Consider the following 46,173-nt stretch of genomic DNA (forward strand, 5'->3'; position numbering starts at 1 on the left):
GTGCGCTCTGGTTATTCAGTCCCGAATGGCCTGAGCTGATCCATCCATTTGCCTCTGCGATCGACACACCCTTGCCAGCGCCGCCGGAACATACCCATTCGATGCTGGGATCAAAGGCTTCATGGGTCGAAGTGCCGATTCAGCCAAAGGACCAGCACTTTGACGAGTATCCCGAAGAGTCGATTGCGGAGTGGCACCAGCGCCTGGGGCTTGAGTCCTGAGGGGGCATTCGCGGCTGCACTCAGTCCTCTTTTTTGTAACCGAAGAGGTTCTCGCCGGTGAAACGCGTCCTGCGCAGCAGCGTTTCGCGCAATTCTCGCGACTCATCGGTAGCGATCACTGCCTCCCGCCGAAACAGCTTCGCTGCCTCGCCATTGCCTTGCACATCCAGAGAGCCGGCAGTGTGTTCAAGCAGCATCGCTGCCTCTTCCAGGCTACGCATCGAGATCCAGTAGGTCTCCTCGATACGCTGCACGACCTCCGACAGCAGCGCCGCCCGAGTGTAACCGTGCCCGGTGTGGCAGCGAAAACGAGAGATCCCGTCCTCATCGATCTGTACCAGTACGCCATGACACTCAGGACAGGTAAAGGGTGTCAGCTTGCCGGCGTCCATGATGCCCTTGCGGAACGCATCCCCATCGCTGGCAATGCTGGTTTCCACCCCGGCACGCTCAACAATCGCCGAAGACTCCGCTTTGGCAGTCTTAGCGGGCATTCGCAAAGTCGCGAGCAATTTTCCCATGTCACGCGCAGGCACACAGTAGTCGATCTCTACCTGATCCAGCGCACTCAACGGCATGGAGTCAAAAGCCGCATCGGCCGGCAATTGCACCATGGTCATACCGCCAAGCCGCTTTACTGACCATAATCCAGAGGTGCCATCATCAAGCGCACCCGAAAGCACGATACCCACTACGCGCGACCTATAGCTGTAAGCTGCCGAGCGAAATAGCGCATCAATGGAAGGCCTAAACCGATTTTCCTTCGGCCCGCGCTTGACCAGAACATGTCCCTTTTCGATAAGCAAATGATGATCCGGTGGTGCAACATAGATTGTGCGACTTTTGATCTCATCGCCATCATCGGGATGCCTTACGGGAAAAGGCGAGTATTCCTGAAGAATCTCCGGAATAGTGCTCTTATAGTTCGGCGACAGATGCTGCACGATAAAGATCGACGCATCCAGCCTTGAAGGCAGGCCTTTTATCAGCGTGATAAGGCTCTCGATCCCCCCCGCCGATGAGCCCATCACGATTATCTGCTGGCTGTTTTCCATTTATAGGCCTCAAGTCTTCCGTAGGTAGGAACCAGCGTAGCAGTCCACGCCGGGAGACCCGGACTCAGCTCCAAGAGAGGTTTCACGGAGGCCTTTCGCAAGCCGCTATTTCTTGCTACGCGCCTGATGCTCCAACATCTGCTCCATCATCAGCTGCATCTGATCCAGGCGGTTTTCCATCATCTGCAGGCGCTGGTCATTAGGGGTCGTGGATTCGGAATCATCCACCTCCGGGAGGTTGTTTCCCCCACCGCTGCCCATCATGCCTTGACCGCTTCCCATCATCGCGTCGCCCATCATGCCTTGGCCGTTAGCCATCATGCCCGGGCCGTGCATGCCCTGACCCATCATGCCACCGTGCATCATGTTCATATGTTTCTGCATGGAATCCATATGCTGCTCAAGCAAACGCTGACGTTCAGCTTCGGACTCGACCTGTGGCATGCGGTGCATCATTTCCTGCATCTGGGACATATTCTCCCGCATCTGTTGCCTGGTTTCCTGGTTCATCATCCCGGGTCCCTGTCCGGGAACCCCCTGCGCCAAGCTCCCGACCGATACCGATGTCAGTACCGAACAAAGAATCAACCCACTAAGTACACGCATAAAACCTCCTCAAACTGACTGATCCGGAAAACCGGTCTTTCTGGTTTCAAAGGCTACGACCGGTAGGCACCCGAAAAGTTACAAATAACATGCTCTTTTTCCAGATCACCGTTGGCGGCAGGAACCCTGTTTTTCCTGATAAACTAGGGCCCTCCTTATATGAGCGGACAGCAATCGTCAGCAACCGCAGCGAACTTGTGATCAACAGGCAAACAGATGCAGCAGGAAAACCACTCCAACCCCATCATCCGACGCCCCGGCCCGTCCAGGCGCTTCTGCGTGGCTCCGATGATGGACTGGACCGATAGAAACTACCGGTTCTTCGCCAGGCTGATCAGCCAGCATGCGTTGCTGTATACCGAGATGGTCACCACCGGCGCGGTGATTCACGGTGACCGCTCACGCTTTCTTGGCTTCAACGCCGCTGAGCAGCCACTGGCGCTGCAACTGGGCGGCAGCAATCCGGCCGAGCTGGCCACCTGCGCCGGGCTGGCCGAGGATGCCGGCTTTGCCGAGGTGAATCTGAACGTCGGCTGTCCCAGTGACCGGGTGCAAAACAACATGATCGGAGCGTGCCTGATGGCACATCCGGCGCTGGTGGCCGAGGGCGTCAAGGCAATGCACGAGGCCTGTGCCATTCCGGTGACGGTCAAGCACCGGATCGGCATCAATGGCCATGATAGCTACGCTCAGCTGTGCGATTTCATCGGCCAGGTACATGAGGCGGGGTGTGACACCTTTATCGTGCATGCTCGCATCGCGATTCTCGAGGGCCTGTCACCGAAGGAGAATCGGGACATTCCACCACTACGCTACGAGGTCGTGCACCAGATCAAGGCCGATTTCCCGCACTTGGAGATTATTCTCAATGGCGGGCTGACCGATCTGGACGAGATGCAGCAGCACATGCGCGTGCTGGATGGGGTCATGGTCGGGCGGGAGGCATATCACAATCCCTACCTCCTGGCCGAGGTGGATCGCCGCTTCTATAACGATTCGACACCTCGCCCCGAGCGCATTTCCGTGCTGGAAGCGCTGCGCCCTTACATTGTCAGCCACCTCGATCAGGGCGGCGCAATGAACCATGTCACGCGGCACATCCTCGGATTATTCCAAGGCCTGCCAGGCGCACGCCATTTTCGCCGGCAGTTGAGCAGCGCGCTGCACCAGACCGATGACCCGCTGGCGCTCTACGATGAGCTGATCAGCGACATGGAGCGCCGGCTGCAACCCCGGGATTGCCCACGTCAGCAGGCTTGAGTTATGGTCAGAACATACATCCCAAGAGTCTGTCCACAATGCCAAGCAAACTCGAAAGCCTGCGAAAACACACGCAAATCGTCGCTGACACCGGTGATATAGAAGCCATCCGCGTCCACCATCCGGTGGATGCCACTACCAACCCGTCACTGATGCTGAAAGCTGCCCAGCAAAGCGCCTACAGCGAAATGCTCGATCAGGCCTTGAAGGCATCGGCCGGCGGCTTCGATCCGGTGGCCGAAGCCTGCGATTCCTTCGCCGTCGCACTGGGCACGGAGATTACCAAGCTGGTCCCCGGCCGGGTGTCGACTGAAGTTGATGCACGCTTGTCATTCGATCGCGCGGCGACGCTGGGCAAGGCCCGCCGACTGATCGAGCGTTACGAAGAGGCTGGAGTGACCCGTGACCGTGTACTGGTCAAGATTGCCTCCACCTGGGAGGGTATCCAGGCCGCTGCCGAGCTGGAAAAGGAAGGAATTCAGTGCAATCTCACGCTGCTCTTCTCGTTTGCCCAGGCGCAGGCATGCGCCGATGCCGGCGTGTACCTGATTTCGCCGTTTGTCGGTCGCATCTACGACTGGTACAAGAAAAGTGAAGGTCGTGACTTCCAGGGCGTGGAAGATCCGGGCGTACAATCTGTCGCGCGTATCTATCGCTACTACAAGCAACATCAGTACGCCACGGTGGTGATGGGGGCAAGCTTTCGCAATACTGGACAGATCGAGGCCCTGACCGGGTGCGACCGCCTGACCATCAGCCCCGCCCTGCTGCAGCAACTGGCTGTCGAGCAGGGCGAGCTGCAGCCATCGGAAATTCTTACCCAGCCTTCGTCAGACCCGCTTGAACGATTAGACGAGAGTACCTTTCGCTGGGCACATAACGAGGACGCAATGGCCACCGAAAAACTGGCCGAGGGCATAAGAGCCTTTGCCGCTGATCAGGTCAAGCTCGAGGAACTGTTGCGCATGCGTTCGGTGCAGGCCTAGACCGATATACCTGGCGCAGAGCGCCGGGTACTTAAACGCTCAAGCGAGTATCAGTCAATTGGATTCGAGGGCACTGACCAGGTCGCGAAACGCTTCGCGGTTATGCTCGTTGAGGTTCATCAGTATGCGATGGGCCTCAAGCACCTTGTCTTTCACCAGCTCCTCCGATAACGCCTGCCCAGGAAGATCTTCCAGTTCGGTCGCAGTCGGTGTGATCTCGGAAACGATATTGAACACCTGATCGAACCCCATACTCTGCAACAGTCGATTCATGTCGTCCTTGGTTGATACCAGGGTGGGCAGAAAGCCGACTTTCTGCCGCGACAGAATCGACAGTTTGGCCAACAGGCCCAGCGAAGTACTGTCTATTCCGTCTGTTTCAGTCAGATCGATGATGATGGCGTTGAATGTCAGCACGCTGAATATCTTTTCGATATAGGCATCCAGGGCGGCGCACAGGGTCAACCGCACATCACCGATGAACTTGAGCACGAAAGTACCTTCCGACTCTGCAAACTGGATCTTGCCAGTGGTCATCATTGGCGGTTCCTGCTTAGTACCATAAGTGAAATATCATCGGGCATAACCTTGCCCGGCTGCAGGCCGAAGCTTCCCAGCAACGCTTTCATGCTGCCATTGCATTGTTCTACCAAGCCGGGCAGCTGCGCTTCCTTATTCCTCAGGGTAGCCCCTTCAATGCAATCGAGCACCCCATCGGAGCACAAAATCAGACTGAAGGCATCCGGCAACGTTATCTTGTGATTCTCATATACCGCATCGTCGAACAATCCGACTGGCCTGCCCTTGCCTTGCAGATAATGTGCTTTGCCATTTGCGTAAAGCAGCGGTAGCGGTAGATGACCACCGATACTGTAGGTCAGCGTGTTACTTGATTCATCAATTATGCCGCCGAGCATGGTTACATGCTTGCCAAGTTTGCAGTTGATCAGGCCGCGGTTGATATGCTCAAGCACATCAGAGGGCAGAAACTCGATCGGACTGCCGTCGCCCTGACGCCGCTGTTCATACAACAAACGCGTGGTCATGAACTTCAACAGGACGGTGGCGAAGGCCGACGAGGCGCCATGGCCGGACACGTCTGCCAAATAAAAGCCCAACTGGGTCTCGGAAATACGAAAGTAGTCGACGAAATCGCCCGAAAGATACAGTGAAGGGATGATACGGCGCTCGAACGTGTATTCGCCACTGACCCATGGACTCTCGGGCAGCATATTGATCTGTACCTGATGCCCTGCTGCCTGATCATCCTTCAGTTCCTGCAGGCGATCCTCGAGCTCACGGTTGGCGGCTTCCAGACGTTCGCGGATGCGTCGATTCTCGTTGCGCAGACGACTCTGGTCCAGCGTGCGCTTGACCACCAGTTCGACCAGCGCGGTATCGACCAGCGGCTTGATCAGGAAGTCATGCGCGCCCGCGCGCAGCGCTTTGACTGCCAGCGGCATATCCGTGGTAGGTGCGATAACAATTAATGAGGTTTCAGGATTGGCCAATACAGCCTGCAACACGTCAGCGAAGCCGTCTTTTTCTGGCAGGTACAAATTGCAGAGGATCAGCTCCGGTCGTTGCGAGGCCAATTGCTCCTGTCCATCAGCCGCGCTGCCGGCCTGCAGCACGTCAAAGCCGCAGTTCTGCAATCGGGTGGCGATGTCGCGCCGGGAAGCTTCGTCATCGTCAATAACCAGCAAGGTGGTGCCAGTAAGCTGCATAGAGTCCCTACGTCAATGCGCCACAGCTGAGCAGGCTGTGGGCCACAGGGTGTGTGTATCGAGGCCAGGTAACCTGACGTTTTCAAGGGCCAAACAGTACTCCCATCCGCTTGCCCAGGCAACCGTCACGGCATCGTGCCAGAACGCTTGTGTGCGACAGACCGGGGAACTACGATAGCGATGGCAAGCGAAACCCGAAAAGCAGCCAGTCAGGCTTCGCTACAGCATATCAAGTATGGGAGTCATCGCATGTCATTTCATGACCAGCAGTACAGGGAAAAGCGCGACTTCATCCGGATGAAGGTCGAGGCTCGGGCGATTCTGACACTGCATGAGGGCGACGAGAAGATCGAGGCCGATTGCCAGGATCTCTCAAGCCAGGGAGTGCAACTCGTACTGGACCGGCCGCTACCGGAAAGCGCTCATCTGAGCCTGTCGATCCCCTCCCCGACCCCCGGCCTCCAGGGGCTGGAAGCAGAAGGTCAGGTGATGCGTTGCGAGGCAGTGGACAACGGGCAATTCATTGTCGGCGTGTATTTCAACGCACTCAAATGATCAGAAGGGGTCTTCGACCTCTCCGTCCTTGACCTGGAACTCGCGGTTTTGCAGGAATGCATTGCGCACAAACCGATAGCGGTCGCCTCTGATCATCTCCTCGCGCGCGAGCAAGCTTGCACGCGTGTCGATCAGATCGGTACCGATGGCGGTATTGCGGGTGGGTACGTGATCTATCTGATCGTTGTAGCTGTAACCGGCGTAACTTTCAGGTATCCGCGAGCTGCCGTCGCGCAGGGTACTCGGACCCAGCAGCGGTAACACTATGTACGGACCGCTGGGAACGCCCCAGGCGCCAAGGGTCTGACCAAAATCTTCGTCGTTGCGCTGCAGCCCCATCCTCGTGGCTACATCGAATACACCGAGAACACCTACGGTTGAATTGAGCAGGAAACGCGCAGTGTCGATGCCGGCATCGTGGAACTTGCCCTGCAAGGTGTCATTAACCAGATTACGCGGCTCGCCCAGATTACTGAAAACATTGCTGATGCTGTCGCTGACCGGCTCGGGTACAAAGCGATCATAGGCTTTTGCCGCAGGCTTGAGGGTAAAGCGATCAAGAGTGTCGTTGAAACTGAAGATCACCCGATTGACTGGCTCCCATGGGTCGGGGGTGACGGAGTTGGCCGCGTAATCGTCATAATCTTCCTGGGCCATGACCGTGGCCGTTCCGGCTATCGATAGCGTCCCCGCCAGCACCATACGCAATGTAAACGACAACACCTTCATAACGATTCTCCCTGGTTCTGGATCCGGCGTGGACGCGCTCCGCGGCGGTTTTCGAAGTAATTACAGCGTAAGTGTAATGCAAAAGCCACCGCGATTTCATCGGTTCAACCCGCAACCCCATCGGTATCTGGCGGCGCGTGACAGCGAGACGTGAGCGCCCCAGCCAGCTATAGTGCCCTTAGACCGATGATTATCACAGGAGCACCCCATGCCCGCGCAACAATTGAAGAATCAGCTAGAGAATCTGCAGCGCATACTGGCAGAGACCGATGAACCGCTTTCACCGGAAGAACGTGAATCACTGCAACAATTGGCTGACCGCATTGAGGCACGCTTGCTGGCCGTACAACACGACACCGACATGGAAGACACCAACCTGGTCGACAGCGTGAATCTGTCTATCGAGCATTTCTATGCCCGCCACCCGACAGTGGCAGCAACCTTGCACCGCGTCGTCCAGGCGCTGTCGGATATGGGTATATAAAAACTGGAAGTATCTACTGGCGGGCCAGCCGAAGGTTTTCAGGGAAGCTCGCCGCGGTGGACCGGTAGGGATTGATATCCAGGCCACCACGGCGTAGATAACGCGCATAGACCGTCAACTCTGCCCCCTCACCGAGCAGCGGCAGCACATCGGTAAAAATCCTTTCCACACACTGCTCGTGAAAATCAGCATGCTGGCGGAACGAGACCAGGTAGCGCAGCAGCGCCGAGCGGTCCAGCCGCTTGCCACTGTAGGCGATCGAAATACTGGCCCAATCCGGCTGGCCGGTCACCGGGCAATTGGATTTGAGCAGATGGCTATGCAACGCCTCGCGAGCCAGCCCCCCTGCATCAGCCAGGGCCAGCAGGGAAGCGTCATATTCATAGCAGTCAATTTCCGCTTCAGCATCATCGATACAGTCACCCGGTAATTGCGCCATACCGCCCGCGTGAAGCTGGGCCATGGTAAACAGCCGCACCATTACAGGCCCCTGTGCAGCCACGCTCAGATCCGATTCCAGGGTATGCAACACCTCTGCGCGGTCGCGAAAGACGGTCTGGTTGAACGAATTCAGATACAGCTTGAGGGACTTCGATTCGACGATCCGCCTGGCCTTCAGCGGAAATACGAACTCGGCTGCGGCAACCGCGGGCTTGCCTGAAGGCGTCAGCCACGACAGCTCGTAACAGTTCCAGATATCGGCACCATGAAACGGCAGCTTATCCGCATCCAGGCCCAGCTCCTGCCATTTCGGCTCACGCGCAATCGGAAACAGCAGCGAGGGGGTATAAACGCTCACATAAGCGCTGCTCTTGCCCAGGGGTGACTGGTCAGCGGGATGCCGGGTCATGGTGTATCTCCTTGCAGACAGGCGGGGATGATACTCCCCACCCTGACTGCAGACCAGCATAGCCGGTGAATACAGCTATTGCCGCATGCCAATGCCACGCGACAGCAGCCAGTAGCTGATCGAATAGAGCAGAACGATGAACACGCTCATCAATGTCAGCGCCACGCCAATGGGTATGTCCGACACGCCGAGGATACCGTAGCGAAACGCGTTGACCATGTGCAGGATCGGATTGATCATCGATACCTTCTGCCAGAACTCAGGCAACATGCTGATGCTGTAGAAAACGCCGCCCAGGTAAGTGAGCGGCGTGAGCACGAAGGTCGGAATGATCGAAATATCATCGAAGGTCTTGGCGAACACCGCATTGATGAAGCCGCCCAGGGCAAAGACCAGTGACGTGAGGAACACCACCGCAATGGTCAGCCCCAGATGCTGGACCTGCAGCCGGGTGAAGAACAGTGACATGATAGTCACGATCAACCCCACCGCCAGCCCTCGCGCCACTCCGCCAAAAACGTAACCCAGCAAAATGGTATGCGGCGACACTGGCGCGACCATCAGCTCCTCGATCGAGCGCTGGAACTTGGTGCTGAAAAAGCTAGAGACCACGTTCGAGTAGCTGTTGGTGATTACCGCCATCATGATCAGGCCCGGCACGATGTAATCGATGTAGGCATAACCATCCATGGTCCCGATCCGGCTGCCGATCAGGTTGCCGAAAATGACGAAGTACAGCGCCATGGTGATACCCGGCGGCAGCAGGGTCTGGGGCCAGATGCGGGTGAAGCGGCGGATTTCCTTGAACAGGATGGTCTTGAAAGCCACCCAGGTAGTGCGCCAGTGGTTCATCAGGCGGCCCCTTTTGCTTTTTCGGTATTCTCATCGACCAGGGCCAGAAACAGCTCTTCCAGCCGGTTACTGCGATTGCGCATGCTGAGCACGTGCAGACCCTTGTCGTTCAACTGGGCAAACAACGCATTGAGCCCCTGGCTTTTTTCCACCTGCACCACCAGCGTATGTTCATCCAGCAGGCTGCAGGGGTAGCCTTTAAGCTCCGGCGGCTCGTCCATTATCGTCTGGCAATCGAGCAGAAAGGTCTCGGTATGCAGTTCAAGCAACAGTTCGCGCATGCTGGTGTTATGGATGATGCGTCCCTTGTCGATGATCGCAATGTTCTTGCACAGTTGCTCGGCTTCTTCCAGGTAATGCGTGGTCAGCACGATAGTGATGCCGCGGGCGTTTATTTCCTGCAGAAATTGCCACATCGACCGGCGAATCTCGATATCCACCCCGGCGGTGGGTTCATCGAGAATCAGCAACCTGGGCTCGTGAATCAGCGCGCGGGCGATCATTAACCGCCGTTTCATGCCACCGGACAGCATGCGCGAAGGTTCGTCACGCTTGTCCCACAGACCGAGGCGCTTGAGATAACGCTCGGCGCGCTCTTTCGCTTCACGTAACGGAATCCCGTAATAGCCAGCCTGATTGACCAGAATATCCATGGTTTTTTCAAACTGGCTGAAATTGAACTCCTGCGGCACGATGCCGATGCAGCGCTTGGCGTCCATCAGATCAGTATCCAGGTCATGGCCGAATACGCTGACCTGCCCCGAAGTCTTGTTGACCAGTGAGGAGAGAATCCCGATGGTGGTCGATTTGCCGGCGCCGTTGGGACCCAACAATGCAAAGAAATCGCCCTGTTGCACTTCCAGATCGACTCCCTTGAGAGCTTGAAAACTGTTCCCGTAGGTCTTGTGCAGACCCCGAATACTAATTGCTGACGTCATGCATGGCTTCCCGTCTAGGCGATCGAATGGGCCTATATGGGGTCACGTACAGGAAAAATCAAGAGTGAGGCCAAGCGGCGGTCGCCCCTGCGCCGGAAACAGCTACAAATCTGCTACAAAACTGACTGCCCGGTCAATTGTGCGTTTTCTCGTCCAGCCCTATGATTTGCCAACAACAAAAGTGTCCTTCTAATAACAATCGGAGACATGCATGACACCCTCGCCAGAGACAACAGACGGCGTTGTACGGATTACGCCGGCCTACCGCCGCTATGCCCTTTTCCTGCTGGTGGTGGCTTACACCTCCAGTCACGTCGACCGCAATATTGTCGGCATCCTGATAGAACCCCTCAAGGCTGACTTGCTGCTCTCTGACACACAGCTGGGCTTTCTTTCGGGTATTGCTTTTGCCCTCTTCTACGCCACTCTGGGCATCCCGATCGCGGTCTGGGCTGATCGCTCCAACCGCCGTAACATCATTGCCTGGTCCATCGGCATCTGGAGCTTGATGACCGCAATCTGCGGCCTGGCACAGAACTTCTGGCAACTCGCCGCCGCCCGGGTCGGCGTGGGCATCGGCGAGGCAGGCTCCAGCCCGCCGTCACACTCCATGCTGTCGGACCTGTATCCGAAGGAGCAGCGCTCCAGCGCCATGTCCATCTACGCCCTGGGCGTGTACTTCGGCATCATGATCGGCTTTATGGTCGGCGGCTTCGTGGCCGAATGGTGGGGCTGGCGCGCAGCCTTCTTCGTGGTCGGCCTGCCAGGTCTGGCGATCGCTTTACTGGTGCGCTTTACCATGATCGAACCGCCGCGCGGCTACGCCGATGGCGGTGCCCCGCCCGCAGCCCTGGCCAAGGTCAATGTCAAGGCCGGGTTCGCTGTGCTCTGGCGCGTTCGAACCACACGCCACGTGGTCATCGGCGTCACCCTGACCGCCCTGGTGGGCTATGGCAGTATCGTCTGGGGTCCGGCATTCCTGATCCGCAGCCACGGCCTCACACCCGGCCAGGTGGGCATGTTCCTGGGGCCGGTGATGGGCATCGTTGGCGGCCTGGGCGCCTACATTGGGGGCATCCTGGCGGACAAGCTTGCTGCCCGTCGCCAGGCCTGGAACGCCTGGATCGTCGGCCTGGCGAAGATCCTGGCAATACCTTTCATTGTCAGCTTCTATCTGATCGACAGCACCTTCTGGGCGCTGGTCGTCTATATGCCCGCTGCTTTCCTCGGCGCCTTCTACCTCGGGCCCAGCTTTGCGATGATTCAGAGTCTTACACCGCTGCGCAGCCGTGCACTGGCTTCGGCCATCATGCTCTTTGTGCTCAACCTGGTCGGCCTGGGCTTTGGACCGCAGCTGATTGGTATCGCCAGTGACGTCATGCGCGTCTGGTTCGACAACGACAGTCTGCGCTATGCGCTGCTGGGTGCCGCCTTCATCAACATCTGGGCTGCGATCCACTACTATCTTGCCGGCAGGACCATCGAGTCCGACACCGGCAATCTGGCGATCCCCGACTAGAAAAGTGTTCGGGCGCGCTCCGGCTTTGGCGCGCGCCCTTTACTGATCTGTCTCAATTTTTTGCATCCCAGTTCATCCTGTTACATCAGACGGTTACCCTTGGTTGGCTCTAGCGACTATGCTGAGAGCTGAATTAATGAAATCAAGGAGTGTTGAATGATGATCCTGCTATGGCTTGTCGGCCTGGTACTGGGTATTGCTGTTCTGGCGTATATACGCGCAGGCCTGCTTAACAGCTGCATCGCTGTTGGCGTCTATCTGTTGGCAATGACGGTATTCTCGTCCGCGCACTGGCTACTCGACCTGGTGCTCTGGGCTGTCTTTCTCGGCATCGCAATCCCGCTCAACATGCCGGACTGGCGCCGCTCGTTCATCAGCAAGCCGCTGTTCAAGTGGTTCAAGAAAGTTCTGCCCCCCATATCAGACACCGAGCAGGAAGCGCTCGAGGCCGGAACCGTATGGTGGGACGGCGAGCTGTTCACCGGCCGTCCGGACTGGAACAAACTGCACAGCTTTCCCAAGCCGGTCCTCAGCGAGGAAGAAAAGGCCTTTATCGACGGTCCGGTGGAAGAAGTCTGCGGCATGACCGATGAGTGGGAAGTGACCACCGAGCTGCAGGATCTGCCAGCTGATGTCTGGAAATTCATTCGTAGCAACGGCTTCTTCGGCTTGATCATTCCCAAGGAGTACGGCGGTAAAGGATTTTCTGCCTACGCGCATTCGCAGATCACCATGAAACTGGCCAGCCGCAGTGGCGACCTGGGTTCAACCGTAATGGTGCCCAACTCACTCGGTCCGGCCGAATTGCTGATGCAGTTCGGTACCGAAGAGCAGAAGAACCACTATCTGCCACGTCTTGCCAGTGGCGAAGATATCCCCTGCTTCGCGCTGACGTCTACCGAGGCCGGTTCCGATGCTGGCGCGATGCCCGACCGCGGCATCGTCTGTAAGGGCCAGTGGCAAGGCGAGGAAGTAATAGGTTTGAAGGTAACCTGGGAGAAGCGCTATATCACGCTCGGTCCGGTAGCCACCCTCCTGGGACTGGCGTTCAAGGTTTACGATCCAGATGGCCTGCTCGGCGACGAGGAGGAGCGAGGCGTCAGCCTGGCACTGATTCCCACCGACACACCCGGCGTGGAAATCGGCAATCGTCATTTCCCACTCAACGCAGCGTTCATGAACGGGCCCAATTCGGGTAAGGATGTGTTCATCCCGCTCGATTATCTGATCGGCGGCGAAGAGATGATCGGCAAAGGCTGGATCATGCTGATGAATTGCCTGTCTGTAGGTCGCTCGATCTCACTGCCGGCAGCAAGTATCGGTGGTGCCAAGATGGCAAGCATGACGACCGGTGCCTATGCACGTATTCGTCGCCAGTTCGGCATGCCCATTGGCGAGTTCGAGGGCATTCAGGAAGCCCTGGGACGCATGGGCGGCAACACCTATGTAATGAACGCGGCGCGGACCATGACGGCCGGGGCAGTAGACCTGGGCGAGAAACCCTCGGTGCTCTCGGCCGTGGTCAAGTATCACCTGACCGAACGCTTGCGCCAGTGCATTAACGATGCGATGGACATCCATGGCGGCAAGGGTATCTGCATGGGGCCGAAGAACTACCTGGGCCGCGCCTATCAGGCACTGCCCATATCCATCACGGTAGAGGGCGCGAATATCCTCACGCGCAACATGATGATCTTCGGTCAGGGTGCCATACGCTGCCATCCGTTCGTGTTGAACGAGATGCAGGCCACACAGGATGAGGACGAAACCCGCGCCCTCAAGCGTTTCGACAACCTGCTGTTCGAGCATATCGGCTTCGCTCTGGGCAACGCCTCCGGCAGCCTGCTGCTGGCGCTTACCGGCGCCCGTTTCGTGAAAACGCCGGGCAACAAGCACACCCGCCGCTATTATCAGCAGATGTCCCGTCTGGCAGCATCCTTCTCTACCTTGACCGACGTGACGATGATGATCCTCGGTGGCGAACTCAAGCGCCGTGAGCGCATCTCCGCTCGGCTGGGTGACGTGCTGAGTAACCTGTATCTGGCCAGCGCGACGCTGAAGCAATATCAGGATCAGGGCTGCCCGGAAGAAGACTTGCCGTTCGTACAATGGGGCGTGGAAGATTTGCTGGCCAAGACCGAACAGGCCATGCACGAGATTATCCACAACTTCCCCGATACCCGTGTTGGCGTGCTGCTACGGGTGCTGGTGTTCCCGCTCGGACGCCACATGTCGCCACCTGCCGACAGCGTTACCGCCGAGGTGGCCAAGCGTCTGATGACACCGGGTGCGGCCAGGGATCGCCTGCTCGATGGTTGTTACCAGAGCCAGGATCCGAATGACGTCACCGGCCTGGTCAACTCGACGCTGCACAAGGTAATTGCCGCTGACCCACTCGAAGCACGTATCGCCAAGGCGGTGCACAAGAGTGAGCTGGAGGTTGCGTCAGGTGCCGATGAAGTCGACGCTGCCGTAGAGGCCGGTGTGATCACCGCCGAGGATGCCACATTGATCCGGGATGCAAGGGAAGCCCGTACTGCAGTGATCGCGGTAGATGACTTCACCAAGGAAGAGATGACACCCAACCGCAAGAAACAGAAGACCGCCAGCGCCAAAACGGCGTAAGCATCCTGGCCGGCCCTCAAGGGCCGGCCATGTTTTTGCCGGCGTCGATGCAAGCCATCACCGGTGCTTTTTGCTAGACTCCGCCGCATTGCCCCAGGAGTCTACTATGAATCCCGATCTGCCCTACCACCGTTACCACTTGGCCCTGCTCAAGAGCCTATTCGATACCCTGCGCGCGCAATCCGTGCTGATGGAGCAGGTTCCCGAAGAAAGCAACATCCTGTTTCTGGAACGTTTCGACGAAATGATTGGCCAGCTTGAGGCGGGTGATCACGATGCCCTGTATCCCGGGCAGGATATCCTCTGCCAGATCATTAGCCGCTACCCCCAGATCGCTCATCTGATTCCCAGGGACCTGCTCTGGTACTTCGGCGGCGACTGCCTGCATTTCATGCCCGACGAAGAAATAGCCCAGTATCAGCTGATCGACGAGCACCGCGCCGCAGCGGAAGAGCGTGGCGAGGAATTCAACTGGGAACAGGCAAGGCAGCTGATTCAGAGCCCCTGATCGGGAGCGCGGATCCGGGTGCTCCGAGTTCCATTCCGACGGGGTTTGAATCCTGATGCACCGCATGGTCGAGGTGGAACTCGACCCTCCAGACACCGCTGATCGAGGTGCAGCCCGGCTTTGCAAATAGACAAATCTCAGGCACAAAAAAACCGCCGTTAAGCGGTTTTCCTGTTACATATGGAGCGGGAAACGAGACTCGAACTCGCGACCCCGACCTTGGCAAGGTCGTGCTCTACCAACTGAGCTATTCCCGCAAAATCTGACGCCGAATGGCGTCCCCTAGGGGACTCGAACCCCTGTTACCGCCGTGAAAGGGCGGTGTCCTAGGCCACTAGACGAAGGGGACATACCCGGACTTCTCTCACCAGGGTGTTAACCCCGGCTCACCTGCTTCGAATTGTTCGCTGCAAGTGGCGCGCATTTTAGGCATGCACTGAATTATCGTCAACCCCCAAGTCCATCTTTTTCAAGTTTATTTCCTCACCCCGGCCCTTCCCGGCCAACCGCTCTGGAACGCGGCCGGCGCTCAAGCCGCCAGAGGGCGCGTACAGAGTCAGAGCAGGACCACGAGAACCCACGCAGCGAGAGGTAGTGTAATAGCCAGCACAGCGTATCCCAGGCTGCGCCGATGCATTGCGATCCACAACTCTCGGCTACCGTCACGCGCCTCGGCGTCGAGACCGCTGGTTTAGGCTTAGCAGCCAGCCGGAGCTCGCAGGGGCAAACGCCATGCAAGGTTTGCATCCACCGCAGATTCGGATCCGGGGAGAAATCACCCAGTCTTTTGCCCGAACGGCGACGAAAAATCTTGTTGCAACCTGACAATAGTTGGATGACCCTGAAACGCTATTCGGTTAATGTCTGATAGCTATCAACACATTTTCAGGCAGCACAGGGATACGGCTGCGAAACGAACCGGCAATCCCAGGCATGGGGGCGCTCCGGGGCACCTCTGGCAACATCCACTGCGTGCCAAAGATCGAACAAGAGAGATTGACCATGTCTCCGTTACTCATAGGTTTGCTTGTGGCAGGGGGTGTGCTGATCCTGCTGAGCATCGGTTTTATCAGTCACGGTCTCGAGCGCGCGCGGATCGAACGCGCGCGCACCATCGCCGACCTGAGTTCCAGACTGAAGATCTGCCGCACGATCAATGGCCAGTTACCTGGCCAATATATGAGCCCCGAGCTCAAGGTTCTGCTGACCGGCCTGGAAATCAGCCTGCTGGAAAAGCTGGTTCGCCTTGACCGCAAGGACGAGCGTGCCCAACAGATGCTTGAAAGCACCCGGCAGGAATTGAAAAAGCCGGAACTGACCGTGGCTAACCCTCCACAGAAAATGGAGAGCGAGGTACAGGCCAAGGAAGCTCGCCTGATGCTCGAGAACCTGCACAATTTGCTGACCCAGGCGCACAAGGAACGCATAATCGATCAATTGACCCTGCAGCAGTGGTCGGGGCAGATTCGGCAATACCTGCTCGCAACGTCTCTGGAGGTTTTCGAAGTGCTGGCCAGGCAGGGCATGCGTCAAGGCAAGCCGCGCATCGCCAAGCTGCAGTATGAGCGGGCTATCGCCTATCTGAACCAGCAGAATAATCCAGCACTTGCCGACCAGATCCTGCGTTTCAAGGAACTGTTGAAACAGGCCTCCGAAGCGACCGTGCGTAGCGAGCAGGCAAGCACCGCCGACTCCAGCGAACTCAGCGCTGGACTCCAGGAACTGGAAATAAGTGACGAAGAATGGAAGAAGAAGGCCGTCTACGACGACTGACCAAGCGCCATTGATAACCTCCAGGGCCACCCAACAGGCCCTGCCACTCTTATGGAAACCGCTGCATGGCCCTCACTCTTTACGGCGCAATACTCTCTCCCTTTGTGCGCAAGATTCGCATTCAACTGGCCGAGCAGTCCATCCCCCATGAGCATGTGATTGTCGCGCCCTTGCGCCAGCCCGAATGGTACTTCGACATAAGCCCGCTCGGACGCATCCCGGCCATTCAGGATGGGGACCTCCGACTGGCTGACTCGGCGGTTATCGCTCAGTACCTGCAGGAGGCCTATGGCGGGATCTCACTCTTCGGCGAGACGCCCGCCGAGGCCGCCCGGGTGCGCTGGCTGGAAAAGTACGCTGATTATGAACTCGCGGCCCACGCCACATTTACCGTATTCGCCCAGCGCGTCCTAGAACCCCTCAAGGGCAACCAGACTGACGAGCAGGCCGTGGCAACTGCGCTGAGTGATCACCTGCCGCCACTGCTGAACTACCTCAATCATGAATTGAACGGCAAGGCATTCTTCCTTGGCGAACGCATGAGCATGGCGGATATCGCAGTCACCTCGCAGCTGATCAACATGGCCCATGTTGGCGAGCTGATCGATGAGGATCGCTGGCCCTGCCTGTCCTCTCTGCTGGCGCGCATGACCGCCCGATCGAGCTTGAGCAGCCTGCTGCCAGCCGAGCATCAGTTGCTTGCCAGGCTGAGCAGCCGCTAGTCGCGTTGTTCCAGTAACTGACTGCCGACCCAGGACCGGGCAAACTGATAAGCGCAGCGGCCATTACGGTTGCCGCGTGACAACGCCCAGCGCAGTGCCTGCTGCTGCAGGGCCTGGGACCACTGCCATTGCAGCTTGTGCTCGCTAGCCAGCACGGCCAGCCAGTGCTGCACCACTTCCAGATAATGCTCCTGGGTGAATGGATAGAAAGATACCCAGAGCCCGAAGCGGTCAGAAAGCGCGATCTTTTCCTCTATAGCCTCACCGGGATGCAATTCGCCATCCACCATGCTTGCTCCAAGATTGTCGCTGCGCTGCTCCGGTAGCAGGTGACGTCGGTTGGAAGTCGCGTAAAGAAGCAGATTTTCCGGCGCGGCTTCCACCGTTCCGTCGAGCACCGTTTTCAGGGATTTGTACGCACTGTCATCCGCCTCGAAGGCCAGATCGTCGCAGAACAACAGGAACCGCCAGGGCTTGCCGTCTATCTCACGCACCAGAGCAGGCAGATGCAGCAGATCACTCTTGTCGATCTCGATCAGCCGCAGGCCCTCCCCTGCATACTCAGCCAGCAGCGCACGGATCAGCGAGGATTTTCCGGTGCCACGGGCACCCCAGAGCAGCGCGTTGTTGGCTGGCAAGCCGTGGACGAACTGCCGCGTATTGGCCTGCAATGCGGCCTTCTGGCGATCCACCCCGAGCAGGTCGGCAAGGTGCATATCCTGGCTGGCGACCAGCGGCCGCAACCATCCGCCATCGCCTTCAGACATCCAGCGCGCCGCCGTTACCGTCTGCCAGTCGACCGCCTGCTGACGCCCATCCACACCCGCTTCCAGTCGATCGACCAGACCCAGAATGCGCTGCATGAATTGCTGCGAAGAAATTTCTGACATACTGGTCTCCAAATAATTCGAGAATGCCATGCACTGGGCGGACTCTCCAGCGGGAGTTGCGCTAACATGCACAGTAGGCCACTGCGGCAGAACACTAATGAACATCCGCTTTACCGACCGCCTTTCCTTCAAGCAGACCCGCCTGGGGGTGTTGGCTGCATTCATTCTCGGCACGTTGCTGGGCTTGGTGCAGGTAATAGTCGACTACCATGCGCAGAATGCAGCGATTGACGAGGAAGTCCGCGCGCAGATCAACGTAAGCCTCGGTCCCGCCTCGCGCATCGCCTATAACATTGATACCGAGCTCGCCCTGGAGCTGGTCAATGGTCTTCTGAAAGCGCCTCCGGTGGTCCGCGCAGAGATCATCGACAATAACGCGATTGCCCTGGCCAGCGTCAGCCGGCCCATGGCCAGCAGCCCCTACCGCGCCGTCAGCGATGCACTTTTCGACCGTCGCCGCACCTATTCGCAGCCGTTGTACGTCAACCACTCTCCAAATGAATTGCTGGGATACCTGGTTATCGAGGTGGACACGTTCCACCAGGGCGCCAACTTCCTGCGCCGCGCGGGCCTGACCATGCTCTCGGGGTTCATTCTGAGCTTGATCCTTTCGCTGGTACTGATGGTGCTGTTCTACGGCATGCTGACCAAGCCGCTGGTGCGCCTGATTGATGACCTGCTGAACATGAAGACCGGGGACGACGACCGTAGCCGCCTGCCCTGTCCTGCTGATCATGAACGCGACGAAATCGGCGCCCTGGTCGAGGTAATCAACCGGCAGCTGCAAAGCATTGATGTGAACATGCGGCAGAAACTGCGTGCCGAGGAGCGCTTGCGCCAGTATCTGGAAGAGCTGGAGATCATTGTTGAGGCGCGTACCACAGAGCTGCAGGAAACAAACGCCCAGCTGCGTCGCTCGAATCGCGACCTGGAAAGCTCACGCGAGGAAGCCCTGAGCATGGCGCGTGCCCGCTCCTCCTTTCTCGCCAGCATGAGCCATGAGATTCGCACGCCGATCAACGGGCTGCTGGGCATGATCGGTCTGACCCTCGACAGCCCGCTGAGCAACGAGCAGCGTCAGCAACTAACGATCGCATACGACTCCGGCAAGGTGCTGGTCGCGCTACTCAACGACATCCTCGACCTGTCCAAATTTGAAGCAGGCAAGCTGCAACTGGAGCAGATCCCCTTCGATCTCGGCGCCCTGCTGGAGGACACCGCCAGCCTGTTATCGCAGAACGCCGGCAAGCGTGAGGTCGAGCTTACCTGCCGCATAGATCCTTTGTTGCCGGGGCTGGTGACCGGAGATCCGACTCGCATCCGGCAAATTGTCAGCAACCTGCTTTCCAATGCGCTTAAATTTACCGAGCAGGGCCACGTCAACCTCCGGCTGGACCTCGAGCCGGCACTGTCAAGCGGTCACCAGGTACGTATCACCGTGCGCGATACCGGCATCGGTATTGCACAGGACGCCCTCAAGAGTATTTTCTCGCCGTTTACCCAGGCCGATCCGCAAATTTCCCGACGTTTCGGCGGAACCGGCCTGGGGCTAGCCCTGTGCAAGAGCATGACCGACGCGATGGATGGTGAACTGGAGGTAGAGTCGCGCCACGGCGAGGGGAGCACTTTTACCGTTACGCTGCCGATAAAGCTGCATCAACCGGAGCCCACCTACCAGTATCCTCGGCGTTGTCGTGCGATGATCTGGAACCGGGCCGGCAAACTGCAGGGACAGGTACTGCTAGAGCTGCTGCGCCATTGGAAGATCGATTGCGAGCTAAATGAATATACCGACGAAACCATGCACGAGGCGCAACCGGGAGACGCCGATCTCTGGCTGCTGGACAGCGCCAGTCTTGCGCAGGCCATACGCGACCGGCAACCGGGCATACCCCGGCTGCTGATCTGCCCCTACCCTGACCAGTTGACTGCCGACACAGCCCGCAGCATGGGCATCTGCGAACAGGTCGCCAGCCCGCCACCGCGGGTACGTCTGGCCGGTGCAATCGATCGCTGCATGGGTTTTGCCGAGGAGGTCGACGAATCCCTCTCCAGTGCACCCGCACCTACAGGCCAGCGCATTCTACTGGTCGAAGACAACAGCGTTAACCAGTTGGTGGCACGGGGCATGCTGACGCGTCTGGGTTACGAGGTGGAAATCGCCGAACAGGGTGAGGCGGCCCTGGCCCGGTTGGAGCGGGAGGATTTCGATCTGGTACTGATGGACTGCAACATGCCGGTTATGGACGGTTACGAGACCAGCCGACGCATGCGCGCGGATCCACGCTGGCAGGACATCCCCATCATTGCCCTGACTGCCAATGCGCTGCACGAGGATCGCCAGCGCTGCGAAGAGGCCGGCATGAACGACTACCTGGCCAAGCCGTTCAAGCGCGAAGATCTGCAGGCACTGATGAACAAGTGGCTGGAGCCTTCAACACGGACTCAGCCTTCAGCGGGAATTGAGCCCCCAGCCGGACCCGGCGCTCCGACCGAAGACTGAGCGCTCGCCCCGGCCGTCTCTCAGCGCAATAATGCCTCTATGTCCGCAGCCATATCAGCGGGCGCAGTCGAGGGAGCATAACGGCCGATCACCCTGCCCTCTCCATCGATCAGAAACTTGGTGAAGTTCCATTTGATCCCCTTGCTTCCAAGCAGGCCTGGAGCATCGCTCTTGAGCTTCTGGAACAGCGGATGGGCATCACTGCCGTTAACCTCAACCTTGGCAAACAGCGGGAAGCTGACGCCGTAGTTTGTGTCGCAGAACTCAGCGATCTCCTGCTCGCTTCCCGGCTCCTGGGCGCCGAACTGATTGCACGGAAATCCGGCAACTTGCAGCCCCTGGTCACGGTAGCTTTGCCACAGCGCCTCGAGCCCTTTGTACTGCGGGGTGAATCCGCATTTGCTGGCGGTATTGACCACCAGATAGGCCTTGCCGCCAAGCTCCGCCAATGTGGTTTCGCGGTTATCGATGCGGGTCACCGGGATCTGCAGCACATTACCCTGCGGCGCACTGTTCGATGTATCGGTCATGGCTATTGCTCCTTGTGTTGAGGTTCAGGGCCGCGGTTCGAGCCTGAGGGCGACCGAATTGATGCAGTAGCGCTGGCCGGTCGGCGGCGGCCCATCGGGAAACACATGCCCCAGATGCGAGTCGCAGCGGGCACAGAGTACTTCCGTGCGGTGCATGCCATGACTGAAATCCTCGACTTCGGTCACCGCCTCCTCGCGCACCGGCGCGTAATAGCTCGGCCATCCGCAACCGGCGTCAAACTGGGTTTCGCTGTCAAACAACTCGGCATCGCAGGCCACGCAGTGATAGCGGCCTGGTGTGGTATTGGCGTAGTAGGCGCCGGTAAAGGGGCGCTCGGTTCCCTTGAGCCGGCATACCTGGTACTGGTCGGCGTCGAGTTGCTCGCGCCAATCCTGTTCGCTCTTGGTGATCTTGTTCATGTCTACTCCTCGGGAGGTCGATAACGGACTTTCCCAGTCACGTCTGCACAACGTATGATGAGGGTTTTACGCCCATTCGCACAGCCCCAGGAAAGCACCATGCAGGTTAGCAAATCGCACAAGTTGGCCAATGTCTGTTATGACATCCGCGGGCCCGTTCTGCGTCACGCCAAACGCCTTGAAGAAGAAGGCCACCGGATCCTCAAGCTTAACATCGGCAATCCTGCACCGTTCGGCTTCGAGGCACCCGAGGAAATCCTCCAGGACGTCATCCTGAACCTGTCCACGGCGCAGGGCTACAGCGATTCCAAGGGGCTGTTTTCCGCACGCAAGGCGGTCATGCACTACACCCAGACCAAGAACATCCCGAATGTGAACATCGAGGATATCTATCTGGGCAACGGCGTTTCCGAGCTTATCGTGATGGCGATGCAAGCGCTGCTCAATAATGGTGACGAAGTGTTGATCCCCGCGCCGGATTATCCGCTGTGGACAGCAGCCGTGAGTCTCTCCGGTGGCAAGGCGGTGCATTACCTGTGCGACGAACAAGCCGACTGGTATCCGGATATCGAGGATATCCGCAGCAAGATCACCCCCAATACCCGAGCGATCGTGGTGATCAACCCCAACAACCCCACCGGGGCGGTGTATACCCGCGAGATGCTCGAGCAACTGGCCCAGGTTGCCCGCGAGCATGATCTGATCATGTTCGCCGACGAGATCTACGACAAGATCCTGTATGACGGCGTCGAGCACGATTCGGTGGCTGCGGTTGCCCCGGACCTGTTTTGCCTGACGTTCAACGGCCTGTCCAAGTCCTATCGCATCGCCGGCTTTCGCTCCGGCTGGCTGATCATCAGCGGCGCCAAGCACAAGGCGCAGAGCTACATCGAAGGCCTGGATATTCTCGCCTCCATGCGTCTGTGCGCCAACGTGCCGGCGCAGCATGCGATCCAGACAGCGCTGGGTGGTTATCAGAGCATCAACGATCTGATTCTGCCCGGTGGGCGGCTGCTTGAGCAGCGCGATATTGCCTGGGAACTGCTGAATGAAATCCCCGGCGTGAGTTGCACCAAACCCCAGGGCGCGCTGTATCTGTTCCCGAAACTCGATCCCAAGGTCTATCCGATCCACAACGACGAGAAAATGGTGCTGGATCTGCTGTTGCAGGAAAAGATCCTGGTCGTGCAGGGTACTGCATTCAACTGGCCGTGGCCGGATCACTTCCGCATCGTCTCGTTGCCGCGCAAGGATGATCTGGAAATGGCCATCGGCCGGATCGGCAAGTTCCTCAAGCATTATCGACAGTAACAGCGTTATCGTCAGCGGAGACACGCGTGGCCGACCTGCATATCGATGATTTCTATCATGACGTTGCCGGCATCCTGCTTGGCCTGTACAACAGCTTCCCGCGGCCGACCACGCTGTTTGTCGCGGATCTGATCGGCGAGCACGAGCCGGACGCCTTCGGCGTTCCCGCGCCGCGGCATCAGGCCTGCTTCAGTGCAATGCTCTGGCTGTCCGAAGAAGGCTTCCTGCGCTATACAGACGTAATACGACAGGAAGCAATTGACCAATGCTGCCTCACCGAGCGGGCCTTCGTGCTGCTCAGCAGTCCGGTAGAACAGATGCTCGATTCCAGTCTGCCCGCCAGCGTGGCCCGGCAACGTGCGACACTCGCCCAGCAGCTGCGCGATGCGCGCTCCAGCGGCTCATCCATTCGCATGGCTGAAACGGCCCATCTCTGTTTTATCCGATAGTCGGCACCCAGACCCTCGCTATTACGATTTGCAACAGACGGCCCATTGAAAGCCGCTGAAAAACACCCATTATTATCGCTCGAATATCCGGGTTATTGCCGCCGTTGGGAAGACGGAGGCAGTCATCCACCTGATCCTTTGAAGGAGACTGCAGTTCATGATGCGCATTGTTCTGTTCCTGGCGACCAACCTCGCTATTCTGCTGGTCGCCAGCCTTACGCTCAGCTTGCTGGGCATCGGTACCCGCGACGCCGCAGGCGGTATAAACCTGACCGGCATGCTGATCTTCTGTGCCCTGTTCGGTTTTGGCGGCGCCTTTATTTCCCTTTTTCTCTCCAAGTGGATGGCCAAACGTGGCACCGGCGCGCGGGTAATCGAAACGCCGCAGAACCGCCAGGAGCAATGGCTGGTCGATACTGTGGCGGCACTGGCCAAGCAGGCCAACATCGGCATGCCCGAGGTCGCCATATTCCCGTCGCGCGCGCCCAACGCGTTCGCCACCGGATGGAACCGCAACGCCTCCCTTGTTGCGGTATCCCAGGGCATGCTCGAGCGCTTCAGCCCGAATGAAGTGAAGGCAGTCATGGCCCACGAGATCGGTCACGTGGCCAATGGAGACATGGTCACGCTGACGTTAATCCAGGGTGTGGTGAATACCTTTGTGATGTTCTTCGCACGTATCATCGGCAGCTTCGTTGACCGAGTAATATTCAAGAACGAAGACGGTCCCGGCTTCGGCTTCATTATCGCGACCATCTTTGCCGAGATTGTTTTGGGCATTCTCGCCAGCATCATTGTCATGTGGTTCTCGCGCCAGCGCGAGTTCCGCGCCGACGCGGCCGCCGCCCAACTGGCCGGGGCCGGCAGCATGATCGCTGCACTGGAACATTTGCGCGCGGAGCAGGGTGTGCCGGTCGAGCTACCGGGAGAAATGACCGCCTTCGGCATCAACGGCGGCCTGCGCAAGGGCCTGGCAGCCCTGTTCATGACCCACCCGCCGCTGGAAGAGCGCATTGCCGCGCTGAAGACGGCGGGCTTCAGGTAAGCCAGCCAGACACTGCAAGCTGAAAAGCAAAAACCCCCGAAGCCTGAAGCTGCGGGGGTTTTTCTTTAGGGTCAGCGGTTAACTTGCGACCTCTTCTAGGCTCGCCAACTCGCCGGATACAGCATCTCCTCCCGATATCCACTCAACACCCGCCGCAACCCCGTGAGCTCCTGATCCAGCTCGGCGTCTCCGCTGTCGAGCAGGAAGGGTCTGCCATTCAGGGTCTTCAGCTTGGTCTTGGTGGCAACCACCAGCAGGTTGTCAGGCCCGGCGGCGCGCACCACCCGGGGGGATATCTGCTGGTTGCCGCGCCCGAGTATGTGTCCCTGGCCGCCGATAGCAGTCACCAGAATGCGCCATTCGCCGCCATCTTGCAGTAGATCCCAGAGCTGCTGCTCAGTCGCATCTACCGCTAGCAGCTGCCCATCGCGCAACACGTCCACGCCGAGCAGTGTGCCCTCCAGCCCCATGGCTTCCAGCAGACCCAGGTTGGTGGAACCGGGCCCCATGATCCAGCCGATCTGCGGGTCCTCTTCCTGCAGCCAGGCGGCAATATCGTCGAGCACCAGGGTTTCGGTTTCTCGCCCCCCCTGCTTCACCTGTTGCACAAAGCGGCCCTCCTCGGGGATCGCGAGCTCGCCAAAATGCCGGGTACGCACCTTGCCCTGGCGAAACGCTTCCTCGTCGATGTCGCGCACCTCGGCTTCACCCAGGCGCACGAGCTCGCCACGCACCAGCAGCGAGACCAGCTCGCCCGCCGCACGAGGATTGACCGCGTACACACCCGAATGAATCTTCACTCCAGCAGGAATGCCCAGTACCAGTTGGCCTGGCGGGATAGCGCTGCAGATATCCCGCGCGGTGCCGTCACCCCCGGCGAACAGCAACAGGTCGATGCCCGAGCCGACCAGCTCGACCGCCAGGCGGCGCGTGTCCGCAGCACTGGTGCGCTCGCTATCCAGCGACCCGATAACCTGATGATCAAACCCCATCTCATCTGCCAGTACCGCGCCCATGTTGCCCGGCGCTGCGAGAAACTCGATGCGGTCGGCATACGGGAGCACTTCGGTCAGGGCCTGTCGCACCCGTTCGATGGCGAGCGGCTTGATGCCCATCGCCAGCGCCTGGTCGGCGACATTGTCCGATCCCTTAAGAGCTGCCTGGCCGCCCAGCCCAGCCAACGGGTTGATAACCAGACCAATACGGAAACGCTGGTTGGGTAACTCGGTCATCGGACTGTAAACCCCGCGGCCAGTAGCAGGGCATGTGAATCGGCGGGCAACGCCTTTTCGCCAGTGATCTGCAGCAAGCTTGCTTCGCGGCGCAGCGGATACTGCTTGCGCAATGCGTCGAACCCGGCGCGCCGTTGCGCCTGGAAGTTCGCATCTCGAAGCATGCTGCGCATCCGGGCGTCATCATCGCGCACGTCGTAAACCCAGCGCAGCGCGCGCGCCAGCAACCACTCGGCGGGCGCCCCTGAATGCACCTGCAGGGCTGCCTCTCCCGCGTGCGGCGCCAGCACGGCCAGCTGCTGTTCGGCAGGCTGATTGAGAAAATCACAGAAAGCGGAATAAATCATCGCAGTGCCGCGCAGCTTGCCGTCCAGGCTATAACCGGCAATATGCGGGGTGGCCAAAGCGCAGAGGTGCGCCAGGTCCGGATCGACCTCCGGCTCGTGCTCCCACACATCCAGTACTACCTGCAAATCCGAGCGCGAGCGCAGCACCTGCGCCAGCGCCTGATTGTCGACTACCGGGCCGCGGCTGCTGTTGATCAGCCAGGCGCCTTTGCCCAGCGCCTGCAGGCGTGATCGATCAAACAGATGAAAGGTCGGATGCCCACCTTCGCGAGTCAACGGCACATGGCAACTGACCACATCGGCCCCGGCAATCAACTGGTCGAGATCGACCAGCCCGGATTCTCCCGATTCGGCCAGCAGTGGATCGCAACGCAGACAACGCACACCCAGCGCCTCCAGAGTGGTGACCAGCCGGCTGCCCACCTCACCCACCCCGACCACCCCGACCGTCTTGCCGCGCCAGGGCTCACCTGTGCGCTCGGACAACGCCAGCAGACAGCTGAGTACATATTCCACCACGCCGCGGGCATTGCAGCCGGGAGCGCTGGCAACCGTTATTCCCGCGGCAGCGATTCCCGGCAGGTCCAGATGATCGGTACCAATGGTACAAGTGCCGACAAAACGCACCGGGGTATCTGCCAGCAGCTGGGCGGAAACCTGGGTAACCGAGCGCACCAGCAGGACATCCGCACCTGCCAGCGCCTGCTTGTCTATCTGCCGACCCGGCAGGCGGCAGATCTCGCCGAAGGATCCGAAAAAGCCGTCAAGCAGCGGGATATTTTCATCAGCAACTATGCGCATTGGACACCTCCTTTAGGGCGCCGGGCATCAAACTGGTATTCGGACAATAGTAGTCGAGCAGCGCCCGAACAAACCGGCCGGGACGCTCGGGCAAACCCGTGGCCAGATATCGATTACGCTGCCATTGCACTGCACTGATGAAAGGCTGCGGATCGGTTGGCTCGCCTCCGAGGTTATCCAGACTGACACTGAACCTGTGTCCTGCAGCCTCGCAGAACAGCTGTTCCAGTGCCTGAGGTTTGATCTCCACCTGCTCGAACGCCCGTTGCTGCTCAGCACTGCGGCCGTCGGGCGCGTACCAATAGCCAAAGTCGGCAAGTTGGCGCCGCTGTGCACCGGCCACGCACCAGTGGGCGACCTCGTGCAGGGCGCTGCGAAAATAGTCACGGGTAAAAATGATTCGGTGTTGCGGGCGATTTTCATCCGCCGGCAGGTATTCAGGCTCGGCTGCGCCACCCAGCAGAACGGTGTTGTAGTCGCCGGAAAAACAGGCGTTGAATATGCGGATCAGATCCTGACAATCGTGATTCATGGACGGCTGGACAATGTCGGGCAAGTTGTTAGGATGAGGCGCTTTTCCTCGGACTAACCGGCTATGACCAGCAGCGAATCCGGCACCTACAGGCGCCGCAGTGTAACAGAATTGCGCTCCCTGATATGGCTGGCCCTGCCGATCATCGCGGCGCAGATGTCGCATACCCTGCTTGGCTTCGTCGACGCCGCAATGGCCGGGCGCTTGAGCGCCGTCGACCTGGCGGCAGTGGCACTGGGCAATGCGTTCTGGGTGCCTACCTTCCTGTTCCTGACCGGCGTGCTGATGATCGTTACCTCCAAGGTGGCGGCGGCCAATGGCAGCGGCCATCTGGGCGATGCCGGCAGCCTGGTGCGCCAGGGTGCCTGGCTGGGTCTGAGCATCGGCTGTCTGAGCGCGCTTTTTCTCTGCTCCGTGGAACCCGTCATGCACTGGATGGAGGTAGAGCCGCGGCTGATTCCAGTCACCGTCGACTACCTGATCGCTGTCGCCATCGGCTTTCCTGCCGTTGCCCTGTTCCAGGCATTGCGCGGGCTGACCGATGGGATGTCGCAAACCAAACCGACCATGCTGATCGGTTTTCTCGGCCTGGCCCTGAACGTACCGGCCAATTACGTGCTGGTCTACGGCAAGCTGGGTTTTCCGCAGATGGGAGCGGTGGGCTGCGGTGTAGCAACCGCCCTGGTGATGTGGTTCATGCTCGGCTGCATGCTGGTATATCTCAAGCGTTCCAGCCTGTACGCCGCAACGGGTCTGTTCTCACGTTTCGAGTGGCCGCACTGGCCCGTGCAACGGCATCTGCTGGGGCTTGGATTGCCGATCGGCATGGCGCTGTTCGCTGAAACCAGCATGTTCTGTGTGATCGCCCTGCTGATCGGTGGTCTCGGCGCCATCGTCGTCGCCGGACATCAGATCGCAATGAACTTCTCGTCGCTGACCTTCATGGTCCCCTTCAGCCTGGGGCTGGCGATAACCGTGCGCGTCGGGCACAACCTGGGGCTCAACGGCGCGCGCGCCGGCCTGTTTGCGGCAAAGATGGGCCTGGCAGTCGCGCTGGTTTTCGCCATAATTGCGGCCTCGATCATGCTTGGTCTGGCGGAATGGATACCGCTGATGTACACCGACAATCCGCAGGTAATCGCACTGGCGACCCAACTGTTCTTCTATGCCGCGCTGTATCAGTTCTCAGATGCGATTCAGGTGGCTTGCGCCGGCGCATTGCGCGGCTATCAGGACACGCGCCTGCCGATGGTGCTGACGATGACGGCCTACTGGGCTATCGGCCTGCCCAGTGGCTACGTGCTCGGGCTGACCGATCTCTACGGTCCAGCGCGCGGCCCGGTAGGTTTCTGGCAAGGACTGATCATCGGGCTTACCGCCGCGGCAATATTCCTCTCATTTCGATTGGCCTGGGTCAGCAGTGAGCGCAAGCGCCAACAGCCCTGGGGCAGTGCCGGAAAACTCGGGTAACGGCTAGCGTCGGTGCGGGCTGGCACAGCATGGCATAATCGGCTTACCCCCTTGCGAGGAGTATCGATGCGAGCGCTACTGACAGTCATCGGTTTGTCTCTGGTACTGGCTGGCTGTGAGCGTTCACCGCCCGCCACAGGGCAAATGGACAACTACCTGGAACGACTCGGCCGCGTGCTCGATCATGAGCCCGCCGCCTACGACGTCACACAGTTGAGCCGCTACCGGCTGCCCGAACGCCGCGAAAGGCTGCTCGAAGTAGCACCCATGCGCATCAGCCTGATTGAGCTACTGGTCGATACGCGCCGCTGCAAGCCCCTGCAGCAAAGGGTCAGCGAACGTAACAGCATTCTGGGCAAAGTCATGCCCTGGTCCCATCGCCTGGCATTCGAAGGCGAGCTGATCCGCGCCATCGAGGCCTGCATCGTCACGGTCAGCGACGACCCCGACCGCACGGAGCTGACCACAGAGCTGGAGCAACTGGTCGAGGAAAAACGCGCCCAACTACCAGCGGTGTTCTGGAATGCGCTGAACGCCAGTGAAGAGTTCGAGTATTACCTGAGATTCGCCAGCGAGCCGCTGCCGATCCAGGACCAGCCACTTGAAGATCGCCAGGGTGTACTGGCTCTTGGCGCGCTGGCGGGCATCGGCCGCGCCCTGCCCGGGCAACTGCCACCTGCCAGATCCGAACTGGAGGCGCATTTTCAGGCATTGCACCAGAGCGAGCGCAGCAGTCAGTTGATCCACAGCCTGAGTCGCCTTACGCATACCCTGGAACAGGCCAACAGCATGCTCGCCAGCCCGGCGGCGCGTCAGCTCTGCCCGCTGGGCACGCCGAACTCGCGTTCGCGCATTCTGCTCAACGTCTTCGTGCTTTTCTACGCTAGTGAAATCCAGCCCTACATGGCGCAAATACAGCGCCTGGGCGAACCCTGGCAACAGAACATCAGCGCACTGGCGGGCGTACCTGCCATTCCTGCTGCAACCAATGAGTATCTGCAATCGCTGGTCGGCAGCGAGCAATCCCTGTGGCAGCGATATCAACAACAGATAGCCGCTCACAGCAAGGGTTGGCAGGAGGTCCTAGGGGCTTGCCAGATGCGTCCAGGCCAACCGGGCTGGCAATCTGCGCCACCTGAAGCCTGAGAACTCAGGCCTGCTTGCGGATCAGGTAGCGATATATCCCCTCGTTCTCGCCCTGCTCGACCAGCTCATGGCCGAGAAAGCTGCAGAACCGGGGAATGTCGCGTTGCGTGGAGGGATCGGTCGCCAGCACTTCAAGGAGATCGCCACCGTCGATGTCGCGTACCGCGTTGTGCAGCAACATCACCGGTTCGGGACACATGAGCCCGCTGGTATCGAGCTGCCTGGGGGAAGTTGTCTGGGTCATGGTCAGCCTGCCAGATAAAATACCATTATCCGCAAAAGCGCCAGCCCTTGCCAGCAGCGCCGCGAGCACCGAAACTATACGCATAAACAGATGACAGAAGCGTCAACCAAGACGCCATAGAAACCCGTATCAAGGATTATTTGATGATCAAAGTACTGATCGAACGCATTATTGCCGAGGGTCTTGAGCAGCCCTACGAAGAAGCTGCACGCAAGATGATCCAGCGCGCCATCCAGTCTCCTGGATTCATTTCCGGGGAGTCATTCCGCGACCTGGAACGTCCCAACCATCGCATCGTCATGGTCACCTGGCAGAACCGCCACTCCTGGGAGCGGTGGGAGCGCTCCCAGGCGCGCGCCGAAAGCATCAGCGCCTTCGCGCCGATGCTGCAGGAAGAGGAACGCATCACCCTGCTCGAGCCGCTCTAGCCGTTATCAAACAGAGGGGATACCGCGGGCTATCAGTTCAGTGTCTGAATCTTGAAACTGCCCGCGTGCAGCACTCGCACGTGGCAGGTGACTTCCTCGCGGTCGCTATATAGCTGCTTGCACGAGATCGACGCCTTGATACCGGCCGCATCCAGATCGGCCTGCACGTGTTCGATACACCGCATGACTTCCTGATACCGCTGCTTCATCGGCAACTTGAAGTTGATGATCGCCTCCCGACACCAGCCACGCCCGACCCAACGCCCCAGCAGGGCACTGGAACGCGCCGGTTTGTCGACGATATCGCAGACCATCCAGTGCACGGTTTTCTTCGGCTTGAACAGATAGCCATCGGCCTGGATATGCTCGACCTGCCCGCTGTCCATCAGGCTTGGCGCCATCGGGCCGTTATCCACTGCAATCACATCCATGTGGCGATTGACCAGCTGCCAGGTCCAGCCACCGGGTGCCGCGCCCAGATCCACAGCGGTCATGCCCGGAGCCATCCGGCTGTCCCATTCGTCCCGTGGAACGAAGTGGTGCCACGCCTCCTCCAGCTTCAGCGTCGAACGACTGGGTGCATCGCGCGGCACTTTCAGCCGTGGTATGCCCATCGGCCAGGGCGCAGCATTGTTCGCCCACGACCAGCCGACGAATACACGCTGGCCACTCTCGAAACACAGATGCAGACGCGGCGCATCGGTTTTCGCCGGACGCACGAAACGGGTCTTGGTCAGCGCCGATTCCAGCGGGCGCGACAGCTTCTTGGTCAAGGCCGCCATGGCCTTGCCATCGTTGGTGTCGGCGGTCTCCAGCCAGACGGTCGAGGCAATAGGCCCCTTGGAACAGGCGGTGATGATTGGCGAGATGCGATCTTCCACCGGCACGTCCAGCCAGTCTCCCAGAGCCCACTGACGGGCAAAGATCAACTGGCGGAATTTAAGCCTGGTCATCAATTGCTCGGCGTCGCCTTCCTGCGGACAGACGAAGCGCACCAACGCGGAGCCTTCCTTGGTGATCGCATAGCCGGCAATGCCCATGGCACCCGACTGTTCCTGCATTTCTGCGGCCGCTTCACCCTCAAATCCGGGACGGCAGTGCAACAACAACTCGCGCATGTAAGGCTCCAGCAAAATGACCGGCCGCTACTTTACAGGCTACCCGGCAGACTGCGCCACCTGCTTGACCGCGTATTGCGACCGGGAGTCGGCCGCTGCCGCGGTCTCGTTGTCGCGCAACTGCCGGGTCGCTTCGATCATGGCCTCAAGCGCGGCGCGGGTTTCCGGCCAGCCGCGGGTCTTCAGCCCACAGTCGGGGTTGACCCACAGCCGCTCCGCCGGAATCACCCGCGCCGCCTTGCGCAGCAACCGAACGATCTCGGCCACCTCGGGTATCCGCGGTGAATGAATGTCGTACACCCCCGGACCGATTGCATTGGGATAGGCATAGCCGGAAAAGGCTTCGAGCAACTCCATGTCCGAGCGCGAGGTCTCGATCGTGATCACATCCGCATCCATATCGGCGATCGAATCAAGAATACCGTTGAACTCGCTGTAGCACATGTGCGTATGGATCTGCGTGGTGTCTTCCACTGCGCTGGCACTCAAGCGAAACACTTCGGCCGCCCAGTTCAGATAGTGCGGCTGCTGCGCAGCGCGCAATGGCAAGCCCTCCCGGAATGCCGGCTCGTCAATCTGGATGATGGCGATACCCGCCTGCTGCAGATCGACCACCTCATCGCGGATTGCCAGCGCCAGCTGTCGAGCGCTCAGTTCACGGCTGACATCCTCGCGCGGGAATGACCACATCAGCATGGTCACCGGGCCGGTCAGCATGCCCTTGACCGGTCTGTCGGTCAGGCTTTGTGCATAGGCTGCCCATTCCACGGTCATTGGCGCTGGCCGGCTGATATCGCCATAGATGATAGGTGGCTTGACGCACCGCGAGCCGTAACTCTGCACCCAGCCAAAGCGCGAGAAAGCATAGCCGGCCAACTGTTCGCCAAAATACTCGACCATGTCATTGCGCTCAGCCTCGCCGTGCACCAGCACATCGAGACCCAGAGCTTCCTGCTCGCGGATTACCCGCGCGATCTCGTCACGCATCTGCGCAACGTATTGCGCTTCATCAAGGCGGCCCTGCTTGAATGCCTGACGACTTGCGCGGATCTCGCTTGTCTGCGGGAAGGACCCGATGGTCGTAGTCGGCCAGGCCGGAAGACCCAGGCGTTGTTGCTGCACCGGGGCGCGCTGCACATAGGGTGCTGCTCTCTCGCTGTGCTGCGGACCGATCGCCGCCAGCCTCTGGCCCACTGCCGGATCATGAATACGGCGTGAGGCACTGCGGGCCCGCTGCAACGCATCGGATTCGGCCAGCGCGGCGCTGACATCTACCGCACCCGGCTCGTTGAGCGCTCGGCTCAGCAGCGAAACCTCATGTACCTTCTGGGCCGCAAAGGCCAACCAGCCGCGCAATTCCTCATCCAGTCTGTCCTCGCGCTGCAGATCCACCGGACTGTGCAGCAGGGAGCAGCTCGGCGCGACCCAGAGCAGTTCACCCCATCGCTCCTGCGCCTGACGCAGGGTGTCCAGTGCCTTGGTCAGGTCGCAGCGCCAGATATTGCGCCCGCTCACCACACCGAGCGACAGCACCTTATAGGCAGGCAGCCGGTCGAGCACCGCGAGCAACTGCTCCGGTGCGCGCACCAGGTCCACGTGCAGACCGTCCACCGGGAGGCTGCAGGCCAGACCCAGATTGTCCTCAAGACCGCCGAAGTAACTGGTCAGCAACTTTTTCAGCGGCGCATATTGCAGCCGGTTGTAAACGCTTTCATAGGCGGCTTTCCAGTCCGCCGGTAGATCCAGTACCAGCGCCGGCTCATCTATCTGCACCCATTCCACGCCCTGCTCGGCCAGGCGATTGAAAATATCGACATACACCGGCAGCAATTCTTCCAGCAGCTCCAGCTTGTCGAAGTCTTCGCCCTTGGTCTTGCCCAACCACAGATAGCTGACCGGACCCAGCACCACCGGCTTGACGTTGTGCCCGAGAGCGAGCGCTTCGTCGACCTCCTCGAACAGCTGGGTCCACTGCAGACTGAAAGACTGGCCGCGGGTAAATTCCGGCACCAGATAGTGGTAGTTGGTATCGAACCACTTGGTCATTTCGCAGGCAAAGGTCTGGGTACCGTTGCGGCTGACGCCACGGGCCATGCGAAACAGTGTATCCAGGTCCGGCGCGGCCCCGGTGCCAAAGCGTTCCGGTACCGCGCCGACCATCAGACTGTGGGTCAGTACCTGGTCGTACCAGGCAAAGTCACCCACCGGCAGCAGGTCCAGGCCCGAATCGCTTTGCAGGCGCCAGTGGCTTGCGCGCAGCTCGCGGCCCGCCTGCAGCAGCGCTTTCTGCTCGATTTTCCCGGACCAGAAGGCTTCCAGTGCCTTTTTCAGTTCGCGGTCGCGGCCAATGCGCGGAAATCCCAGATTGTGTGCCAATGCCATATCGCTCTCCATCGTGTTCGGTTTGTGGACGCTATGGTCTGGCCAGGCAAGAATTGAATCAAACTCATCCTGTTAATGTTAAACTTCGATTCTGCTCATGTTAGAGAATCAACCATGCTCGAGATACGTCACCTGCGCACCCTGGCCACGCTGCGCGAAGCCGAAAGCCTGGTGGAGGCCGCAGAGCGCCTGCATCTGACCCAGTCCGCCCTTTCGCACCAGATCAAGGATCTGGAGGAGCGGCTGGGTCTGCCGCTATTCGCACGCAAGAGCAAGCCGGTGCGCTTCACCAGCGCCGGGCTGCGTCTACTGCGCCTGGCGGACAACATCCTGCCGCAACTGCGTCAGGCTGAACGGGACCTGCAGCGTCTTGCTGGTGGCCAGGCCGGGCGACTGCACATGGCCATCGAATGCCACAGTTGCTTTCAATGGCTGATGCCCACCATCGATCAGTTTCGCAACACCTGGCCAGAGGTGGAAGTGGATTTCGCCTCGGGTTTTTTCTTCGCCCCGCTGCCCGCACTGGCGCGCGGTGAGCTGGATCTGGTGGTCACCTCCGATCCGCAGGAAATCCCGGGTATCAGCTACGTTCCGCTGTTCGCCTATGAGGCCATGCTGGCGATCAGCAACCAGCATCCGCTGATCAACTGCAACCATGTAGAAGCGGCAGACCTGAGGGATGAAACGCTGATCTGTTACCCGGTGGATCGCGATCGACTGGACATCTTCACGCAGTTTCTCGATCCGGCCGGCGTCGAGCCTGTCGCAACCCGCAACGCCGAACTTACGGTGATGATGATGCAGCTGGTCGCCTCTGGCCGCGGCGTCTGCTGCCTGCCCAACTGGGCAATGGCCGAGTACCTGCAGCGTGGTTATGTCAGCGCCCGGCCACTGGGAGCAGACGGTTTGTTCGGCACACTGTATGCCGCGGTGCGTAAGGACATGCTCGAGATGTCATACCTGCAGGACTTCCTGCTGACCGCCAAGGACATTTCTTTCGCAACGCTTGAGGGCGTGAGCGCCAAAATAAGCAAAAGAACATAATAGATATATCCACTGATTATGTCTCAACGCAGGAGCGTATTATTACCTCTATGCTGGATCAAGCTCGAGCACGCTCGGGCTCATAGGGCAAGTAGGCATGGCAGCCCATTAACAATAATAATTATCAAGGAAAGATCCAATGCGTTCTGGCGTCCAAATTACCCCTACCCTCGCACCGCTTTTCTCGCGTCCCGTCCTGAGTACCCTCGCCCTGGCAGTTGCGGGATCGCTCGCGCTGTCCGGCTGCCTGGGTGGCGGCGGCGGAAGCAGCAGCAATATCACCCCGGCCGGCCAGTTAAGCCTGGCCAATGGCTCTGTGCAAGGCATTGTCGAAGACGATGCACTGGTCTGGCATGGCCTGCCCTATGCACAACCTCCGATCGGTGATTTGCGCTGGCGTGCTCCGCAACCCGTCGAGAACTGGACCGGAGTGCGGGACGCCACCGAGCGTCATGCCGAATGTGTCCAGGCGGAAACCACAACCCAGTGGCAGCGGACCTCGAACATGGTCGGAAGCGAAGACTGCCTGATCGTCGATGTCTATCGTCCCAACCGCGCCGACTACCAGAACGAAAAGCTGCCGGTTTACGTATGGATCCATGGTGGCTCAAATAACTTCGGCACCGCCAAGCAGTACGATGGCCGCGCTCTGGTCGAGAACTCTGATGTCGTGATGGTCGTGCTGCAATACCGTCTCGGCCCGCTGGGCTGGTTCTTCCACCCCGATGTACAGACCGGCGGGGCCGATCCCGTGTCCGATTCGGGTAACTTCGGTACGATGGACACCGTTCAGGCGCTGAAATGGATTCAGGCCAACATCGCCGAGTTTGGCGGCGATCCGGATAACGTCACCATCACCGGTGAATCGGCCGGCGCGCACAACGTGCTCAACCTGATGGTTTCGCCCCAGGCAACTGGCGATCTGTTCCACCAAGCCGTATCGCAGAGTGGCGCGATGACCACGCGCAGCACCAACAGTGCTCGCGGCTCGGCCAACAGCCATATCGAATGGCTGATCCGCCTGATCGAAGATCGCAAGACGCCCAATAGCCCTATAACCGCAGCTGAAGCCACCCAGATGCGCAAGGACATGGAAGCTGCCGGCACCCTGAACACCTATTTGCGCGCAACCGAGGGGCGTGACCTGTATCAGGCCGTATTTAACTACAGTTCCTTGAGCTCATATGGTGCGATCGAGGACGGCACAGTGATCCCCGCTGGCGGCTGGATACCTGCCTTCACCAGTGGCAACTTCAATAACGTACCGGTCGTTCTCGGAGCAAACGAGTACGAGCAGAAGTCGTTCATGCCGCTGTACGGGGGTGCATTGAAAGGTGCTACCGGCACCATCCCTTCTGCGGCAGGCAAGAGCTGGCTCGACTTGCTCGACGTCGCCTTTACCGGCAACCAGACCCTGGACGAAGTGCTGCCAACGCAGAAGGACAAGGATACCTACGAGGTCACCGGTTATCACGGCGGTCGGGCGTGGCGAGCAAAGTATGTGGATGAGCTGGCTCGCCTGATCACCCAGCATCAGCCCAACACCTATGCTTATGACTTCCGCTGGGGTACACAGTCCGGCCCCTCGCCGTTCAACTTCATCTATGGCGCAGGTCACGCGGCGGAGATTTCATTCTTCCATGGGGCCGGAGAGGGTCTGTTCAGCCTGCCCTTCACCGAGCAGAACCGCCCCGGTCGGGAAGCGCTGCAGAACGCAATGATGGATTATCTCGCTGACTTTTCCAGAGGCGGCAATCCCAATGGCGAGTTCAGCCAGAACGAACTCGCCTGGCAGCCCTGGTCCAGTACAGCCGGAGCGGACAAGGTCATCGTTTTCGATGCCACCGATACCGCGACTGACATCAACATGTCCAATGAGGAGCTGACTCTCAACGGCGTCAATACTGCCTGGACAGCGGCCATGATCAATATAGGTCTCGGCCCGGTCGAGCAGGGTACATTGCGTGCCTTCTTCGGTCAGTCTCCCAATTACTCCAATCCCTGATACGCACTGGCCAGCCAGTCGCACCACCCAAAACGGGGCCTTCGGGCCCCGTTTCTCATGATGCAATTACAAAAAATGTCTCTCTTACTCGACTGATCGAGCTTCAATCTCGATTTGCAGGAAAAAGCTGACAATAAGACACATTTTAGACATATGTCTCGTTTTCCACCCGAATAGGCGAGTGTGACACACAACCTTCAGAACTATATTCAGTGTGCGTGGAGCCTGTCAGTCGGTGGATGCCAGAGGCTCATGACTTAAATAACAACAAACTGAAGAGAGATCACTATGAAAATGGCAACATTCAAACTGACCAGCCTCACCGCTGCCCTGTTGATGTCGACCAGCGTCATGGCATACACCCCGACCCCCGAGCCGACTCCCACTCCCCCTTCCGGCGGATCAGACTTCCCGTCCGTGTCTGACTTCAGCCGCTCCGGCCCGTTCGCCACAACCAGCGGCAACGAAGGTCCTAGCTGCACCGTTTATCGTCCTCGTACTTTGGGCGAAGAAGGTCGTCGCCACCCGATCATCATCTGGGGCAATGGTACCGGCAGCAGTCCGGGCACCTACGGCAGCCTGCTCAGCCACTGGGCGAGTCATGGCTTCGTAGTGGCTGCAGCGCGCACCTCCAACGCCGGTTCGGGTGAGGAGATGATTGATTGCCTGGACTACCTGGTGGAGCAGAACGGTCGCAGCTCTGGCACCTACGCTGGCAACCTGAACGTCAACAAGGTTGCTACAACGGGTCACTCCCAGGGTGGTGGCGGTTCCATCATGGCCGGCCGCGATGGTCGCGTGACTGTCACTGCACCCTTCCAGCCATACACCATTGGCCTGGGCCACCGCTCCAGCTCGCAGAGCCGTCAGAATGGTCCGATGTTCCTGATGACCGGTGGCCAGGACAGCATCGCTTCGCCGAACCTGAATGCCCGCCCGGTATTCAACAACGCCAACGTACCGGTCTTCTGGGGCGAGCGTACCAGCGCCAGTCACTTCGAACCTGTAGGTAACGGCGGCGACTACCGTGGTCCGTCCACCGCCTGGTTCCGCTACCACCTGATGAACGATGGCAACGCTGAGAGCACTTTCTACGGCAGCCGTTGCGGCCTGTGTACCGATTATCGCTGGGATGTTCAGCGTAAGGGCATCAACTGATCCGTTACACCTGATCAGGCAACAACTGGCGTAACACGCGCCAGCAATCGAAAGCCGGTTACTCCAGGGTAACCGGCTTTTTTGCATCTGCGCTATGCTGTGGCACCGACAATAGCCAGGGAAATAACAATGTCAGACCAACAACCCGTAGCCCTGATAACCGGCGCTGGCAGCGGAATCGGACGCGCCACAGCCCTTGCTCTGCTCAAGACCGGATATGCCGTCGTGTTGGCGGGCCGGCGTGAAGAACAACTGAACTCAACCGTCGAAGCGGCTGGTGAGCTGGCCGCGAACGCGTTGGCCGTGGTTACCGATATCCGTAAACCGGAGTCGGTCGAAGCGTTGTTTGCGGCCACGCGGCAGCGTTTTGGCAGGCTGGATATTCTGTTCAACAATGCCGGTACCGGAGCGCCGCCGGTTCCACTGGAAGATGTCAGTTTTGCCCAGTGGCAGGCCACGGTCGAGACCAACCTGACCGGCGCCTTTCTGTGTACTCAGCAAGCATTCAAGATCATGAAAAATCAGCAACCTATGGGCGGGCGGATCATCAACAACGGTTCGATCTCGGCCCACGCACCTCGACCCAACTCCGCGCCCTATACCTCGACCAAGCACGCGATGACGGGTCTGACCAAGTCTACGTCACTGGATGGCCGACGTTACAACATTGCCTGCGGACAGATCGACATTGGCAATGCGGCCACTGAAATGGCGGCGCCCATGCAGCGCGGCGTACCTCAGGCCAACGGTGACATAGCAGCCGAAGCGGTGATGGACGTCGAGCACGTGGCTCAGGCCGTGGTGCAGATGGCCAGCCTGCCGCTGGAGAGCAACATTCAGTTCATGACCATCATGGCCACGAAAATGCCCTTTATCGGACGCGGTTAACGCAATCGCCGCAACGAAAAAACGCACTGAAGTCGTTGGCTCCACTTAGCGTCCTCGGCGTAGCTCCGTCGCAACTCAGTGCCTTACAGGGCGCGATCACATTGGCGAACCCGCGCCAGATGCCCGGAACCGGCTTGAATCAATTTGCACTTCAGACTTGCATACATCTGAATCGGATAAAGAACCCGCTACACAGATGGAAAAGTTGCTGATTCATAGCCGGGACACTTCTAATCTTGGTATCGTTATTGCTACTATGTGCCACGCAAAACATTTTCCGGATTCGAAACCATGAGCAGCCAACCTACCCCACTATCGCTGGCCCTGTCCCAGCGCAAGTCCGATGAACGCGCTACCCCGATGAGCGCCTTTCGCATGGCCCGCCGCTGGTGGCTGGAGGGTCGCCGCCTGAACCTTTCGCTGCTGGCCGAGGAGCTGGGAGTTGGCCGCGCCACTCTGATGCGCTGGGTCGGCAACAAGGATTTGCTGATGGGCGAGATCCTCTGGTCCCAGTACAAGCATCTGTACGACGAGGCGATCGAGCGGGCGCAGACTAACCCGAAGCTCAAGGGGATCGATTTCCTGGCGCAGATCTATACCGATATCAACATTGCGCTGATCAATGCCAAGCCGATGCATGATTTCATGCGGGCTGAGCCGCAGTGGGGTTTGCAGCTGCTGACCTCGAACGTTTCAGGCCTGCAGAGCCGGTTGATCGAGACCTGGCGCAAGCTGTTCGAAGAGCAGATAGAAGCCGGATTGATCAATCCGGAAATGGACGCAGAGAGCCTGGCCTATTTCATCATTCGTATCGGCGAAGGGGCTATCTACTGCGATCTTATCTGCGGACGCACGCCCGATCCCGAGCCTGCGAGCACCGCGTTCCGCCTTCTGGTAAACGGTCATACCCGCTAGAACGGGCGCTTAACCGGCGCTGGCCGCTAGCCGCGGCGCAGCGGCCATTCCAGAATAAAGTCCGCCCCACCGAGGGCGGCAGAGCTGCCGGCACGCGCGGTGCCGCCGTGCCAATACATCACCCGTCGCACTATCGACAGCCCCAGACCATAGCCCCCCGAAGCACGTGTACGGCTGTCGTCCAGGCGCAGGAAAGGCGTGAAGACCTTCTCGCGCAGCTGCTCCTCAATACCCGGCCCGTCATCCTCGATGCTCACCATACAGCGGCCATACACTACCCGGCACGTCACCCGCATCCGGAGACTGGCATGGCGCATCGCGTTGGTGATCAGATTGCTGATCGCCCGGGTGAGGTAACGCTGCTCGGCTTCGACCGCAGTGGCGCGGCCGTAACTGAGGTCTACCACATCAATAGTAATGCCCTGGTTCAATGGCGCCAGCTCGTGCACTACCCGGTCGATCAGCGCGGGCACATCGACCAGCACCATGCTCAGTGCAGGCGCGCCCTGCTCCAGGCGTGCATAGGTGAGGATCTCGTCGACCAGCATATCCAGTTCACTCAGGTCGGCATCCATGCCGTGCACATAGTGGGCGATGTCCTTGTCGCTCTTGGACGTCTCGACCATTTCCAGGCCGAAACGCAGGCGTGCGATTGGCGTACGCAGCTCATGCGAAACTGCACCGATCATTTCCTGCTGGATCTTCATAAGACGCTGCAAGTGGCTGGCCATGTCGTTGAAGGCACGGGCCACCCGGCCGACCGGGTCCTGTCCCGCAGCATCCACTCGGGCATCAAGATTGCCATGGCTGAGCAGCATGGCTGCGGCCTCCAGCGTGATCAGCCGCCGTTCCAGTTGCCGCACCAGCAGATAGATCAGTAGGCCGCTCAGGGTAAGTACCAGCAGGCCGGTAATCAGCAACAACTCCCGGGGATAATCCTCCATCTGGAACAGCGGACCCAGGCGCAGCACCCAATCGGTGTCTGTCACCTTCATGTACAGCAGAATCGAGTCGCCATCGGGACCCAGCGTCATTACCGTATCGAACTCCTCCAGACGTCGACGCTGGTCGGCATCCAGGTCGGCCTCGCGCATCCGCGTAAGCATCAGCGGGTAACCAAAATCCTTGTCGCGGCGCAGACGCTGCAGCCGTTCGGGCATATCCGACTCGGGATGGCGCACCAGCTCGTCGACCAGCAGGAACAGTGTGGCCCGACCGAGCTGTTCAGTTATGCGCTGGATCTCGGTGGTCAATACGAAGTTTTCATCAACCAGGCTGTACACCTGCACCTGGTTCTGCGTCGCAGGTTTGACCAGCACCCGGCCGCGGGTCAGCTGCGCACGCTGACGCGCCTCCAGATCCAGTTCGTCCAGCGGCTTGAGCTGCAATGGCACACCGATCAGCCGCGTCCAGGCGGCGAGTGCACGCAGCCGCTCGGCGCCTTCCATCAACTGCAGGTTGTCCGCCATCAGGCGGAAGGTGCCGGTGGCTATTTCTTCGCGGTAGGTCTCGGCGCGGAACTCATTGACCTGGCGAATCCCCACCAGCGCGAGCAGCGAGACCACAACCAGAATCAGCAGCATGCCGCCGTATATGCGCAGGAAAATCGAGTTCACAGGGGTTCCGGATCAGGGTTGTACGGCAACGAACAGGTAACCCTTGCTGCGCACTGTCTTGATGATGCGTGGCAGCTCCGGGTCGTCGCCGATCTTGGGGCGTATGCGCGAGATACGCACGTCGATGGAACGATCCTGACCGTCGTACTCGATCCCGCGCAACGCGTTGAATATCTCCTCGCGGCTAAGCACACGCCCCGCATTGCTGGCCAGCAGCCATAGCAGATCCAGCTCGGCACCGGTCAGATCGATCAGTTGGTTGCGCAACCAGGCTTCACGGCGGGCATTGTCGATTACCAGGGGACCAAAGGTGAGACGGCTCACCGGAGCGTCGCTGGCCGGCTCGGCATCATGACTGCGACGCAGCAGAGCGCGAATGCGGGCGAGCAGCACCTGCGGCCTGACCGGTTTGTTGACGTAATCATCGGCGCCCAGTTCCAGCCCGCGGATGTGATCTTCGTCATCGCTGCGCGCGGTCAGTATAAGTACCGGGCGGGTATAGCCGGCGGCACGCAGGCGCTTGCAGATCGACAGGCCGTCTTCCCCCGGAAGCATCAGATCCAGCACGACCAGATCGGGATTGCCGGCCAGTATATGCTCCACCGCACCCGCGCCATCAGTCAGCAGGTCCACCTCCAGGCCCTGCGAGCGCAGGAACGCCTGGATCAGATCGGCCAGTTTGAGATCGTCCTCGACTATGAGTATGCGTTCGTTATCAGTTGCCATGCGTCCGCCAACCTACCTGTCTCAATCCAGAAAGGACCGATTGTAACAACCCCCCGGCAAAACACCTATCTGGGGTCAAAGCGCGACACCGGTCACAAAAGCAAAACACTACATCTAGTGTCTCCTGCATTTTTTACAATTCTTTTTCCTGGGCGAAATAAGCCCATACACCGCGATTTCACTGGCCAGCCGGACCGAAAACGTCGATTTGAAACGATAATATAGCCTGAACGCACACTTGCACGGCTGCCAAATACACACTATCTTGTGATCAAAACAACGCAACACACTACATATAGGATCAGCACTGGTCGTGCCACTCTCAGGAAGCCCGGCCTAACTGACCCTGAACAGCAGAACACTACATATTGTGTTACCGGCTTCGCCAAGGAGATCACCCATGCAGCCCACCATGCCGCCCGTCACCCCATCCACCGAATCGCACCAGGGCAGCACTCCCCATGGCGACCACAATGCAGAACTGCAGATGACCGCTCCCGGCCAGATGCGCGTGATCAAGCGCAATGGCAAGCTGGTCAGCTACACCGACGACAAGATCAAGGTCGCCATTACCAAGGCCTTTCTCGCCGTTGAAGGTGGCCAGGCAGCCGCATCCAGCCGTATTCACCAGACCGTGAACCAGCTGGCCGAGACCATCACCGCCACCTTCAAACGCCGCATGCCTTCAGGCGGCACCCTGCACATCGAAGAGATCCAGGATCAGGTAGAGCTGGCGCTGATGCGCTCTGGTGAGCAGAAAGTGGCCCGCGCCTATGTTCTCTACCGCGAAGAGCATTCGCGCCAACGTCAGGCCCGCCAACCGATCGAGGCCCACCCGACGCTGAACATCACCCTGGCTGATGGCAGCCGCCAACCGCTGGACCTGGGTCGCCTGCACACTATCATCAATGAAGCCTGCGAAGGCCTGGCGGTAGTGGATGCCAAGCTGATCGAGGGTGAGACACTGAAGAATCTGTACGACGGCGTAACCCAGCAGGACGTCAATACCGCCCTGGTAATGACCGCGCGCACCTTGGTCGAACGCGAGCCCAATTACAGCCACGTCACTGCTCGCCTGCTATTGGATAATCTGCGCGCCGAAGCCCTGGGCTTTCTTGGCGTGGCCGAAAGCGCTACCCACGGCGAAATGGCCGAGCTATATGCGCGCACCCTGCCCGCCTACATCGATTTTGGCGTAGAGAACGAATTGCTCGATCCGCGCCTGAAGGAATTCGATCTGGAGCTTATCGGCAAGGCACTAGACCACAGCCGTGATAAGCAGTTCTCCTACCTGGGCCTGCAGACCCTGTATGACCGTTACTTCATTCACAGTGAGGGCGTGCGATTCGAGCTGCCGCAGATCTTCTTCATGCGCGTTGCCATGGGGCTGGCGATTGAAGAGGCCGATCGCAGCGCCCGCGCGGTGGAGTTCTACAAGCTGCTGTCGTCCTTCGATTACATGGCTTCCACGCCTACCCTGTTCAACGCCGGCACCCTGCGTCCGCAGCTGTCGAGCTGTTATCTGACCACCGTACCGGACGAACTTTCGGGCATCTATCACGCGATCCACGACAACGCCATGTTGAGCAAATTCGCCGGCGGCCTGGGTAACGACTGGACGCCCGTGCGCGCCCTGGGTGCGTACATCAAGGGCACCAACGGCAAAAGTCAGGGCGTCGTGCCCTTCCTCAAGGTGGTCAACGACACCGCCGTGGCAGTGAATCAGGGTGGCAAGCGCAAGGGCGCCGTCTGTGCGTATCTGGAAACCTGGCACCTGGACATCGAGGAGTTCCTTGAGCTACGCAAGAACACCGGTGACGACCGCCGCCGTACCCACGACATGAATACCGCCAACTGGATTCCTGACCTGTTCATGAAGCGTGTGTTCGACGACGGCATGTGGACGCTGTTCTCCCCCTCCGACACGCCCGATCTGCACGACCTGACCGGCAAGGCCTTCGAGGAGCGTTACGAGTACTACGAAGCGCTGATCGAATACGGCAAGCTCAAGCTGCACAAGACCATCAAGGCTCGCGACCTGTGGCGCAAGATGCTCAGCATGCTGTTCGAGACCGGCCACCCCTGGCTCACCTTCAAGGACGCCTGCAACTTGCGCAGCCCGCAGCAACACGCTGGCGTGGTCCACAGCTCCAACCTGTGCACCGAGATCACCCTGAACACCTCGGCCGACGAGATCGCCGTGTGCAACCTGGGCTCGATCAACCTGCCGCAGCACATCGTCGACGGCAAACTGGATACCGCCAAGCTCGCCGCCACGGTCAAGACCGCCGTGCGCATGCTGGATAACGTCATCGACATCAATTACTACTCTGTGCCTCAGGCGCGCAACTCAAACCTCAAGCACCGCCCGGTCGGCCTGGGCATCATGGGCTTTCAGGATGCGCTCTACCTGCAGCACATTGCCTACGGCTCCGACGCCGCCGTCGAGTTCGCTGACAACTCCATGGAAGCGGTCAGCTACTATGCCATTCAGGCCTCCTGCGACCTGGCTGAGGAACGCGGCAGCTACTCCAGCTTCGACGGCTCGCTGTGGAGCCAGGGCATTCTGCCGCTGGATTCGCTGGATATCCTTACCGAGCAGCGCGGCGCCAAGTACATCGAAGTCGACCGCAGCCAGACCCTGGACTGGGAGCCCCTGCGCCAGCGCGCCAAGCAAGGTATCCGCAACTCCAATATCATGGCCATCGCCCCGACCGCGACCATCGCCAACATCACCGGCGTGTCCCAGTCGATCGAGCCGACGTACCAGAACCTGTATGTGAAATCGAACCTCTCCGGCGAGTTCACCGTGATCAACCCCTACCTGGTGCGCGACCTCAAGGCCCGCAACCTCTGGGATCCGGTCATGGTCAACGACCTCAAGTTCTACGACGGCTCGGTGCAGCAGATCGAACGCATTCCAGCGGATTTGAAAGCCCTGTACGCCACCGCATTCGAGGTGGAAACCAAGTGGATCGTCGAAGCCGCCAGCCGCCGTCAGAAATGGATCGACCAGGCCCAGTCGCTCAACCTGTACATCGCCGGCGCGTCGGGTAAGGCATTGGATGTGACCTACCGCATGGCCTGGTACCGCGGTCTGAAAACCACCTACTACCTGCGCGCCCTGGCTGCGACCAGTACCGAGAAGTCGACAGTGGAAACCGGCAAGCTCAACGCCGTGTCATCGGGCGGCAACCCAGTCACAGCCGCCCCCGCCGGCCCGGCCCCCGTGCCGAAGGCCTGCGCGATTGATGAGCCGGATTGCGAGGCGTGCCAATAAACACGGGGCATTCCGGATCCGCAGCATGGATCCCCGCCCCACCCTCGTCATTCCCGCGCAGGCGGGAATCCATTTTGACCTTCGGGGTTTGGCAGAAAGCACAGCACCTACTGCCACCCCAGAATGGATCCCCGCGTTCGCGAGGATGACGTAACAAAGAGGCCGTACTTACAGAATCGTCATTCCCGCGAACGCGGGAATCCATTTTGAACTTCGGGGCTTGGCAGGCAGCACAGCACTACTGCCACCCAGAATGGATCCCCGCGTTCGCGAGGATGACGTA

41 protein-coding genes, 2 tRNA genes and 1 pseudogene are annotated in these 46,173 nt (G+C 59.3%); 23 read left to right on the forward strand and 21 right to left on the reverse strand.

The window, feature by feature from the left end:
• Positions 1 to 221: pseudogene (locus ABYA88_RS06335) on the forward strand (GFA family protein); the annotation flags it as partial.
• A gap of 20 nt (positions 222 to 241) precedes the next feature.
• On the opposite strand, the gene ABYA88_RS06340 reads toward ABYA88_RS06335, so the two are convergent.
• Positions 242 to 1,276 carry a chemotaxis protein CheB gene (locus ABYA88_RS06340; RefSeq protein ID WP_373186129.1) on the reverse strand — a complete coding sequence of 345 codons (1,035 nt, stop codon included), beginning with the start codon at positions 1,274 to 1,276 and terminating at the stop codon, positions 242 to 244.
• A 105-nt stretch (positions 1,277 to 1,381) separates the two neighbouring features.
• The gene (locus ABYA88_RS06345; protein WP_373186131.1) at positions 1,382 to 1,882 is read right to left on the reverse strand and encodes a hypothetical protein; all 501 of its coding nucleotides are present in this window, start codon (positions 1,880 to 1,882) and stop codon (positions 1,382 to 1,384) included.
• A gap of 216 nt (positions 1,883 to 2,098) precedes the next feature.
• On the opposite strand from ABYA88_RS06345, the gene dusA reads away from it, so the two are divergent.
• Together dusA and tal are read left to right on the forward strand one after the other, a co-directional pair.
• Entirely contained in the window at positions 2,099 to 3,142 is a 1,044-nt protein-coding gene (gene dusA, locus ABYA88_RS06350; RefSeq protein WP_373186133.1) for a tRNA dihydrouridine(20/20a) synthase DusA, read from the forward strand.
• Between the two features lie 38 nt (positions 3,143 to 3,180).
• On the forward strand, positions 3,181 to 4,128 hold the full coding sequence (gene tal, locus ABYA88_RS06355) for a transaldolase (protein ID WP_373186135.1): 948 nt from the start codon (positions 3,181 to 3,183) through the stop codon (positions 4,126 to 4,128).
• Between the two features lie 54 nt (positions 4,129 to 4,182).
• Here the strand turns inward: tal and rssC are convergent, their stop codons facing one another.
• Positions 4,183 to 4,665: an anti-sigma factor antagonist RssC gene (rssC, locus tag ABYA88_RS06360; RefSeq protein WP_373186176.1), complete on the reverse strand. Its 483-nt coding sequence runs from the start codon at positions 4,663 to 4,665 to the stop codon at positions 4,183 to 4,185.
• Positions 4,665 to 5,855 carry a PP2C family protein-serine/threonine phosphatase gene (locus ABYA88_RS06365; RefSeq protein WP_373186137.1) on the reverse strand — a complete coding sequence of 397 codons (1,191 nt, stop codon included), beginning with the start codon at positions 5,853 to 5,855 and terminating at the stop codon, positions 4,665 to 4,667. Before ABYA88_RS06365 ends, rssC begins: the two co-directional genes overlap by 1 nt.
• A gap of 249 nt (positions 5,856 to 6,104) precedes the next feature.
• Between ABYA88_RS06365 and ABYA88_RS06370 the strand changes: the two genes are divergently transcribed.
• Entirely contained in the window at positions 6,105 to 6,410 is a 306-nt protein-coding gene (locus tag ABYA88_RS06370; protein WP_373186139.1) for a PilZ domain-containing protein, read from the forward strand.
• On the opposite strand, the gene ABYA88_RS06375 is transcribed toward ABYA88_RS06370, so the two are convergent.
• Positions 6,411 to 7,067, reverse strand: a complete 657-nt coding sequence (locus ABYA88_RS06375) for a VacJ family lipoprotein (RefSeq protein ID WP_373186178.1) — start codon at positions 7,065 to 7,067, stop codon at positions 6,411 to 6,413.
• A gap of 280 nt (positions 7,068 to 7,347) precedes the next feature.
• Here ABYA88_RS06375 and ABYA88_RS06380 point away from each other — a divergent pair, with 280 nt between their 5' ends.
• A complete protein-coding gene (locus ABYA88_RS06380; protein ID WP_373186140.1) occupies positions 7,348 to 7,623 on the forward strand; it encodes a DUF4404 family protein in 276 nt (91 codons plus the stop codon).
• Between the two features lie 13 nt (positions 7,624 to 7,636).
• On the opposite strand, the gene queF is transcribed toward ABYA88_RS06380, so the two are convergent.
• The 3 genes from queF to ABYA88_RS06395 all read right to left on the reverse strand — a co-directional run bounded on the left by queF (position 7,637) and on the right by ABYA88_RS06395 (position 10,263).
• Entirely contained in the window at positions 7,637 to 8,473 is an 837-nt protein-coding gene (gene queF / locus ABYA88_RS06385) for an NADPH-dependent 7-cyano-7-deazaguanine reductase QueF (protein WP_373186141.1), read from the reverse strand.
• 75 nt (positions 8,474 to 8,548) lie between these two features.
• Entirely contained in the window at positions 8,549 to 9,328 is a 780-nt protein-coding gene (locus ABYA88_RS06390) for an ABC transporter permease (RefSeq protein WP_373186180.1), read from the reverse strand.
• Positions 9,325 to 10,263 (reverse strand): ABC transporter ATP-binding protein, encoded by a 939-nt coding sequence (locus ABYA88_RS06395; RefSeq protein WP_373186142.1) that lies wholly within the window; start codon positions 10,261 to 10,263, stop codon positions 9,325 to 9,327. Before ABYA88_RS06395 ends, ABYA88_RS06390 begins: the two co-directional genes overlap by 4 nt.
• A gap of 211 nt (positions 10,264 to 10,474) precedes the next feature.
• Here ABYA88_RS06395 and ABYA88_RS06400 point away from each other — a divergent pair, with 211 nt between their 5' ends.
• From ABYA88_RS06400 to ABYA88_RS06410, 3 genes are all read left to right on the forward strand, one after another.
• Complete coding sequence (locus tag ABYA88_RS06400; RefSeq protein WP_373186143.1) at positions 10,475 to 11,782, forward strand: spinster family MFS transporter; 1,308 nt, start codon at positions 10,475 to 10,477, stop codon at positions 11,780 to 11,782.
• A gap of 159 nt (positions 11,783 to 11,941) precedes the next feature.
• On the forward strand, positions 11,942 to 14,407 hold the full coding sequence (locus ABYA88_RS06405) for an acyl-CoA dehydrogenase (RefSeq protein ID WP_373186181.1): 2,466 nt from the start codon (positions 11,942 to 11,944) through the stop codon (positions 14,405 to 14,407).
• Positions 14,408 to 14,513: 106 nt separating this feature from the next.
• Entirely contained in the window at positions 14,514 to 14,915 is a 402-nt protein-coding gene (locus ABYA88_RS06410) for a PA2817 family protein (RefSeq protein ID WP_373186144.1), read from the forward strand.
• 181 nt (positions 14,916 to 15,096) lie between these two features.
• Here ABYA88_RS06410 and ABYA88_RS06415 read toward each other — a convergent pair.
• Together ABYA88_RS06415 and ABYA88_RS06420 are read right to left on the reverse strand one after the other, a co-directional pair.
• Positions 15,097 to 15,172: transfer RNA gene (locus ABYA88_RS06415), tRNA-Gly, on the reverse strand.
• 16 nt (positions 15,173 to 15,188) lie between these two features.
• Positions 15,189 to 15,264, reverse strand: a tRNA-Glu gene (locus tag ABYA88_RS06420).
• Between the two features lie 653 nt (positions 15,265 to 15,917).
• On the opposite strand from ABYA88_RS06420, the gene ABYA88_RS06425 reads away from it, so the two are divergent.
• Positions 15,918 to 16,688, forward strand: a complete 771-nt coding sequence (locus tag ABYA88_RS06425; protein ID WP_373186146.1) for a hypothetical protein — start codon at positions 15,918 to 15,920, stop codon at positions 16,686 to 16,688.
• A gap of 65 nt (positions 16,689 to 16,753) precedes the next feature.
• Positions 16,754 to 17,410, forward strand: coding sequence for a glutathione S-transferase family protein (locus ABYA88_RS06430; RefSeq protein WP_373186147.1), 657 nt, complete (start codon positions 16,754 to 16,756; stop codon positions 17,408 to 17,410).
• On the opposite strand, the gene ABYA88_RS06435 is transcribed toward ABYA88_RS06430, so the two are convergent.
• Entirely contained in the window at positions 17,407 to 18,300 is an 894-nt protein-coding gene (locus ABYA88_RS06435; RefSeq protein WP_373186148.1) for an ATP-binding protein, read from the reverse strand. The two genes, ABYA88_RS06430 and ABYA88_RS06435, sit on opposite strands and share 4 nt — an antisense overlap.
• Positions 18,301 to 18,397: 97 nt before the next feature.
• Between ABYA88_RS06435 and ABYA88_RS06440 the strand changes: the two genes are divergently transcribed.
• On the forward strand, positions 18,398 to 20,803 hold the full coding sequence (locus tag ABYA88_RS06440) for an ATP-binding protein (protein WP_373186150.1): 2,406 nt from the start codon (positions 18,398 to 18,400) through the stop codon (positions 20,801 to 20,803).
• Positions 20,804 to 20,823: 20 nt separating this feature from the next.
• Here ABYA88_RS06440 and ABYA88_RS06445 read toward each other — a convergent pair whose 3' ends face one another.
• Both ABYA88_RS06445 and msrB read right to left on the reverse strand, forming a co-directional pair.
• Positions 20,824 to 21,333 (reverse strand): glutathione peroxidase, encoded by a 510-nt coding sequence (locus tag ABYA88_RS06445; RefSeq protein ID WP_373186151.1) that lies wholly within the window; start codon positions 21,331 to 21,333, stop codon positions 20,824 to 20,826.
• Positions 21,334 to 21,357: 24 nt separating this feature from the next.
• The gene (gene msrB, locus ABYA88_RS06450) at positions 21,358 to 21,753 is read right to left on the reverse strand and encodes a peptide-methionine (R)-S-oxide reductase MsrB (protein WP_373186152.1); all 396 of its coding nucleotides are present in this window, start codon (positions 21,751 to 21,753) and stop codon (positions 21,358 to 21,360) included.
• A gap of 99 nt (positions 21,754 to 21,852) precedes the next feature.
• Here msrB and ABYA88_RS06455 point away from each other — a divergent pair, with 99 nt between their 5' ends.
• The 3 genes from ABYA88_RS06455 to htpX all read left to right on the forward strand — a co-directional run bounded on the left by ABYA88_RS06455 (position 21,853) and on the right by htpX (position 24,558).
• Positions 21,853 to 23,064, forward strand: coding sequence for a pyridoxal phosphate-dependent aminotransferase (locus ABYA88_RS06455; RefSeq protein ID WP_373186154.1), 1,212 nt, complete (start codon positions 21,853 to 21,855; stop codon positions 23,062 to 23,064).
• 26 nt (positions 23,065 to 23,090) lie between these two features.
• Positions 23,091 to 23,513: a hypothetical protein gene (locus ABYA88_RS06460; RefSeq protein ID WP_373186155.1), complete on the forward strand. Its 423-nt coding sequence runs from the start codon at positions 23,091 to 23,093 to the stop codon at positions 23,511 to 23,513.
• 157 nt (positions 23,514 to 23,670) lie between these two features.
• A complete protein-coding gene (htpX, locus tag ABYA88_RS06465; protein WP_373186156.1) occupies positions 23,671 to 24,558 on the forward strand; it encodes a protease HtpX in 888 nt (295 codons plus the stop codon).
• A gap of 95 nt (positions 24,559 to 24,653) precedes the next feature.
• Here htpX and ABYA88_RS06470 read toward each other — a convergent pair whose 3' ends face one another.
• The 3 genes from ABYA88_RS06470 to ABYA88_RS06480 are packed head-to-tail and all read right to left on the reverse strand — an operon-like array spanning position 24,654 to position 27,470.
• Positions 24,654 to 25,790: an ATP-NAD kinase family protein gene (locus tag ABYA88_RS06470; RefSeq protein WP_373186158.1), complete on the reverse strand. Its 1,137-nt coding sequence runs from the start codon at positions 25,788 to 25,790 to the stop codon at positions 24,654 to 24,656.
• Positions 25,787 to 26,938 carry a 4-phosphoerythronate dehydrogenase PdxB gene (pdxB, locus tag ABYA88_RS06475; RefSeq protein ID WP_373186159.1) on the reverse strand — a complete coding sequence of 384 codons (1,152 nt, stop codon included), beginning with the start codon at positions 26,936 to 26,938 and terminating at the stop codon, positions 25,787 to 25,789. Before pdxB ends, ABYA88_RS06470 begins: the two co-directional genes overlap by 4 nt.
• A complete protein-coding gene (locus ABYA88_RS06480) occupies positions 26,922 to 27,470 on the reverse strand; it encodes an elongation factor P hydroxylase (RefSeq protein WP_373186160.1) in 549 nt (182 codons plus the stop codon). The genes pdxB and ABYA88_RS06480 overlap by 17 nt, the downstream gene beginning before the upstream one ends.
• Before the next feature lie 63 nt (positions 27,471 to 27,533).
• On the opposite strand from ABYA88_RS06480, the gene ABYA88_RS06485 reads away from it, so the two are divergent.
• Positions 27,534 to 28,940, forward strand: a complete 1,407-nt coding sequence (locus tag ABYA88_RS06485; RefSeq protein WP_373186161.1) for an MATE family efflux transporter — start codon at positions 27,534 to 27,536, stop codon at positions 28,938 to 28,940.
• 66 nt (positions 28,941 to 29,006) lie between these two features.
• The gene (locus ABYA88_RS06490) at positions 29,007 to 30,086 is read left to right on the forward strand and encodes a DUF3080 family protein (protein ID WP_373186163.1); all 1,080 of its coding nucleotides are present in this window, start codon (positions 29,007 to 29,009) and stop codon (positions 30,084 to 30,086) included.
• A 4-nt stretch (positions 30,087 to 30,090) separates the two neighbouring features.
• Here ABYA88_RS06490 and tusA read toward each other — a convergent pair whose 3' ends face one another.
• Positions 30,091 to 30,330: a sulfurtransferase TusA gene (gene tusA, locus ABYA88_RS06495; RefSeq protein WP_373186165.1), complete on the reverse strand. Its 240-nt coding sequence runs from the start codon at positions 30,328 to 30,330 to the stop codon at positions 30,091 to 30,093.
• A 143-nt stretch (positions 30,331 to 30,473) separates the two neighbouring features.
• Here tusA and ABYA88_RS06500 point away from each other — a divergent pair, with 143 nt between their 5' ends.
• Positions 30,474 to 30,758: an antibiotic biosynthesis monooxygenase gene (locus tag ABYA88_RS06500; protein ID WP_373186166.1), complete on the forward strand. Its 285-nt coding sequence runs from the start codon at positions 30,474 to 30,476 to the stop codon at positions 30,756 to 30,758.
• Between the two features lie 32 nt (positions 30,759 to 30,790).
• Here the strand turns inward: ABYA88_RS06500 and rlmM are convergent, their stop codons facing one another.
• The gene (gene rlmM / locus ABYA88_RS06505) at positions 30,791 to 31,876 is read right to left on the reverse strand and encodes a 23S rRNA (cytidine(2498)-2'-O)-methyltransferase RlmM (protein ID WP_373186167.1); all 1,086 of its coding nucleotides are present in this window, start codon (positions 31,874 to 31,876) and stop codon (positions 30,791 to 30,793) included.
• A gap of 39 nt (positions 31,877 to 31,915) precedes the next feature.
• Entirely contained in the window at positions 31,916 to 34,258 is a 2,343-nt protein-coding gene (gene metE / locus ABYA88_RS06510; RefSeq protein ID WP_373186168.1) for a 5-methyltetrahydropteroyltriglutamate--homocysteine S-methyltransferase, read from the reverse strand.
• A 114-nt stretch (positions 34,259 to 34,372) separates the two neighbouring features.
• On the opposite strand from metE, the gene ABYA88_RS06515 reads away from it, so the two are divergent.
• The 5 genes from ABYA88_RS06515 (at position 34,373) to ABYA88_RS06535 (ending at position 40,268) form a co-directional block, all read left to right on the forward strand.
• On the forward strand, positions 34,373 to 35,302 hold the full coding sequence (locus tag ABYA88_RS06515; protein ID WP_373186169.1) for a LysR substrate-binding domain-containing protein: 930 nt from the start codon (positions 34,373 to 34,375) through the stop codon (positions 35,300 to 35,302).
• Between the two features lie 139 nt (positions 35,303 to 35,441).
• Entirely contained in the window at positions 35,442 to 37,307 is a 1,866-nt protein-coding gene (locus ABYA88_RS06520; RefSeq protein ID WP_373186170.1) for a carboxylesterase/lipase family protein, read from the forward strand.
• Between the two features lie 288 nt (positions 37,308 to 37,595).
• On the forward strand, positions 37,596 to 38,465 hold the full coding sequence (locus ABYA88_RS06525; RefSeq protein WP_373186171.1) for an alpha/beta hydrolase: 870 nt from the start codon (positions 37,596 to 37,598) through the stop codon (positions 38,463 to 38,465).
• Positions 38,466 to 38,594: 129 nt separating this feature from the next.
• A complete protein-coding gene (locus ABYA88_RS06530) occupies positions 38,595 to 39,353 on the forward strand; it encodes an SDR family oxidoreductase (protein ID WP_373186172.1) in 759 nt (252 codons plus the stop codon).
• 291 nt (positions 39,354 to 39,644) lie between these two features.
• Positions 39,645 to 40,268, forward strand: a complete 624-nt coding sequence (locus tag ABYA88_RS06535; RefSeq protein ID WP_373186173.1) for a QsdR family transcriptional regulator — start codon at positions 39,645 to 39,647, stop codon at positions 40,266 to 40,268.
• A gap of 26 nt (positions 40,269 to 40,294) precedes the next feature.
• Here the strand turns inward: ABYA88_RS06535 and ABYA88_RS06540 are convergent, their stop codons facing one another.
• Both ABYA88_RS06540 and ABYA88_RS06545 read right to left on the reverse strand, forming a co-directional pair.
• Positions 40,295 to 41,884 carry an ATP-binding protein gene (locus ABYA88_RS06540; protein ID WP_373186174.1) on the reverse strand — a complete coding sequence of 530 codons (1,590 nt, stop codon included), beginning with the start codon at positions 41,882 to 41,884 and terminating at the stop codon, positions 40,295 to 40,297.
• Positions 41,885 to 41,896: 12 nt separating this feature from the next.
• Complete coding sequence (locus ABYA88_RS06545; RefSeq protein ID WP_373186175.1) at positions 41,897 to 42,610, reverse strand: response regulator; 714 nt, start codon at positions 42,608 to 42,610, stop codon at positions 41,897 to 41,899.
• 412 nt (positions 42,611 to 43,022) lie between these two features.
• Between ABYA88_RS06545 and ABYA88_RS06550 the strand changes: the two genes are divergently transcribed.
• Complete coding sequence (locus tag ABYA88_RS06550; protein WP_373186182.1) at positions 43,023 to 45,890, forward strand: ribonucleoside-diphosphate reductase subunit alpha; 2,868 nt, start codon at positions 43,023 to 43,025, stop codon at positions 45,888 to 45,890.
• The last annotated feature ends 283 nt before the right edge of the window (positions 45,891 to 46,173 follow it).

The sequence above is a fragment of the Halopseudomonas sp. genome (genome assembly GCF_041579695.1).
Classification (GTDB): domain Bacteria; phylum Pseudomonadota; class Gammaproteobacteria; order Pseudomonadales; family Pseudomonadaceae; genus Halopseudomonas.

Bases quoted from the DNA above. Each gene is read 5' to 3' on its own strand.
- ABYA88_RS06340 (WP_373186129.1), bottom strand. From the start codon at position 1,276: ATGGAAAACAGCCAGCAGATAATCGTGATGGGCTCATCGGCGGGGGGG.
- ABYA88_RS06345 (WP_373186131.1), bottom strand. From the start codon at position 1,882: ATGCGTGTACTTAGTGGGTTGATTCTTTGTTCGGTACTGACATCGGTA.
- dusA (WP_373186133.1), top strand. From the start codon at position 2,099: ATGCAGCAGGAAAACCACTCCAACCCCATCATCCGACGCCCCGGCCCG.
- tal (WP_373186135.1), top strand. From the start codon at position 3,181: ATGCCAAGCAAACTCGAAAGCCTGCGAAAACACACGCAAATCGTCGCT.
- rssC (WP_373186176.1), bottom strand. From the start codon at position 4,665: ATGACCACTGGCAAGATCCAGTTTGCAGAGTCGGAAGGTACTTTCGTG.
- ABYA88_RS06365 (WP_373186137.1), bottom strand. From the start codon at position 5,855: ATGCAGCTTACTGGCACCACCTTGCTGGTTATTGACGATGACGAAGCT.
- ABYA88_RS06370 (WP_373186139.1), top strand. From the start codon at position 6,105: ATGTCATTTCATGACCAGCAGTACAGGGAAAAGCGCGACTTCATCCGG.
- ABYA88_RS06375 (WP_373186178.1), bottom strand. From the start codon at position 7,067: ATGGCCCAGGAAGATTATGACGATTACGCGGCCAACTCCGTCACCCCC.
- ABYA88_RS06380 (WP_373186140.1), top strand. From the start codon at position 7,348: ATGCCCGCGCAACAATTGAAGAATCAGCTAGAGAATCTGCAGCGCATA.
- queF (WP_373186141.1), bottom strand. From the start codon at position 8,473: ATGACCCGGCATCCCGCTGACCAGTCACCCCTGGGCAAGAGCAGCGCT.
- ABYA88_RS06395 (WP_373186142.1), bottom strand. From the start codon at position 10,263: ATGACGTCAGCAATTAGTATTCGGGGTCTGCACAAGACCTACGGGAAC.
- ABYA88_RS06400 (WP_373186143.1), top strand. From the start codon at position 10,475: ATGACACCCTCGCCAGAGACAACAGACGGCGTTGTACGGATTACGCCG.
- ABYA88_RS06405 (WP_373186181.1), top strand. From the start codon at position 11,942: ATGATCCTGCTATGGCTTGTCGGCCTGGTACTGGGTATTGCTGTTCTG.
- ABYA88_RS06410 (WP_373186144.1), top strand. From the start codon at position 14,514: ATGAATCCCGATCTGCCCTACCACCGTTACCACTTGGCCCTGCTCAAG.
- ABYA88_RS06425 (WP_373186146.1), top strand. From the start codon at position 15,918: ATGTCTCCGTTACTCATAGGTTTGCTTGTGGCAGGGGGTGTGCTGATC.
- ABYA88_RS06430 (WP_373186147.1), top strand. From the start codon at position 16,754: ATGGCCCTCACTCTTTACGGCGCAATACTCTCTCCCTTTGTGCGCAAG.
- ABYA88_RS06435 (WP_373186148.1), bottom strand. From the start codon at position 18,300: ATGTCAGAAATTTCTTCGCAGCAATTCATGCAGCGCATTCTGGGTCTG.
- ABYA88_RS06440 (WP_373186150.1), top strand. From the start codon at position 18,398: ATGAACATCCGCTTTACCGACCGCCTTTCCTTCAAGCAGACCCGCCTG.
- ABYA88_RS06445 (WP_373186151.1), bottom strand. From the start codon at position 21,333: ATGACCGATACATCGAACAGTGCGCCGCAGGGTAATGTGCTGCAGATC.
- msrB (WP_373186152.1), bottom strand. From the start codon at position 21,753: ATGAACAAGATCACCAAGAGCGAACAGGATTGGCGCGAGCAACTCGAC.
- ABYA88_RS06455 (WP_373186154.1), top strand. From the start codon at position 21,853: ATGCAGGTTAGCAAATCGCACAAGTTGGCCAATGTCTGTTATGACATC.
- htpX (WP_373186156.1), top strand. From the start codon at position 23,671: ATGATGCGCATTGTTCTGTTCCTGGCGACCAACCTCGCTATTCTGCTG.
- ABYA88_RS06470 (WP_373186158.1), bottom strand. From the start codon at position 25,790: ATGACCGAGTTACCCAACCAGCGTTTCCGTATTGGTCTGGTTATCAAC.
- pdxB (WP_373186159.1), bottom strand. From the start codon at position 26,938: ATGCGCATAGTTGCTGATGAAAATATCCCGCTGCTTGACGGCTTTTTC.
- ABYA88_RS06480 (WP_373186160.1), bottom strand. From the start codon at position 27,470: ATGAATCACGATTGTCAGGATCTGATCCGCATATTCAACGCCTGTTTT.
- ABYA88_RS06485 (WP_373186161.1), top strand. From the start codon at position 27,534: ATGACCAGCAGCGAATCCGGCACCTACAGGCGCCGCAGTGTAACAGAA.
- ABYA88_RS06490 (WP_373186163.1), top strand. From the start codon at position 29,007: ATGCGAGCGCTACTGACAGTCATCGGTTTGTCTCTGGTACTGGCTGGC.
- tusA (WP_373186165.1), bottom strand. From the start codon at position 30,330: ATGACCCAGACAACTTCCCCCAGGCAGCTCGATACCAGCGGGCTCATG.
- ABYA88_RS06500 (WP_373186166.1), top strand. From the start codon at position 30,474: ATGATCAAAGTACTGATCGAACGCATTATTGCCGAGGGTCTTGAGCAG.
- rlmM (WP_373186167.1), bottom strand. From the start codon at position 31,876: ATGCGCGAGTTGTTGTTGCACTGCCGTCCCGGATTTGAGGGTGAAGCG.
- metE (WP_373186168.1), bottom strand. From the start codon at position 34,258: ATGGCATTGGCACACAATCTGGGATTTCCGCGCATTGGCCGCGACCGC.
- ABYA88_RS06515 (WP_373186169.1), top strand. From the start codon at position 34,373: ATGCTCGAGATACGTCACCTGCGCACCCTGGCCACGCTGCGCGAAGCC.
- ABYA88_RS06520 (WP_373186170.1), top strand. From the start codon at position 35,442: ATGCGTTCTGGCGTCCAAATTACCCCTACCCTCGCACCGCTTTTCTCG.
- ABYA88_RS06525 (WP_373186171.1), top strand. From the start codon at position 37,596: ATGAAAATGGCAACATTCAAACTGACCAGCCTCACCGCTGCCCTGTTG.
- ABYA88_RS06530 (WP_373186172.1), top strand. From the start codon at position 38,595: ATGTCAGACCAACAACCCGTAGCCCTGATAACCGGCGCTGGCAGCGGA.
- ABYA88_RS06535 (WP_373186173.1), top strand. From the start codon at position 39,645: ATGAGCAGCCAACCTACCCCACTATCGCTGGCCCTGTCCCAGCGCAAG.
- ABYA88_RS06545 (WP_373186175.1), bottom strand. From the start codon at position 42,610: ATGGCAACTGATAACGAACGCATACTCATAGTCGAGGACGATCTCAAA.
- ABYA88_RS06550 (WP_373186182.1), top strand. From the start codon at position 43,023: ATGCCGCCCGTCACCCCATCCACCGAATCGCACCAGGGCAGCACTCCC.